The organism is Vreelandella venusta (assembly GCF_007989605.1).
In the GTDB taxonomy this organism is placed as follows: Bacteria; Pseudomonadota; Gammaproteobacteria; order Pseudomonadales; family Halomonadaceae; genus Vreelandella; species Vreelandella venusta.
Genome location: NZ_BJUL01000022.1, coordinates 1 through 51,139, shown reverse-complemented (window position 1 = coordinate 51,139; position 51,139 = coordinate 1). Strand labels below are relative to the sequence as shown.

Annotated in this window: 47 protein-coding genes and 1 tRNA gene; 26 read left to right on the top strand and 22 right to left on the bottom strand. The window is 51.2% G+C overall.

Annotated features, from left to right (window positions below; genetic code table 11):
• Positions 1-83: 83 nt before the first annotated feature.
• Positions 84-160 (top strand) — tRNA-Val (locus HVE01_RS17555).
• 72 nt (positions 161-232) lie between these two features.
• Here the strand turns inward: HVE01_RS17555 and HVE01_RS17550 are convergent.
• The 4 genes from HVE01_RS17550 to HVE01_RS17535 all read right to left on the bottom strand — a co-directional run bounded on the left by HVE01_RS17550 (position 233) and on the right by HVE01_RS17535 (position 3,369).
• Positions 233-706 (bottom strand): GAF domain-containing protein, encoded by a 474-nt coding sequence (locus HVE01_RS17550; protein WP_125747474.1) that lies wholly within the window; start codon positions 704-706, stop codon positions 233-235.
• Between the two features lie 79 nt (positions 707-785).
• Positions 786-1,577, bottom strand: coding sequence for a MetQ/NlpA family ABC transporter substrate-binding protein (locus HVE01_RS17545; RefSeq protein WP_125747476.1), 792 nt, complete (start codon positions 1,575-1,577; stop codon positions 786-788).
• A gap of 114 nt (positions 1,578-1,691) precedes the next feature.
• Entirely contained in the window at positions 1,692-2,345 is a 654-nt protein-coding gene (locus HVE01_RS17540; RefSeq protein ID WP_038483760.1) for a methionine ABC transporter permease, read from the bottom strand.
• Entirely contained in the window at positions 2,326-3,369 is a 1,044-nt protein-coding gene (locus tag HVE01_RS17535; protein ID WP_146945223.1) for a methionine ABC transporter ATP-binding protein, read from the bottom strand. Before HVE01_RS17535 ends, HVE01_RS17540 begins: the two co-directional genes overlap by 20 nt.
• Before the next feature lie 461 nt (positions 3,370-3,830).
• Between HVE01_RS17535 and HVE01_RS17530 the strand changes: the two genes are divergently transcribed.
• The 10 genes from HVE01_RS17530 (at position 3,831) to moaE (ending at position 11,683) form a co-directional block, all read left to right on the top strand.
• The gene (locus tag HVE01_RS17530) at positions 3,831-4,457 is read left to right on the top strand and encodes a riboflavin synthase subunit alpha (RefSeq protein WP_146945222.1); all 627 of its coding nucleotides are present in this window, start codon (positions 3,831-3,833) and stop codon (positions 4,455-4,457) included.
• 197 nt (positions 4,458-4,654) lie between these two features.
• Positions 4,655-5,953 carry an NCS2 family permease gene (locus HVE01_RS17525; protein ID WP_125747480.1) on the top strand — a complete coding sequence of 433 codons (1,299 nt, stop codon included), beginning with the start codon at positions 4,655-4,657 and terminating at the stop codon, positions 5,951-5,953.
• 34 nt (positions 5,954-5,987) lie between these two features.
• On the top strand, positions 5,988-6,533 hold the full coding sequence (locus HVE01_RS17520; protein ID WP_125747482.1) for an adenine phosphoribosyltransferase: 546 nt from the start codon (positions 5,988-5,990) through the stop codon (positions 6,531-6,533).
• 8 nt (positions 6,534-6,541) lie between these two features.
• Positions 6,542-7,021, top strand: coding sequence for a xanthine phosphoribosyltransferase (gene gpt / locus HVE01_RS17515; protein WP_146945221.1), 480 nt, complete (start codon positions 6,542-6,544; stop codon positions 7,019-7,021).
• Between the two features lies 1 nt (position 7,022).
• Complete coding sequence (ung, locus tag HVE01_RS17510) at positions 7,023-7,706, top strand: uracil-DNA glycosylase (protein WP_146945220.1); 684 nt, start codon at positions 7,023-7,025, stop codon at positions 7,704-7,706.
• A gap of 97 nt (positions 7,707-7,803) precedes the next feature.
• Positions 7,804-8,433 (top strand): uracil phosphoribosyltransferase, encoded by a 630-nt coding sequence (gene upp / locus HVE01_RS17505; RefSeq protein ID WP_038483772.1) that lies wholly within the window; start codon positions 7,804-7,806, stop codon positions 8,431-8,433.
• An 87-nt stretch (positions 8,434-8,520) separates the two neighbouring features.
• Positions 8,521-9,750, top strand: a complete 1,230-nt coding sequence (locus HVE01_RS17500) for a uracil-xanthine permease family protein (RefSeq protein WP_146945219.1) — start codon at positions 8,521-8,523, stop codon at positions 9,748-9,750.
• A gap of 41 nt (positions 9,751-9,791) precedes the next feature.
• Positions 9,792-10,343 (top strand): molybdopterin-guanine dinucleotide biosynthesis protein B, encoded by a 552-nt coding sequence (gene mobB, locus HVE01_RS17495; protein ID WP_146945218.1) that lies wholly within the window; start codon positions 9,792-9,794, stop codon positions 10,341-10,343.
• Between the two features lie 64 nt (positions 10,344-10,407).
• Positions 10,408-11,202 carry a cyclic pyranopterin monophosphate synthase MoaC gene (gene moaC, locus HVE01_RS17490; protein ID WP_146945217.1) on the top strand — a complete coding sequence of 265 codons (795 nt, stop codon included), beginning with the start codon at positions 10,408-10,410 and terminating at the stop codon, positions 11,200-11,202.
• Positions 11,203-11,206: 4 nt separating this feature from the next.
• Complete coding sequence (moaE, locus tag HVE01_RS17485) at positions 11,207-11,683, top strand: molybdopterin synthase catalytic subunit MoaE (protein WP_146945216.1); 477 nt, start codon at positions 11,207-11,209, stop codon at positions 11,681-11,683.
• 20 nt (positions 11,684-11,703) lie between these two features.
• On the opposite strand, the gene HVE01_RS17480 is transcribed toward moaE, so the two are convergent.
• The gene (locus HVE01_RS17480; protein ID WP_146945224.1) at positions 11,704-13,302 is read right to left on the bottom strand and encodes a ribonuclease J; all 1,599 of its coding nucleotides are present in this window, start codon (positions 13,300-13,302) and stop codon (positions 11,704-11,706) included.
• Positions 13,303-13,579: 277 nt separating this feature from the next.
• On the opposite strand from HVE01_RS17480, the gene purU reads away from it, so the two are divergent.
• Complete coding sequence (gene purU, locus HVE01_RS17475; protein ID WP_125747495.1) at positions 13,580-14,434, top strand: formyltetrahydrofolate deformylase; 855 nt, start codon at positions 13,580-13,582, stop codon at positions 14,432-14,434.
• 84 nt (positions 14,435-14,518) lie between these two features.
• On the top strand, positions 14,519-15,190 hold the full coding sequence (locus HVE01_RS17470; protein ID WP_146945215.1) for an energy-coupling factor ABC transporter permease: 672 nt from the start codon (positions 14,519-14,521) through the stop codon (positions 15,188-15,190).
• 58 nt (positions 15,191-15,248) lie between these two features.
• On the opposite strand, the gene lexA is transcribed toward HVE01_RS17470, so the two are convergent.
• Positions 15,249-15,926, bottom strand: a complete 678-nt coding sequence (gene lexA, locus HVE01_RS17465; RefSeq protein WP_125747499.1) for a transcriptional repressor LexA — start codon at positions 15,924-15,926, stop codon at positions 15,249-15,251.
• Positions 15,927-16,258: 332 nt separating this feature from the next.
• Between lexA and HVE01_RS17460 the strand changes: the two genes are divergently transcribed.
• The 4 genes from HVE01_RS17460 (at position 16,259) to HVE01_RS17445 (ending at position 19,176) form a co-directional block, all read left to right on the top strand.
• Positions 16,259-16,936 carry a TetR/AcrR family transcriptional regulator gene (locus HVE01_RS17460; protein WP_125747501.1) on the top strand — a complete coding sequence of 226 codons (678 nt, stop codon included), beginning with the start codon at positions 16,259-16,261 and terminating at the stop codon, positions 16,934-16,936.
• The gene (locus tag HVE01_RS17455; RefSeq protein ID WP_146945214.1) at positions 16,914-17,435 is read left to right on the top strand and encodes a L,D-transpeptidase; all 522 of its coding nucleotides are present in this window, start codon (positions 16,914-16,916) and stop codon (positions 17,433-17,435) included. Before HVE01_RS17460 ends, HVE01_RS17455 begins: the two co-directional genes overlap by 23 nt.
• Before the next feature lie 81 nt (positions 17,436-17,516).
• The gene (gene nagZ / locus HVE01_RS17450) at positions 17,517-18,527 is read left to right on the top strand and encodes a beta-N-acetylhexosaminidase (protein WP_125747504.1); all 1,011 of its coding nucleotides are present in this window, start codon (positions 17,517-17,519) and stop codon (positions 18,525-18,527) included.
• Positions 18,528-18,597: 70 nt separating this feature from the next.
• Positions 18,598-19,176, top strand: coding sequence for a hypoxanthine-guanine phosphoribosyltransferase (locus HVE01_RS17445; protein WP_125747506.1), 579 nt, complete (start codon positions 18,598-18,600; stop codon positions 19,174-19,176).
• Positions 19,177-19,185: 9 nt separating this feature from the next.
• On the opposite strand, the gene ppsR is transcribed toward HVE01_RS17445, so the two are convergent.
• Positions 19,186-20,019: a posphoenolpyruvate synthetase regulatory kinase/phosphorylase PpsR gene (ppsR, locus tag HVE01_RS17440; protein ID WP_125747508.1), complete on the bottom strand. Its 834-nt coding sequence runs from the start codon at positions 20,017-20,019 to the stop codon at positions 19,186-19,188.
• A 283-nt stretch (positions 20,020-20,302) separates the two neighbouring features.
• Here ppsR and ppsA point away from each other — a divergent pair, with 283 nt between their 5' ends.
• Positions 20,303-22,687 (top strand): phosphoenolpyruvate synthase, encoded by a 2,385-nt coding sequence (ppsA, locus tag HVE01_RS17435; protein WP_146945213.1) that lies wholly within the window; start codon positions 20,303-20,305, stop codon positions 22,685-22,687.
• Positions 22,688-22,766: 79 nt separating this feature from the next.
• On the opposite strand, the gene HVE01_RS17430 is transcribed toward ppsA, so the two are convergent.
• The 3 genes from HVE01_RS17430 to acnB all read right to left on the bottom strand — a co-directional run bounded on the left by HVE01_RS17430 (position 22,767) and on the right by acnB (position 28,012).
• Complete coding sequence (locus HVE01_RS17430; protein WP_146945212.1) at positions 22,767-24,653, bottom strand: glycerophosphodiester phosphodiesterase family protein; 1,887 nt, start codon at positions 24,651-24,653, stop codon at positions 22,767-22,769.
• A 67-nt stretch (positions 24,654-24,720) separates the two neighbouring features.
• Positions 24,721-25,215, bottom strand: coding sequence for a ribonuclease E activity regulator RraA (gene rraA, locus HVE01_RS17425; protein WP_125747512.1), 495 nt, complete (start codon positions 25,213-25,215; stop codon positions 24,721-24,723).
• Positions 25,216-25,408: 193 nt separating this feature from the next.
• A complete protein-coding gene (acnB, locus tag HVE01_RS17420; protein ID WP_146945211.1) occupies positions 25,409-28,012 on the bottom strand; it encodes a bifunctional aconitate hydratase 2/2-methylisocitrate dehydratase in 2,604 nt (867 codons plus the stop codon).
• 521 nt (positions 28,013-28,533) lie between these two features.
• On the opposite strand from acnB, the gene HVE01_RS17415 reads away from it, so the two are divergent.
• Both HVE01_RS17415 and HVE01_RS17410 read left to right on the top strand, forming a co-directional pair.
• On the top strand, positions 28,534-29,190 hold the full coding sequence (locus HVE01_RS17415) for a MiaE family protein (RefSeq protein ID WP_146945210.1): 657 nt from the start codon (positions 28,534-28,536) through the stop codon (positions 29,188-29,190).
• A 30-nt stretch (positions 29,191-29,220) separates the two neighbouring features.
• Positions 29,221-33,126, top strand: a complete 3,906-nt coding sequence (locus HVE01_RS17410; RefSeq protein WP_146945209.1) for an ATP-binding protein — start codon at positions 29,221-29,223, stop codon at positions 33,124-33,126.
• 8 nt (positions 33,127-33,134) lie between these two features.
• Here HVE01_RS17410 and HVE01_RS17405 read toward each other — a convergent pair whose 3' ends face one another.
• The 4 genes from HVE01_RS17405 to queC are packed head-to-tail and all read right to left on the bottom strand — an operon-like array spanning position 33,135 to position 35,609.
• Positions 33,135-33,419, bottom strand: a complete 285-nt coding sequence (locus tag HVE01_RS17405) for a YkgJ family cysteine cluster protein (RefSeq protein WP_125747521.1) — start codon at positions 33,417-33,419, stop codon at positions 33,135-33,137.
• On the bottom strand, positions 33,416-34,255 hold the full coding sequence (locus HVE01_RS17400; protein ID WP_125747523.1) for a 6-pyruvoyl trahydropterin synthase family protein: 840 nt from the start codon (positions 34,253-34,255) through the stop codon (positions 33,416-33,418). The genes HVE01_RS17405 and HVE01_RS17400 overlap by 4 nt, the downstream gene beginning before the upstream one ends.
• Positions 34,255-34,899, bottom strand: a complete 645-nt coding sequence (gene queE, locus HVE01_RS17395) for a 7-carboxy-7-deazaguanine synthase (RefSeq protein ID WP_146945208.1) — start codon at positions 34,897-34,899, stop codon at positions 34,255-34,257. Before queE ends, HVE01_RS17400 begins: the two co-directional genes overlap by 1 nt.
• Positions 34,899-35,609, bottom strand: a complete 711-nt coding sequence (gene queC / locus HVE01_RS17390; protein WP_146945207.1) for a 7-cyano-7-deazaguanine synthase QueC — start codon at positions 35,607-35,609, stop codon at positions 34,899-34,901. The genes queE and queC overlap by 1 nt, the downstream gene beginning before the upstream one ends.
• Positions 35,610-35,812: 203 nt before the next feature.
• Here queC and HVE01_RS17385 point away from each other — a divergent pair, with 203 nt between their 5' ends.
• Complete coding sequence (locus HVE01_RS17385; protein ID WP_125747528.1) at positions 35,813-36,229, top strand: SRPBCC family protein; 417 nt, start codon at positions 35,813-35,815, stop codon at positions 36,227-36,229.
• A 52-nt stretch (positions 36,230-36,281) separates the two neighbouring features.
• Here HVE01_RS17385 and HVE01_RS17380 read toward each other — a convergent pair whose 3' ends face one another.
• The 8 genes from HVE01_RS17380 to HVE01_RS17345 all read right to left on the bottom strand — a co-directional run bounded on the left by HVE01_RS17380 (position 36,282) and on the right by HVE01_RS17345 (position 44,839).
• On the bottom strand, positions 36,282-36,521 hold the full coding sequence (locus HVE01_RS17380) for a DUF2789 domain-containing protein (RefSeq protein ID WP_146945206.1): 240 nt from the start codon (positions 36,519-36,521) through the stop codon (positions 36,282-36,284).
• Positions 36,522-36,610: 89 nt separating this feature from the next.
• Complete coding sequence (locus HVE01_RS17375) at positions 36,611-37,681, bottom strand: asparaginase (RefSeq protein ID WP_125747532.1); 1,071 nt, start codon at positions 37,679-37,681, stop codon at positions 36,611-36,613.
• A gap of 209 nt (positions 37,682-37,890) precedes the next feature.
• Positions 37,891-39,096 carry an MFS transporter gene (locus HVE01_RS17370; protein WP_146945205.1) on the bottom strand — a complete coding sequence of 402 codons (1,206 nt, stop codon included), beginning with the start codon at positions 39,094-39,096 and terminating at the stop codon, positions 37,891-37,893.
• Positions 39,097-39,103: 7 nt separating this feature from the next.
• Complete coding sequence (locus HVE01_RS17365; protein ID WP_125747536.1) at positions 39,104-39,607, bottom strand: hypothetical protein; 504 nt, start codon at positions 39,605-39,607, stop codon at positions 39,104-39,106.
• Positions 39,608-39,684: 77 nt separating this feature from the next.
• Entirely contained in the window at positions 39,685-40,938 is a 1,254-nt protein-coding gene (locus HVE01_RS17360; RefSeq protein ID WP_125747538.1) for a DEAD/DEAH box helicase, read from the bottom strand.
• A 278-nt stretch (positions 40,939-41,216) separates the two neighbouring features.
• Positions 41,217-41,804, bottom strand: coding sequence for a PqiC family protein (locus HVE01_RS17355; protein ID WP_125747540.1), 588 nt, complete (start codon positions 41,802-41,804; stop codon positions 41,217-41,219).
• Between the two features lie 10 nt (positions 41,805-41,814).
• Positions 41,815-43,500: an intermembrane transport protein PqiB gene (gene pqiB / locus HVE01_RS17350; protein ID WP_146945204.1), complete on the bottom strand. Its 1,686-nt coding sequence runs from the start codon at positions 43,498-43,500 to the stop codon at positions 41,815-41,817.
• Positions 43,493-44,839: a PqiA/YebS family transporter subunit gene (locus HVE01_RS17345; protein ID WP_422822494.1), complete on the bottom strand. Its 1,347-nt coding sequence runs from the start codon at positions 44,837-44,839 to the stop codon at positions 43,493-43,495. The genes pqiB and HVE01_RS17345 overlap by 8 nt, the downstream gene beginning before the upstream one ends.
• Before the next feature lie 201 nt (positions 44,840-45,040).
• Between HVE01_RS17345 and HVE01_RS17340 the strand changes: the two genes are divergently transcribed.
• The 5 genes from HVE01_RS17340 to HVE01_RS17320 all read left to right on the top strand — a co-directional run bounded on the left by HVE01_RS17340 (position 45,041) and on the right by HVE01_RS17320 (position 50,895).
• Positions 45,041-46,015: a calcium/sodium antiporter gene (locus tag HVE01_RS17340; protein WP_125747546.1), complete on the top strand. Its 975-nt coding sequence runs from the start codon at positions 45,041-45,043 to the stop codon at positions 46,013-46,015.
• Between the two features lie 215 nt (positions 46,016-46,230).
• Positions 46,231-46,479 carry a cytochrome ubiquinol oxidase subunit I gene (locus HVE01_RS17335; protein ID WP_125747548.1) on the top strand — a complete coding sequence of 83 codons (249 nt, stop codon included), beginning with the start codon at positions 46,231-46,233 and terminating at the stop codon, positions 46,477-46,479.
• Positions 46,480-46,483: 4 nt separating this feature from the next.
• The gene (cydD, locus tag HVE01_RS17330; RefSeq protein WP_146945202.1) at positions 46,484-48,163 is read left to right on the top strand and encodes a thiol reductant ABC exporter subunit CydD; all 1,680 of its coding nucleotides are present in this window, start codon (positions 46,484-46,486) and stop codon (positions 48,161-48,163) included.
• Positions 48,160-49,887, top strand: coding sequence for a thiol reductant ABC exporter subunit CydC (gene cydC, locus HVE01_RS17325; RefSeq protein ID WP_146945201.1), 1,728 nt, complete (start codon positions 48,160-48,162; stop codon positions 49,885-49,887). Before cydD ends, cydC begins: the two co-directional genes overlap by 4 nt.
• Positions 49,888-49,902: 15 nt before the next feature.
• Positions 49,903-50,895, top strand: coding sequence for an adenosine deaminase (locus HVE01_RS17320; protein ID WP_146945200.1), 993 nt, complete (start codon positions 49,903-49,905; stop codon positions 50,893-50,895).
• The last annotated feature ends 244 nt before the right edge of the window (positions 50,896-51,139 follow it).

Sequence of the window (51,139 nt, the reverse complement as noted above, 5' to 3'; positions counted from 1 at the left end):
CGCCACGTTGACATCGTGGAGGTCGGCGGTTCAAATCCGCCTGGTCCTACCATATTTCGTGTTATGTGCAGCTAGTTACTTATAGGACCATAGCTCAGTTGGTTAGAGCGCCACGTTGACATCGTGGAGGTCGGCGGTTCAAATCCGCCTGGTCCTACCAAATACTTAAAAGCCCTATGCTTCAGCATGGGGCTTTTTTTATGGCTAATCGATAAGTTAGTCGATAGAAAAGCTAGTCGAGAAAGAGAGGGAGGTCAGTCTGGCGAATAAACGTCGCCACCAGTGCCTCAATGCCCGCCTGATCTTCTTGACTAAAGCGTGCGTGCTGGGGGCTGTCTAGGTCGAGCACTCCCCAGAGATAGCCGTCGATTACAATGGGAGCAACGAGCTCTGAGCGAGAGTCAGCATCGCAGGCGATGTGATCAGCAATAGCGTGAACGTCATCAACCCGTTGGGTAGTTTGTTGGCGGGCAGCAGCCCCGCAAACGCCTTTGCTGAAGGGGATTGGGTGGCAGGCAGGTTTACCCTGAAATGGTCCAAGGCTGAGCTGGTTGGGCTGGCGCTGTAAATAGAACCCCGCCCAGTTGATGTCGCTCAGGGCATGTTGAATAAAGGCGCAAGTTTGTGCGCTGTTGGTTAGCCAATCACGTGTGTCTAGCAGAGCTTCAAGCTGCCGATTAAGCAACGCATAATCAACACTATGCATACGAATTCCTTATAGGGTTAAACACATCAGGCCAGCCCTAAGGCTGGCCTGATGACATCGATAGAGAATACCGTACTGTTTATTCGATCCAGCCGGGTACAGCTGCGCCCTTAAACAGTTCTTCTGCTTTTTCGATGACCTCATCGCGCTGATAAGCGTCAACAAGTTGACGGATTTCTTCACGATCTTCGTCTCCGCCCCGTACCGCAATCAAGTTGACGTAGGGAGACTCAGGACCTTCCTTGATGATCGCGTCACTCAAGCTCAAGCCAGCCGGTTGGGCGAACGTATTGTTAATGAACGCCATGTCGACGTCTGGGAGTACACGGGGTAGTTGTGCCGCTTCAATTTCGCGGAAGCGAAAGTTGCGTGGGTTTTCAGCGATGTCGATGGGGGTGGCTTCCAGGTTGCTCGGATCATTCAGGGTGATCAGGCCCTGGTTGTGCATCAGAATAAGTGCACGCCCTTCATTAGATGGGTCGTTGGGCAGCGCGATTTGAGCACCATCGGGCAGCGCTTCGATGCTGTCGTACTTTTCAGAATAAGCGCCGATCGGGTAAACGAAGGTGTAGCCCGCAATAGCAAGATCGTATCCACGGTCATTGACCATCGCCTGTAGGTACGGTTCGTGCTGATAGGCGTTCGCGTCTAAGCTGCCATCGGCGAGGGCAGCATTCGGCGTGACATAGTCGGTGAACTCAATAATCTCAACGTCTAGGTCATACTCTTCTTTGGCAATACGAGCCGCCACTTGCATAACTTCGGTTTCCGGACCTGCCACAGTGCCCATTTTGATGGTGCGTGTCTCTGCGTTGGCAACGTTAACCGCAAGTGCTAAGGCAGTCAGGCTGCCGATAAGTAGTTTTTGCATGGTGTCACTCCTGTGGCTCGGTAAAGGTTGGATGTGATTATGCGGCAATAAGAAATAAAATTCTAATGCGTTTTGGTTATATTCGACTATGCCGATAAAAGGTGCAGACTATCGTCACTTGCGATCACTTTTGCGTACCAAATAGTCGCCTAGGCTTTGGAAGCCTTGAACCATCACCACCAGTATAACGACGGTAATTAACATAATGGTGGGGTTGAAGCGGTTATAGCCATAGCGAATGCCTAAGTCGCCCAAGCCACCGCCACCTACGGCGCCCGCCATGGCAGAGTAACTGACCAGTGTCACTAACGTGATCGTCAGCCCCGTAATAATCCCGCCCCTTGCCTCAGGGATCAGTACCTTAGTTATGATCTGCCAAGGTGTTGCGCCCATTGATTGGGCAGATTCAATAAGCCCTGGCGATATCTCGTTAAGCGCACCTTCGATTAGCCGAGCCACAAATGGAATAGCGGCAATAGTTAACGGCACTGAGGCGGCATTAATACCAATAGAGGTGCCGACCAGCATGCGAGTGAACGGGATGATCGCCACCATCAAAATGATGAACGGAATTGAGCGGCCAATATTGGTAACAATACCTAGCACTTGATTGAGTGCAGGCATGGCTAATATCTGACGAGGACGAGTGACGTAGAGCATGACGCCAAGCGGCAAGCCGAGCAGGGTGGCAATCACGCCTGAAATAGCCACCATGTAGAGCGTATCCAGCGTGGCTTGTAAAATAAGATCAAACATTGCGCTGGACATGACCAAGTACCTCTACCTGTAGTTGATGTGCTTCTAAATAAGCCATTGCTTCCTGAGTTTGCGCGGGGCTGCCAAGCAGTTCTGCAATCATCAGCCCTAAGGTGCGGTCTTGAATGGACTCGACCTTTGCCTGGAGTATGCTGACATCAACGCTGCACTCCCGGGCTAGGCGTGAGATAAGCGGCGTCGAAACAGCATCACCGGAAAACGTTAGCCGAACAACGGGGTGGGTGTGTTCGCTAGGTGTATCGCTTAAACGTTCGATCAGTTCTTTAGGCGGGCTTAGCTGCAAAAAGTCGTTCAGGAACTCCCTGCCCAACTGTGTGATAGGCGCAGTGAAGAAATTACCAACTTCAGCATCTTCCACTAGCTCACCATTAGAGATCAGGCTTACTCGATGACAAATAGACTTCACAACTTCCATTTCGTGAGTAATCAACAAAATGGTGATACCGAGCTGCTGATTAATTTCTCTCAACAGCTCAAGAATAGAACTGGTGGTCTGGGGGTCTAGCGCTGAAGTGGCTTCATCGCACAGTAAGACGTTGGGTTTGCTGGCCAGTGCGCGGGCGATGGCGACACGCTGTTTCTGGCCGCCAGAAAGCTGGGCTGGATACTGCTTGGCTTTATCGGCCAGGCCCACCAGCTCCAGTAGTGGCAATACGCGCTCTTTTATAGCACTGCGGCTTTCACCCATTAACTCAAGGGGAAGTGCCACATTATCAAATACCGTACGTGTTGTTAGCAGATTGAAATGCTGGAAAATCATTCCAATACGGTGTCGGGCGCGGTTTAATTCGCCGCGGCTCAGGCGGGTCATTTCCTGGCCATCAACTGATACGCTGCCAGTGCTTGGGCGTTCAAGCAGGTTGACACAGCGAATAAGAGTCGACTTGCCAGCGCCTGAAAGGCCAATAACGCCGTGAATGGTGCCTTTGGGGATTGTTAAATTGACATCTTTTAGGGCATGAACGGCACTATTGCCAGTGCCATAGGTTTTACTAACGTTGCTAATTTCAATCATAGCGTCTGCCTTAACGGTAGGCCGAAGACGGAGTGCGAGGGAGCAAGCGTAGGGCGGGAAATAAAAAAAGGCCACCCTTGCGGGTGGCCATCAACGCTGGACACACCCTTTTAGCTGCACTTCACCAAGCCATTGGCTTAGTGGACGCCCGCAATCTGGGTACAAATCGGCGTCATTACATTTGCGGCGAAAGTCTAAAGAGAAGCGGGTGTCTTGTCAATGAGTGCCATTCTATTTCATGTTTTAATGCAATAATTTAGGTTTATTTTCTGAGTCAATGGCTTTTTTTAGTGATTGGTTCTGACGATTGCTTGAGCAGCTCTTGTTGCCAGAAAAAAAGTCGTTGCAACGTTTGCAGCAAGGCAGCTGGCTGCACACGGGAAGAGTATTTAGTAGTAAGCTTGCACAGAATTTTAGTACCTATTTTGACTTTAATGTGTTGAGAAAGAGGGCGTAGCAATATGTTTACTGGCATCGTGCAAGGCGTGGCTGAGGTTATCGCTGTTAAAGAGCTGGAAGAGTTTCGCACCCACGTAGTCGCATTGCCGGAAGCGTTGCGCCAGGGGCTCACTATTGGTGCATCGGTAGCTCATAATGGTGTTTGCCTGACGGTAACTGCGATAGAGGATGGGAATGTCAGTTTTGACCTGATGCGTGAAACGTTACGTTTGACAAATCTTGGTGCAATTGTACCTGGTCAGTGCGTCAATATAGAGCGTGCGGCGCGTTTTGGTGATGAAATTGGTGGGCACTCCATGTCTGGCCACATTATTTGTATGGCCAATGTGGTGGCAATAGAAGAGGCACCCAACAATCGTCGATTGTGGTTTTCATTACCTGAGAGAGTCGCTAAGTTTGTATTTGAGAAGGGATACATTGGCGTTGATGGTATCAGCTTGACGGTAGGTGACGTACGACCCGCGGTTGATGGTGCTGGGGTTGAGTTTAGTGTCAACCTGATACCGGAGACGCTGGCGCGTACAGTTTTAAAAGATCGCTTGCTAGGCGACCAGGTCAATATCGAGATTGATCCGCAAACCCAGGTGATTGTTGAAACAGTCGAAAGGGTGTTAGCGAGTCGTCTCTAGTTGTGTTTTTTGTCTTACCGTTGACCAATCGGTTAGCTCATGGCCTGAAGTTTGCTATTCATATTAGTGGGGGAGAACTTCCCACCAACACTAGCGGCACACGAGGCGCTCGCAACGCGTAGAGCCTTTAGGTAGTATGTGCGGCTTTTCTCGCATCAAGGGACGCATTTAGCGTAAGCGCGAAGGATAAAAACGACATGAAACTTCTGGACAATTACTTCAAGCTCACCGAGCAGAAGACCAATGTAAAGACCGAGTTGATCGCGGGGTTCACCACGTTCCTTACGATGGCTTATATCATTTTCGTCAACCCGAGTATTCTCTCGGAAGCGGGGATGGATTATGGCGCGGTGTTTGTTGCTACCTGTGTCGCTGCCGCCATCGGCTGTTTTGTTATGGGGCTTTGGGCAAACTACCCGATCGCTCAAGCACCAGGAATGGGGCTGAATGCCTTTTTTACCTACGGTGTGGTACTGGGGATGGGTTATACCTGGGAGGCGGCATTGGGGGCTGTCTTCTTCTCCGGTCTAACGTTTTTCATGCTCAGTATTTTTAAAATCCGTGAGTGGATCATTAACTCTATTCCACTCTCATTGCGTTTGGGGATTGCCGCGGGTATCGGCTTGTTCCTGGCGATGATTGCACTTAAAAATGCCGGTATTGTGGTCGCTAATCCAGCCACCTATGTGGCGCTGGGTGACTTGTCCCAGCCACCCGCACTTTATGCCTTGTTGGGCTTTTTCGTTATTACGGCGCTTTCCTATTTGCGTGTAACCGGTGCGGTAATGATCGGTATTTTGGGCATCACTATCCTGGCGACGCTGTTCGGCCATAATCAGTATGGCGGTATTATGTCGATGCCGCCTTCGATTGCGCCTACCTTTATGGCAATGGATCTAATGGGCGCACTGGATGTGGCGATGCTAAGCGTCATTTTTGCCTTCTTGTTTGTGGATCTGTTCGATACGTCAGGCACGCTGGTAGGGGTGGCCCACCGCGGCAAACTGCTGGATGAAAATGGCAAGCTGCCACGCATTGGTCGCGCTATGATGGCTGACAGTACCGCGTCTATGGCGGGGGCTGCATTGGGTACTTCGACAACGACTAGCTATATTGAATCAACTGCGGGTATCGCTTCCGGTGGTCGTACGGGGTTAACGGCGGTTGTGGTTGGTGTGCTGTTTTTAATTAGCCTTTTCTTTGCGCCGTTAGCCGGTTCCATTCCGGCCTATGCGACAGCAGGGGCGCTGCTTTATGTGGCCGTTCTGATGGCGGGAAGCTTAGCCCACGCAAATTGGGAAGACCCAACCGACGCGGCACCTGTCCTGATCGCCGCCCTGGCTATGCCACTGACATTCTCAATTGCTGAGGGAATTGCGCTTGGTTTTATTAGCTATGCAGCGATCAAAGCGCTTTCAGGGCGGTTCAGTGATTTGAACCCCGCCGTCATAGCGTTAGCGCTACTGTTTGCGGCAAAATTTCTTTTCCTGGGTTAATTACCCGCTTTATCTTTAATCAATGAGAGACGCGATGAGCATCTACGGCGACTACATTAAGTCCGTTATTCGCACGGTTCCTGACTGGCCAGAGCAGGGCGTAAATTTTCGTGATATCACTCCGCTCCTGCAAAATAGTGCTGCCTTTCGTAAGCTGATTGATAGCTTTGTGCATCGCTACCAGGAAATGAACTTAGATGCCATCGCGGCGATTGATGCCCGTGGCTTCATTATCGGTGCGCCTTTGGCCTACGAATTAGGCTGCAGCTTTGTACCCGTTCGTAAGAAGGGCAAACTGCCGTTTAAGACGGTTAGTGAAACTTACACGCTGGAGTATGGCCACTCTGAGGTTGAGCTTCATTCTGATGCTTTTCAGAAAGATGACCGTATCCTGTTGATGGATGATTTGATTGCCACTGGCGGTACTATGCTGGCAGCAGCGAATCTAATTCAGCGCTCTGGTGGGCACGTGGTGGAAACCGCAGCTATTATTGAGCTGCCTGAACTGGGCGGTTCTCAGAAAATTCGCGATGCTGGCTATAGCGTATTCGCGGTATGTTCATTCACCGAAGACGAGTAACGCCTCTTATGAGTAGCGAACGCTATCATCAGCACTTCACCATTTCCTGGGATCAATTACATCGCGATGTGCGTCAACTTTGCCATCAGCTAGTTGAACGAGATTTCAAAGGTATCGTCGCGATTACCCGTGGCGGATTAATACCTGCGGCGCTTATCGCCCGTGAACTCAATATTCGCTTGATCGATACTGTGTGTATCAAAAGCTATGATCATATGGACCAAGGCGGTTTAGACATCATGAAGGGCGTTGACCATGATGGTGATGGTTGGCTGTTGGTTGATGATCTGGTAGATACCGGTAAAACCGCCCGTGCCGTTCGTGAAATGCTGCCTAAAGCGCATTTCGTGACAATGTATGCTAAACCAGAAGGACGCCCTCTGGTTGATCAATACCTTACCGAAGTGGCTCAGCAGTGTTGGATCCAGTTTCCTTGGGATATGGGCATTGCTTATGTTGAGCCGCTGGCGGATCAACTGAAGAGGTAATATGGCTAACCCGCTACCCGACGATTGGAATCAATGGCTTGGACAAGAATTTCAGGCTGACTATATGTCAGCCCTGAAAACATTTTTGGCTCAAGAAAAGGCCGCCAAGAAAGTTATCTACCCGCACTCGTCGCACTGGTTTCGTGCTTTTGAGTTGACACCTCTAGTCGCTGTGAAAGTGGTTATTCTAGGGCAAGACCCTTATCACGGCCCCAATCAAGCGCATGGATTATGCTTTTCGGTGCAGCCGGGTATTCAAGTGCCGCCCTCTTTGGTCAATATTTACAAAGAATTAGCTGCTGATGTGGGGTTTGCGCCCGTGCGCCATGGCTTTTTGGAGTCTTGGGCAACCCAAGGGGTGTTGCTGCTCAACACGGCATTAACGGTTGAACAAGGTAATGCTGCTTCTCATCGTGGCAAGGGGTGGGAGCACTTCACCGACTGCGCGATTGAAACCGTCAGTCGGCATGCTGAACCGTGTGTTTTCTTGTTGTGGGGAAGCCATGCGCGTCAGAAGAAAGCCCTGATTGATCAATCGCGCCATTTGGTCTTGGAATCCCCGCATCCTTCGCCACTTTCAGCGCATCGAGGCTTTTTTGGCAATCACCACTTTTCCCGTGCCAATCAGTTTCTAATAGAGCAGGGCCGTTCGCCGATTGAGTGGCAATTGCCGGAAACCCCTTAACCTGCTGGTCAGTTGCGGGTAGAATGGCGCGCAATTTTGTAAGCTTGTCGATGCGACTTAGGTCGCCATCCTGAATCCCATGCAGCGAGGAAGTCCCATGAGTGTCTACGCCATTAATCATCCGCTTGTTCAACATAAGCTGGGACTGCTGCGCGAAGCTGATTTAAGCACCAAGAGCTTCCGAGAGCTAGCTGGTGAAGTGGCTAAGCTGCTGACCTATGAGGCAACAAAGGGGCTAGAGCTCGAGGATCATGAGATTCAAGGCTGGAACAATGAGCCTATCGCGACACGTCGTTTAAAGGGTAAAAAAGTAACGGTTGTGCCAATTCTGCGCGCCGGCTTAGGTATGCTGGAGGGCGTGACTGACCTGATTCCTAGTGCACGCGTTAGTGTAGTGGGTCTTTATCGGGACGAAGAGACTCTTCAACCGGTGCCTTATTTCGCCAAGTTTGCCAATGATATTGAAGAGCGCATGGCGCTTGTCATCGACCCAATGCTGGCAACTGGTGGCTCAATGGTGGCGACGTTAGATATGTTGCGTGAGCGTGGTTGTGAGCATATGAAAGTTATCGTGCTGGTAGCTGCTCCTGAGGGCATTAAGCGTGTTCAGGATGCCTACCCAGATGTTGAGATTTACACAGCCTCCGTTGATGACCGGCTAGATGAGCACGGTTACATCGTGCCTGGTTTGGGAGATGCAGGCGATAAGATCTTCGGGACGCGCTAATCGCTCCGACTAACAATGCCCCTTACGCTTCGCGTTGGGGGCATTTTTTTGGCTAACCACCGACAACGAAAATATTGGAAACGTTAGATGAGATATTCAGCAAGTCATAAATCTTGGCCCAAGATGCTGCTGACAGGTGCGCAAATGCTATTCGTAGCCTTTGGCGCGTTGGTATTGGTTCCGCTGTTAACCGGTTTAGATCCCAGTGTTGCACTATTTACTGCGGGTGTAGGCACACTGGTGTTCCACGGAATTACCAAGCAGACGGTGCCGGTTTTCCTGGCGTCATCATTTGCGTTCATTGCTCCAATTCAAGGCTCGATCGCAAGCTTTGGCGTATCAGCCACGCTAGGCGGCTTAATGGCAGCGGGAGTGGTGTACGTTGCTATTTCTCAAGTAGTGCGTGTTAAAGGCACGGCTTGGCTGCACAGGCTGTTACCGCCAGTCGTGGTCGGGCCAGTTATTATGGTGATTGGCTTAGCTTTGGCGCCAGTCGCTGTCAGTATGGCAACAGGAGAGACAAGCGATAACATTGGTTATGGTCAAGCAATTTTCCTGTCCATGGCCAGTTTGCTGGTAACGCTTATATTGGCTGTCTTCGGGCGTGGAATTCTTCGCCTAGTGCCGATAATGGGGGGAATAGCAGTGGGGTATGGTTTGGCGCTTGTTATGGGCGTTGTTGACTTCACTGCGGTAAGTGATGCTGCTTGGTTATCATTGCCCAACTTTACTGCGCCGAGTTTCCATTGGGCGGCTATTTTGTTCATGATTCCGGTGGCAATTGCGCCTGCGGTGGAGCATATCGGTGACATGGTGGCGATAGGCTCAGTGACACGCAAAAACTATTTAGAGAAGCCTGGCCTGCACCGCACCTTGTTAGGCGATGGGCTGGCGACAATGGCGGCTGCGCTGTTTGGTGGTCCTCCTAATACAACCTACTCAGAAGTAACGGGGGCCGTGACGCTGACAAGGGCATTCAACCCCGTGTACATGATCATCGCCGCAGTGATTGCGATTGTACTGGCCTTTGTGGGCAAGTTGGGTGCGCTACTGCAAACTATTCCGGGCCCTGTGATGGGCGGTATTATGACCTTGCTGTTTGGTTCGATCGCGGTGGTTGGTATGAATACCTTGGTGCGTGCAGGCCAGTCATTAACCGCGGCGCGTAATCTGGTGGTGGTTTCATTAATTTTAGTATTTGGGATAGGTGGTATGCAGTTTGGCGGTGGTCAGTTCACTCTTCAGGGAGTGAGCTTAGCAGCATTAGTTGGCATTGCGCTAAACTGGCTGTTACCTGCTGAAAAAGAGGGTGAATAGCCACTCAATCATACCCACCGGTTGGTTATTGGGAGTTGTTAATGGTAGAGGCAATTGATAGTCCATTTCCTGTGCTAGGCATTGCCGCTTGGAGTGGTACTGGTAAGACGACGTTGTTAGCGCAACTTTTGCCTCGCCTGCGTGAAAAGGGGCTTAGGGTGGGGGTGATAAAGCATGCTCACCACAGCTTTGATGTCGATCAGCCAGGAAAAGATAGCTACAAACTGCGTCAGGCTGGCGCAGCGCCTATGTTGATTGCATCCCGAGAGCGTTTTGCCATGATGCAAGAGACACCTGGCCAAGCAGAGCCGGATCTTAGCTGCCTCTTGTCAATGATGGCTACCCAAGCGCCAGATTTAGTTATCGTGGAAGGCTTCAAAGCGTGGCCAATTCCTAAGCTAGTGCTATACCGTGCAGGAATTGGCGATGTTTCCATTGTCAGTGGTGACTGGGTGCAGGCGGTCGCGTCACTTGACCCGCTACCCCCGTCAATTCGCCCAACAGCTAAGCGGCTGGACCTTAATAATATTGAAGCGATCACTGAGTGGGTGGTTGAGTGGATGCATGCTCAGCCCAATGCTGTGGCTAACTAAATAAATTAGTAGCTTCCAGAGCAGTATTTTTATAACACTGTGGCTTGATTAAAAAGGTAACGATATGCAGCTAACTCACCTCAATACACACGGCGAAGCCAATATGGTCGATGTCGGAGATAAGCGAGAGACCCGCCGCGAGGCGGTAGCGTCTGGGCGTATCGTTATGCAGCCTAAAACGTTGCAACTGTTGAGCGATGGCGAATTGCCCAAAGGCGATGTGCTGGCGACCGCGCGCATTGCGGGTATTCAGGCAGCAAAGCGCACCCATGAGCTGATCCCGTTGTGCCATTCATTAGCGCTTTCAAAAGTCGCTGTAGATTTCGATGTTGATCACGCTAATGGTTGTGTTCATGTCTCCGCGCTTTGTCGCTTGAATGGGCAGACCGGGGTGGAAATGGAAGCTTTGACAGCCGTGTCGGTAGCTTGTCTGACGCTTTACGATATGTGTAAAGCGGTGGATAAAGAGATGCGCATTGACGCCATTCAATTGGAAAGTAAGCGGGGTGGTGTGCGTGGTGATTATCAACGGGGGGTGCCAGAACCGATTGTGACTGGCGGTGGCGTTGCGGGCGAGGTTCGCTTAGGCGAGCGATGTGCATCCCCTTGCGTGCGGGTTAAGTTTCTTGCTGAGCTGCGTGAGCGGGTGGAAGAGAGTGATCTCGCCATTGGGCTTGATCAACTGCCTAGCCGAGATGTCGCGGGGTTGAAAGCGGCGTTAAGCGAGATGGATACACGCTTTAATGTGTTGTCAGAGCAGCGCACGCTGTGTGCTATCAACCAAGTGATGGCCAACGACAGTGCGCGCCTTACCGATGAGGATGAAGTAGCCTTCTTTCCTCCAGTGACGGGTGGGTAATCAGATGACGGATATTACAGAGACTGAGTTAGATATTGTCGTCAGGGTTCAAGAAGCAGCGTTTAAAATGGATGATGGCTATGAAAGTGCGCTGCGCGAGCGTACCGATATCGGCGCCATTGTTACCTTCACGGGATTTGTGCGTGACTTTAATGAATCCCCTGATGTTATTGGGCTGACTCTTGAGCACTACCCAGGGATGACCGAGCGCACACTAACGCAGATTGGCGAGCAGGCATATCAACGCTGGGCGTTGCAGGCCGTACGGATTATTCACCGCATTGGTGATTTGACGCCGGGAGACCCTATCGTGCGTGTGCTGGTGGCCAGTGCTCATCGTCGTGATGCTTTCCAGGCCTGTGATTTTATTATGGATTTTTTAAAAACTCAGGCGCCATTTTGGAAAAAAGAGCACTCCCGTCAGGGGGCTTACTGGGTGAAAGAGCGGTCTACTGATCAGCAAGCTGCAGAGCGCTGGTAGACGCTATTGCCAATCGCTTGTCAATCGCTGTTCATGGTTTCTGAATAGGGCATTTCGGTTGCCATTATTTGCAAATGTACATCTGGCATGTGCTGAAGGTGATCGGCGAGCCAATGAATTAGCCTCGGTTGCAGTGCTTGGCGCAAATCGGCCAATGTCTCCGCTGCTATTTCTTGCAACTGATCATCTAGCCATTCGCTGAAACTATCCTCATCGAGAGGGCTAGTAGCGCTGGCATCCAGCATCAAACGACCAATACGGCACCAGCCAGTGTCAGTAGCTGTCACTGGCAGCACTAAGAACAGACTGCCGCGCCGCGATGAGTGGATGCCGGTATCAAGCCCTGGGTGGGGAACGACGCTATTCTGATTAACGATGCAGGGCGGTTGGGGATAGCGTGCTTCACAGCGCAACCCTAGATTGTCGAACATCAACATGTCGCCATTTATCGGTGCGAGCGGGGCGAGAATGCCCAGGCTGGTGGCGATTTCCTGATGGGCTGCCTGATGGCGCGCTTCTCCATGCACCGGCAGCAGTGTTTTCGGTCGCACCCATTGATACAACTTTCGCAGCTCATCTTCGGCAGGATGCCCGGTAGCGTGTAATTCTGGGTGGTTCATTTCATCGAAAATTGACACCCCAAGCTGCGCTAGGCGTTTTTTCAGTTGTTCAATCGGGCGCTCGTTGCCTGGTATGGCTTTAGCAGAAAAAATGATGCTATCGCCTGGCTCAAGATCCACAAACGGGTGCCTCCGCTGTGCTAAGCGTTGCAGTGCTGCACGTGGTTCACCTTGGCTGCCCGTCGCAATAATCACCACCTCTTCTGGTGGCAGGTAGCCTAAATCATGGGGCGGTACTAGCGGCGGAAAGTCGTCTAGATACCCTAGGCCCTTGGCGACACTCACCATGCGCTCCATTGAGCGGCCCATCAGGCTGACGCGCCGGCCACACTGTTGGGCAGCAACCCCAATCGCTAATACGCGGGCAAGATTACTGGCAAAGCAAGAGACCACCACGCGTCCTGTGCACTGTTTTAAGGTGTGAGCGAGTGCTTTAGCAACATCTCCTTCACTGCCCGAATGACCAGGCATCGGGGCGTTAGTGGAGTCGCCTACGACGAGATCGATAGGCGCGAGCGCACGAAATTGAGCAGCGTTAATGGGCGAACCAATTAACGGGTTGGGATCTAGTTTCCAGTCTCCGGTGTGCAGCACGCGGTAATCGCCAGCCTGCATTAGGATTGAGCAACTTTCAGGAATTGAATGGGTAACTTGAAGGTAGCGCAGCGTGAAGGGACCGAGCTCCATTGCATCACCTGGCTCTACGACATGTATAGCGGCACTACTCAGTTGATGTTCAGCAAACTTATGGCGCAGCAACCCCGCCGCTAACGGCGTTGCAAAAATAGGGCAATTCCACCTGGGCCAGAGCCACGCCACGGCACCAATATGATCTTCATGGCCATGGGTAATGTAGAGTGCCTTTGGGGTAATATTGAGTGCTGCTAAGGTGTCCGTGTTAGGCACTTGCAGTGGGGAATTAGGTAGATCTTGGCGAATCATCATGCCGCAGTCGACGGCGATCCACTCATCATCGTATCCATACAGCGTAAGGTTCATGCCAATTTCACCACACCCACCTAGCGGCAGTAGGCGCAGGGGAGGGCGACGGCGGGGGCGAAGTTGAACGCGTGGTGGGTGCATCAGTAATGAAAAGCCTAAAAAGTAAGACCTTAACTATACGGGAAGGCGGGGGCGGGTAACAATCATCGTGGCATTTGGCTGCGGTGCTTCCTTGATAAGCATAAGGTACACTGTTGCGCCTATTATACCGCTTCCCTACCGCTGGTAGGTGCTTGTCGAACGTGCCATTAAAATATGTCAAGAGTGTTTTTTTATGTCTCATTATTACCGTTTGGTGGTGTCTTGCCCTGATCAAGTGGGCATTGTGGCGCGTGTCTCAAGCTTTATTGCGCAACAAGGTGGTTCTATCACCGAAGCAAGTCAGCATTCTGATCTTGAGACCGGTCGATTTTTCATGCGTTACGAAATTTTGGCAGATTCGTTGGGTATGTCTGCAGAAGCGTTACGTAGTGCGTTTGAACCGGTGGCTCAAGCCTTCAATATGCAGTGGTCGCTGGTTGATACTCAAAAGCGTAGGCGCGTGGTGTTGATGGTGTCACGAGAGTCTCACTGTTTGGTTGATCTGCTCTATCGTTGGCAGGCTGGGGAGCTTGATTGCGATATTGTCGGGGTTATTTCAAACCATCAGGATATGCGATCACTCACTGAGTGGTATGGCATTCCTTACCATCATGTGCCCGTAGATCCTGATAACAAGCAGGTTGCTTTCGAGCAGGTGCAGGCTCAGATTGATAGCGCGCGGGCTGACTGCGTTGTGCTAGCACGTTACATGCAGATTTTGCCACCCTCGCTCTGCTCGCGGTATGCGGGACGAGTCATTAATATCCACCATAGTTTTTTACCCTCTTTTGCCGGTGCAAAGCCTTATCATCAGGCTTACCAGCGTGGCGTTAAGCTAATCGGTGCTACCTGTCACTATGTCACCGAAGAGCTGGATGCTGGGCCGATTATTGAACAAGATATTCATCGGGTAAGTCATTGTCACACGCCAACGGATCTGGTGCGTTTTGGGCGTGATGTCGAAAAAGCAGTCTTGGCGCGTGGATTACGTTGGCATCTAGAAGACCGCGTATTGATCCATGGCAATAAGACCGTGGTGTTCAGCTAAGCGTGTTGTTTAGATAGGTAGAGTTTTCGTCAATTCAAGCTTATAGCTGGCCTCTCGCTAGCTGACAGGTAGATAGGGGCATCCATGTCTTTCGCGCAAAGTGTTTTAGCTCCCTGGGCATTGTTGCTGACGTGGTTGGTATCGTTGAGCGTGCTTGCGTGGATGGTATGGCTGCGCCCTTGGCGAGTACTGATAGGCGATGTGTCCCTTCAGCATCGGTGGTTAGCAGCGACGCTCGCTGTGGTGTTGATGTGGCAACTGCGTGCCCAGGCAGTTGATTGGTTAACCCTGCACTTAGTCTTCACCGTTTTAATGACGCTGGTATTCAAAATGCCTCTCGCATTAATCAGCAATGTGCTGATTAATGTTGCAATGTCGGCCAGTGGCCGCAACGAATGGGTATTACTCGGCGCCAATGTATTGGTAACCGGCATTGTGCCTGCGGTCATTACCGGTCTGGTATGGCGATGGGTAGACCGGCGCCTGCCGGATAACTTGATGATCTTCTTATTCGTATGCGGCTTTTTTGGCGCGGCGCTGGCAACGCTGGCCGGAGGGTTGTCAGCGGTCTTGCTAATCATAGTGGCGGGTACCGACTCTGAAGCTGTGTACTTAGCCCAAGAGTATGCGCGCTTCTTACCCCTGTTAATGCCCTCCGAGGCTTTTATCACCGGGATGTTGCTCAGCATTTTGCTGGTGTATCACCCGAGTTGGGTAGCTACGTTTAATGATCGTCGCTATATAGATTCTCAGTAAGTGTGTAAGGCCGGTAAGACATCTAACGATTGCCTCACCGGCATTTGCACTGGCTCGCTTATCCCAGTGCTTGGCCGTTCCCGCCACGTATGACGCCAACTCCTACCCCTTCGATATCAAGCTGCTGAGTGCGTAGGTCAATTTCTATGGGCGCAAAGTCGTTGTTTTCGGCAATCAGTGTCACCGTATGGCCCTGCCGTTTGAAGCGCTTTACGGTTACTTCGTCTTCTAACCTTGCTACTACAATTTGCCCATCACGAACCCGGTCAGTGCGATGTACGGCAAGAAGGTCACCTTCCAATATGCCTACATCCTTCATTGACAAGCCTCGCACCCGAAGTAGGTAATCTGCTTTGGGGGTAAAGTATTCAGCGGGGAGGGGGCAATAACGATCAATGTGTTCCGCTGCAAGAATCGGGCTTCCTGCAGCCACTTCTCCAATGACTGGTAGGCCATTGGGTAGTGGTTCTACGTTGGCGGCAGATGCGGTTGTCGAGACATCACTGACATCCAGCGGTTCCTGATTCGGCAGCCGAATTCCCCGTGAGGTATTACGAATAATGCGAATAGCACCTTTGCGCTCAAGTGCTCGTAAATGCTCCTCGGCAGCGTTCGGGGAGCGAAAACCTAGCGCTTTGGCAATTTCTGCGCGGGTCGGTGGATAGCCAAATTCACCCATCGTTTTAACTATAAAATCAAAAACATGCTGTTGACGGGCAGTAAGTGGACGCGACATAAAAAACTCCAAAAAAATGAACAAGACAGTGGCAACATGTCGGCTTAAACAGTATGTGGTTAAGTATACAGTATGTTGCTCTGTCCAGTACATGTTAGAGCGTTTTACAATGACGTCCGTTATGCAATTGGTGCCTAGAATAAGGATAGGAGCGGCAAGTCTGAGAGGCTATGGCAGTGGCAAACCCGATAGCGTCTGATAGCTGGTGTTTGAATGGCTGCCTAGACTGCGTTTTAGCATCGCGGAAAAAGCTAAAGATAAGTGATTGAGCCAAATAGCGTTATGGCATAGTATTTAACGATGTTTTAAACACTCGTTTTCTGGAGGGCGCTATGGCGCAATCTGATACGGTAACACGTATCCTCGATACCGCTGAGGTGCTGTTTGCCGAGCGTGGTTTTGCCGAAACATCGCTACGCAATATCACCAGTAAAGCGCGGGTTAATTTGGCTGCTGTCAATTACCACTTTGGCTCTAAAAAGGCGCTTATCCAGGCTGTGTTTGCACGCTATTTAGATCCCTTCTCGCAACGCTTTCACACGGCGCTTGATGAGCTGGAAGCGCAGTACAACGGTGATGTGATCCCGCTTGAAGTGCTGTTGGAAACAATGGCAAGCACAGTGCTGGCAGTGCCTGCTGAGCGCAATAGTTTGAAGGTGTTTATGCGTCTGCTAGGCTTGGCGTATAGTCAGGCGCAAGGGCATTTGCGCCGCTATATCCAACAGCAGTACGGCGATGTGTTTACCCGCTTTACTGAGTTGGTGCGTCAAGCCACACCCGATTTACCTGATGCTGAGCGTTTTTGGCGACTGCATTTCATGCTGGGCACCGTGATTTTTACGCTGTCGGGTTTAGATGCGCTGCGAGACATTGCCGCGAAAGACTATAATGAGCAAGTCACCGTCAGGGATTTGGTAAGACGTTTACGCCCTGTGGTGGTTGCCGCTATGAATGCTCCGCTACCGCCTGCTGCTGATGAAGGACATTATGCGAACGCCCACGTTAGTTGAACTACCCCCGCAGAATGGCGGATGGATAGAAATCAATATCCAACGGCAGCAGCTATGCTGGTGGCAGGGGCGCACACTGGAGTACCAATGTGCCGTGTCCACCGGCGAGAAGGGCGTAGGGCAACAGGAAGGCAGCGGTCAAACCCCCCTTGGATGGCATTATATCCGTGCATCGATAGGAGGTGGTTTAGCTGAGAATGCTGTTTTTCGGGGGCGGCGGTGGACTGGAGAGGTGTTTACATCGGCGCTGGCGGCTGAATTCCCGGGTCGTGATTGGATATTAACGCGCATTCTGTGGCTCTGTGGTTTAGAGAGAGGGCTGAATCGAGGTGGGGATGTCGACACTCAGCGCCGCTTTATCTATCTTCATGGTACTCCTCCTGATCAACCGATGGGCGTAGCTGCTTCACATGGGTGTATTCGGTTGCGCAATGATGATCTGATGTATCTATTTGAGCATGCGCCGCCGGGCACACCCGTTTGGCTTCATAATGGCTAAGCTGAATCAACTTATTATTGATTTTTTGACACGAGAGATTGATCAACTAAAATTGACGGCCCTTTTGTTGGATCCATCACAATGACTCAATCTTTAGGCCCGGTCATGCTTGACCTAGAAGGGCCGCGATTAACCAAAGCTGAAAAACATCTTTTGATGGACCCTGCTGTGGGCGGTGTCATTTTATTCGCTAGAAATGTCGAGAATGCTTACCAGGTTAGAAAGCTTTGCAGTGATATTCGTCGTGTTCGCGGCGAGCTGTTACTTGGTATTGATCAAGAAGGCGGTCGCGTTCAGCGCATTAAAGAAGGCGTTACTCGCATGCCAGCCATGGCGCGCATCGGTGATCAATTTGCTAAGGATTCGGCATCCGGTCTTGCATTAGCAAAAGATGCGGGTTGGTTGCTGGGGATGGAAATGGCTGCTTGCGGCCTGGATATCAGCTTTGCGCCTGTTTTAGATGTCGAAAGTGGTATCTCTAGCGTGATCGGTGATCGTAGCTTCAGCACCGACCCTGCACACGTCGCTGCGCTGGGTCAGTGTTTTATCAACGGTTTGCATGAAGCGGGTATGGCGGCGGTCGGTAAGCATTTTCCTGGCCATGGTGGCGTTGCCGCTGACTCCCATGTGGCGTTACCTGTAGATGACCGTCCGCTGGCGCTTATTAAACAACGTGATCTTGTTCCGTTTAGCCAGCTTGCTACTCAGCTTGATGGTGTTATGCCTGCCCATGTTATTTATAGTGCGTTTGACTCACGTCCTGCTGGCTTCTCGCCAAGTTGGTTGGGAATGTTAAGAGAGTCACTGGGGTTTAAAGGTTGTATCTTTTCAGATGATTTAAGCATGGCGGGCGCTCACGAGGCGGGTGATCCGAAGGCGCGCGCCAGCGCTGCCCTTGCCGCAGGGTGCGACATGCTATTGGTCTGTAATGACCGCTCTGCAGCGTTAGATGTTGTTGAAGCATGCCAGGGATTACACAGTAAACGACCAATCAAGCTACGCTATGGGCGAGCCCGTCCCGATGTGGATGCACTAACGGCGCTTGGCCGCTGGCGTCGTACCCATGCCAAATTAGAAGCGTTGGCGAATTAACCCCCTCTTTTCTTAAGTTATTTTCAATTTTAAATCACTGACCAGTTAACCCCTTTCCTGGAGTAACCCGATGTCCAAACTGGATAAAGAAGCGCTTGAGTCGCTCGACTCAATGCGTGAGCTGATGGATAACGCTGACTGCTTAATTTCTCAACAACAAGTTGAGCGTGCACTGGACCGAATGGCCGAGGCGATTAGTAAAGATCTAGGGGATAAGTTACCGGTTTTTTACTGTGTTATGAATGGCGGCTTGATTACTACAGGGCACCTGCTAACTCGATTAGGTTTCCCTCTTGAAGTTGATTATTTGCACGCTACCCGCTATCGCAATGAGCTGCGTGGTGGCGAGCTTTTTTGGCGTGTTTCTCCAGAAATTCCCATGGCAGGTCGCCACGTCGTCATCGTCGATGACATTCTTGATGAGGGCTCTACGCTAGCCGCTATCCTTGCCTACTGCGAGGAAGCCCAGGCGGCGAGCGTTACAACGGCAGTGCTAGTGGATAAACAGCATGACCGCAAAGCTGTTCCTGGCCTAAAAGCCGATTACTGTAGCCTAGAGGTTGCAGATCGCTACGTGTTCGGCTTTGGTATGGATTACAAAGGCTACTGGCGTAATGCCCCTGGAATATTTGCTCCCAAGGGCATGTGATGTTCTGGCCTAGCGGGGCGAAAAGCGCCTAGCTAGGCCTGTCTCCGCAATCATGCGGGTTGAAATCTCTTCAACTGAAAAGCGTGTCGTATCGATAAACGGGATGTGCATCGAGCGATATAGCGACTCAGCCTGTCCAACTTCTTGCAAGCACTGATCCATTGAACTGTAGCGGCTGTTTGGGCGGCGCTCGTTGCGTATTGCTGCTAATCGGCGGGCATCAATTGTTAGGCCAAATAGCTTGTGTCTGTGAGGGGCTAGTGCCTTGGGCAGTTTTAAACTGCCATCTTCATCCAAATCATCTTCAGTCAATGGGTAGTTAGCTGCTCGAATACCAAATTGCAGCGCTAGATAAAGCGAGGTGGGTGTTTTTCCGCAGCGTGAAACGCCGACCAGAATAATGTCGGCTTTATCGTATTGATGCGTTCGTGCGCCATCATCATTGTCTAGCGCAAAATGAACGGAGTGGATGCGATCCATGTAAACATCATCGCTACCAATCGAGTGTGTTCTGCCGACGCTGTAAGAGGAGTGAGTTTCTAACTCTTGCTCTAAGGGTTCTAAAAAGGTAGAGAAAATATCCACCTTGAAGCCTGAAGCCTGTCGAATGACGTTACGGATATCCTGGTCGACAATGGTATCAATGATAATCGGTCTATGGCCGTCTCGTACTGCGGTAGAGTCGATTATTTCCGCTAAAGCTTGAGCCTTGTCCAGAGTATCAATATAGGGCTTTGTCAGCATATCAATTTCCACATCACTAAATTGAGCTAACAGGCTGCGCCCAAGGCTTTCTGCTGTAATGCCGGTACCATCAGAAATAAAAAAGGCTGTTCGCTTCATCGCTAAATCCATCAATAAATAAAGTTGCTATTGTGGGGCGAGGTGTGGGTTAGCACAATCGTCGCCAAGCCATTCACTTTTGCAGTTCGTTTTAAAGCTTAATTTAATTAAAACTATCTCGTTAAGACTACAGAAAAAGCCCTTTATTGCGCTTTGTTGTAAAAATCCTCCACTCCGTTCGCTATTAGACCAATGGCGAATGCGACGGGGCGATGCTAGTGTGACATGGTCAATTAGAGTCGGCCTTTCAGGTCGCAAAGCAGTCTAAAAGCGAGGGGGTTGCGTGGAAGAGTACATTCTATGGTTCGATCAGCTAGGTATGGCAGACGTCGAACGCGTGGGTGGTAAAAACGCTTCGCTTGGCGAAATGATCTCGAATTTGTCAGGTGTCGGTGTGACAGTGCCCGGTGGATTTGCCACGACGGCTCATGCCTATCGTGAGTTTCTCTCTCACGAAGGCTTGAACGATCGCATCAACGCCACTCTTTCTCGCCTTGATGTCGATGACGTGAAGGCGCTGGCAGAGGCAGGCAAGGCTATCCGCCAGTGGATTATTGATACGCCGCTTCCCCCCGCATTTGAGCATGCTTTACGTGCTGCCTATGAGCATCTTCAGGCTAAGCATCCCAGCTTGAAAGTTGCCGTACGTAGCTCGGCAACGGCAGAGGACCTGCCTGATGCATCTTTTGCCGGCCAGCAGGAAACGTTCCTTAATATTGAAGGCTTTGACAATATTAAGCAGGCGGTACACGAAGTGTTTGCATCGCTGTTTAATGATCGGGCGATCTCTTACCGCGTACACCGTGGCTACGCCCATGAAAATGTGGCGCTGTCTGCCGGTGTGCAGAAAATGGTTCGTTCTGAGACCGGCGCTTCCGGAGTTATGTTTACACTGGATACTGAGTCTGGTTACCGCGACGCTGTGTTCGTCACTGCTTCTTGGGGGCTTGGCGAAACCGTCGTCCAGGGAGCGGTCAATCCCGATGAGTTTTATGTCCACAAGCCCACGCTTGAAGCTGGCCGTCCCGCGGTGCTACGCCGGACACTTGGCTCTAAACTGATCAAAATGATTTATGGGCAAGATGCCAGCGCGGGTAAATCAGTTGAAACGGTTGATGTGCCTCTCAAAGATCGTGGTCGCTTCTGTATTAACGATGAACAGATCATGGATCTTGCGCGGCAAGCCATGACCATTGAAAACCATTACCAGCGTCCGATGGATATTGAGTGGGCACTGGATGGTGATGATGGTCAGCTCTACATCGTTCAAGCACGTCCCGAAACCGTTGTTTCACAACAGGAAGGAGGTAAGTTAGAACGCTTCCATCTGCGTGAAAAGGGACGCACGCTGATTACCGGGCGAGCAATTGGTCAGCGGATCGGGCGTGGCACGGTAAAAACAGTGCTTAGCCCAGAAGAAATGGACAAAGTACAAGAGGGTGACATCCTGGTCACCGACATGACCGACCCGGACTGGGAGCCGATCATGAAGCGTGCATCAGCGATTGTGACTAATCGTGGTGGACGTACCTGTCACGCGGCTATTATTGCCCGGGAGCTGGGTATACCGGCAGTGGTTGGTTGCGGGGATGCAACCACTCAGCTTAAAGAAGGCATTGATGTCACGGTGTCCTGTGCCGAGGGTGACACTGGCCACGTATATGAAGGATTGCTGGCATTTGACTGTAAGGTTTCCAGTGTCGACGCGATGCCTGCGATCCCCTTCAAGATCATGATGAATGTGGGTAACCCGGACCGTGCATTTGGCTTTGCTGGCTTACCCCACGCTGGGGTTGGTCTTGCTAGGCTGGAGTTCATCATTAACCGTATGATCGGTGTTCACCCTAAAGCGCTGTTGGATTACGACACGCTGCCTGCTGATCTTCAGCAGGTCATCGATTTGCGTACTGCCGGTTACGATGACCCTGTTAGCTTCTATGTTGATAAGCTGGTCGAAGGCATCTCGACTCTGGCCGCTGCTTTCCATCCTCAGCGAGTGATCGTAAGGCTCTCTGATTTTAAATCAAATGAGTACGAAAACCTGATTGGTGGCAAGCTTTATGAGCCTGGTGAAGAGAATCCAATGCTTGGCTTCAGAGGGGCCTCGCGCTATATCTCGGATGCCTTTAGACCCTGTTTCGAGCTTGAGTGCCGAGCGCTGAAGCGGGTTCGTGACGAAATGGGCTTTGATAACGTTGAAATCATGGTGCCCTTTGTTCGTACAACCGATGAGGCGCGTGAGGTCGTAGAGTTGCTAGCGGCTAATGGCTTGCCACGGGGCGGCGAGTCTAATCCTGATGGCTTAAAAGTTATCATGATGTGTGAGTTGCCTGCTAACGCACTGCTGGCTGATGAATTCCTCGAGTACTTTGATGGTTTCTCGATTGGTTCTAACGATTTGACTCAGCTGACGCTGGGCCTGGATCGTGACTCAGGCATCGTTGCACACCTGTTTGACGAACGAAATCCTGCAGTGAAAAAGCTACTAGCAATGGCCATCAAAGCCTGCAAAGCGCAAGGTAAGTATGTCGGCATTTGTGGCCAAGGCCCTTCTGATCATCCAGATTTGGCTAAGTGGTTGATGGAACAGGGGATAGATTCTGTCTCATTAAACCCAGATGCGGTGCTTGAAACTTGGTTTATGCTGGCGGGTGAAACCATCGAATAATACCGTCAGCGCGCAGCACTGATTTGCAGCTTCGCCCGGCCATTGCGCCGGGCGATTGAGGTTTATAAAGAGGCCTCAGCTATTGGCGTAGCCAGTTGCGCAGCTTTACAAGCATTAGACCGCCGTCGCTCAGCGCACGGCGGTTTTCTATTAATTCGCTCAAGCGGTCTGGATAGTCAGTGATGATCGCGTCAACCCCCAGGTCAATCAGTGTCGACATGCGTGTTTGGTCATTGACTGTCCAGGCATGTATTTCATAGCTATAAAGCGTCGCTAATCGAATCTCTTGTGGCGTGATGCGGTTATGGCGCAGGCCTAAAGCATCAAATTGGCGCCGATCCAGTGTGCCAGCCAAGATCAGTTGGGCGAGTAAGGTAATGCGCAATTCGGGGGCTTGCTGTTTTAAAAAAGTAACCATGCTGGGCGCCATGGTCGCCATGCGCATTTCCAAGAATACATTTGGAAAGCCGCAGTTCGCGTTCGCATTGAGCGCGTTATGCTGAGTTGCCCAGCAGCGATAACGAATGTCGCTTTCTGCTTCAAGGGTTGCTAAAACGGCGCGAGCAAGCCTCTCTTCATCGCCAGGTGAAGGTTTCATGTCAATCATTAGGCTGGCGCGCCCTCGGACTAGCGCCATGGCATCGTCCAAGCCGGCAATTCGCTCGTTTTGGAAGGCATCACCAAACCAACTGCCGACATCAACTTTGCTCAGCTCTGCTCTAGTGAGTGAGTCAAACTCACGCCGATCGCCTGTTAGCCGAGCCAAGCTGCGGTCATGATAAAGAAGCACCTGGTTGTCAGCGCTAAGGCGAACATCTAGCTCTACGGCATCAGCACCGTCTTCAAGCGCTTGTCTTATCGCAGATAGGGTGTTCTCCGGTGCGACCATCGAGCTTCCACGGTGGGCGATAACCGCTACGTTGTCGCGTATTTCAAAGCTATTGAGTATCCACCATGCTTGTAGCCCCGCTAGTAGCAGTACGCTTAGTTCAATCGCCCACGCAAGGCGACCAGGATGGGCATTTTCTGATCGTGGAGCAGGGCGAGCCTCTTTAAAAGCCAGCTGCAAGTATAAGCACGCTGACAAAAGGGCATTGGTGGCAATACCTAAAAAGGTAATGGCTAATGTAACCAGTACGTAGCTGGTTAAATATGCCAACATTGCTGGAATCAGCACGGCATTATGTTCGGGTAGCCCCCATAACAGAGGCGTCACGACGCTATCAAATAGCCATGTAGAGATAACTGGTAGACTGATAATAACGATCAGCAGTGTCAAAACCGCCACACCAATCGAGCGATGCCAGCCACGAGTTAAGCGCACGCTACGTTTCAGTGCCTGGAAAGGGGAGCAGTTGTCCAGCGCTACTAACGGTAGCGCTAGTAACCAGCGTAGGTAGAGCCGTGCGGCTAGCCCAAGCCAGATAAACAGTAACGGCAGTGCGCAAGCGATAAAATACCACAGCGAGGCGGGGCGAGTTTGTTGTAAATAGTAGGGATCTATACCGCTTAGCCATACATCGTAAAGCCACGTTAAGCCCATCATAAAAGGGGCTAGGAGGAGCAAGTGGGATCCTACCTGAAGAATGACTAGGCCCGCGAGTGCTGGCAAGCGGCGCGTGCTTAACCAGAGTGCTTCAAAGGCGAGTCGGTAGTGGTTGTCTTTCGGTCTGACGGCAACTAGCAGCATGCCTGCTTGTTGCCAATAAATCAGTAAGAATGCAAAGCCAAGACCCACGAGTAACGCAGCTAAGCCTAGTGGGCTAAAAAGTAGTGTAATAAGCGCATCATTGGTGACTACTGTTCGGTTGAGCTGCGCTAGTAAGGCCCGAGAGATCCACGCAATTAATGGCACAATAAGAGCAGAAGCTAACAGCGTGAAGAGCAGGTGATAGGCAATCAGAGGACGAAGATGGTCGCGTAGAGTGTGGAGTAGGGTGTAGCCCAGTTGGTTAAGCGGCTGCATGGTCACAATTTTGTCAGAGTTGAATTACCAGGGTGGCACTAAGTACCACACCTGGCAAGCCCTTGTCTTAGGAGAGCTCAAGCGGTTTTTCGGCGATAATAATGCCGTTGTTATCTGCGTAAAGCCATTGTCCCGTGTGTAGCGTGGCGCCTGCAAAGGTAATGGGAATATCACGCAGTCCTTCGCCGCGCTTTTCGCTTTTACGCGGGTGGCTACCTAATGCTTGGACGCCGAGAGGCAGTGTGGCGAGAATATCGACGTCTCGCACGCAGCCATACATCACCACGCCAGCCCAGCCATTTTTAGCCGCTTGTTCGGCGAGCATATCGCCAAGCATGGCACAGCGGTATGACCCGCCAGCATCCACAACCAGTACGGCACCATCACCTGGCTCGGCAACGGCTTGTTTAACCAATGAGTTGTCTTCAAAACACTTAACGGTACGAATAGGGCCGTAAAAGCTATCGATGCCGCCATAATTAGCAAACATCGGTTCTAGTACGGTCACGTCAGGGTACGCATCACATAAATCTGGAGTGACAATAGGACTCATATTTGTCATTACACGCTCCTATGAAGCATCGGTTTCGAAAGTTAGTCTAGGAAGCCAATTAATCAACATCAGGCGGCAAAAAAAAACGCCCCAACCTGACAAACAGGCTGAGGCGTTCGGTCATCGGCTCAAGAAGGAGGCATTGTCATCCTTCTTGCGATGTTGCGAGCATCGGCGATAAGTTCTCGGTACTGCAAGAGCGTTAAGCTTCTTGAGCAACCGGAATCACGTTCGAGGCGATTTTTTGATACTCCTCGATTTCGTGGAAGTTCATGTAACGATATATTTCTCCAGCGAGTGCGTCAAATTCACCCATGTAGCGCTGGTACTCTTCTACAGTCGGAAGGCGACCTTCCACGGCAGCAACGGCTGCGAGTTCCGCTGAAGCGAGGTATACATTTGCACCATCACCTAAGCGGTTCGGGAAGTTACGTGTAGACGTAGACACAACGGTACTTTTCGCTGCAACGCGTGCCTGGTTACCCATACACAGTGAACATCCCGGCATTTCCATGCGGGCGCCAGCACGGCCATAAATGCCGTAATAGCCTTCTTCGGTAAGCTGGTGCTGATCCATTTTGGTCGGCGGTGCCAGCCAAAGGCGTGTTTTCAGGCTGCCCGCAGGCTGTTTTTCAAGCAGTTTACCAGCTGCACGGAAATGACCAATGTTGGTCATGCATGAGCCGATAAATACTTCATCAATCTTTTCGCCGGCAACATCTGACAGCAGGCGAGCATCATCAGGATCATTAGGCGCGCAAAGAACGGGCTCTTTAATTTCGCTCAAATCAATTTCGATGATTTCGGCGTAGTCAGCATCTTTGTCAGCACGCATCAAGCTTGGGTTTTCAAGCCATGCTTCCATGCCTTCGATACGACGACTGATCGTGCGTTCATCACCATAACCATTCGCAATCATCCACTTCAGCAGTGTGATGTTGGATTTGAGGTACTCGGTGACGCTTTCTTCAGACAGGGTAATTGTACAGCCTGCTGCGCTACGCTCTGCTGAAGCGTCGGAAAGCTCGAAAGCTTGTTCGACGGTTAGGTCTTCAAGACCTTCAATTTCCAAGACACGACCAGAGAAGGCGTTTTTCTTACCGGATTTCTCAACGGTCAGCAAGCCCTGCTTAATGGCGTAGAGAGGAATAGCATGAACCAGGTCGCGCAGTGTCACGCCTGGTTGGCGTTCACCTTTAAAGCGCACCAGCACGGATTCCGGCATGTCTAGCGGCATGACACCAGTCGCAGCAGCAAATGCTACCAGACCAGAACCTGCCGGGAATGAGATGCCCAGCGGGAAACGGGTATGGGAGTCACCGCCAGTACCCACCGTGTCGGGCAGCAGCATGCGGTTCAGCCAGCTATGGATGATACCGTCGCCGGGGCGAAGGGAAACACCGCCACGGTTCATGATGAAGTCCGGCAGTGTGTGGTGTGTATCCACATCGACAGGCTTTGGATAGGCTGCAGTGTGACAGAATGACTGCATGACCAAGTCAGCTTGGAAGCCAAGACACGCGAGGTCTTTCAGCTCGTCACGGGTCATCGGGCCGGTTGTGTCCTGAGAGCCAACGGTGGTCATCTTGGGTTCGCAGTACATACCTGGGCGTACGCCGTCCATGCCACACGCTTTACCGACCATTTTTTGAGCCAGGGTGAAGCCCTTGCCAGTATCAACCGGCTGGTCAGGCAGGCGGAACACATCAGAAGGTTCAAGACCTAGCGATTCACGCGCTTTACCTGTTAAACCACGACCGATAATCAGCGGAATGCGTCCACCTGCGCGCACTTCGTCAAGGATCAGCTGGGTTTTGAGTTCGAAGGTTGTCAGTACTTCGTCGGTACCGTGCTTACACACTTTACCTTCGTACGGATAGACATCAATGATGTCGCCCATTGCCAGTTTGGTAACATCCATTTCAACCGGCAGTGCGCCAGAATCTTCCATTGTATTGAAGAAGATCGGTGCGATCTTGGCACCAAAACAGAAGCCGCCAGCGCGCTTGTTGGGCACGTAAGGAATGTCGTCGCCGAAGAACCAGAGTACTGAGTTGGTGGCGGACTTACGTGAAGAGCCAGTACCAACGACGTCGCCCACATAGGCAACGGGGAAACCTTTCGCTTTGACTTCTTCAATCTGCTTCAGCGGGCCAGTCGTGCCTTGCACTTCGGGTTCAATACCTTCACGCTCGTTTTTGAGCATGGCATTGGCATGCAGCGGAATGTCCGGGCGCGACCATGCGTCAGGTGCAGGCGAGAGGTCGTCAGTATTGGTTTCACCCGGCACCTTAAAGACGGTTAAGGAGATTTTCTCTTCCAGTGCAGGCTTGGAGAGGAACCACTCTGCATCAGCCCAGGACTGAATAACGTCTTTAGCAACCGCGTTGCCTTTTTTGGCGCGCTCTTCAACATCATGGAACGCATCAAACATGAGAAGGGTATGCTTGAGCTGTTCGCCAGCCTCACGAGCAAGTTCTTCGTTGTCTAATAGTTCAACCATGGAGACGATGTTATAACCGCCTTGCATGGTGCCAAGAAGCTTGACGGCATGGATCTTATCGATCAGCGGAGAGGTGGCTTCACCTTTAGCAATCGCGGTTAAGAAACCTGCTTTGACATAAGCAGCTTCATCAACGCCTGGGGGGACTCGGTTGGTGATTAGGTCAAGAATGAACTCTTCTTCACCGGCCGGCGGATTTTTAAGTAGCTCAATTAAGGCAGCGACTTGTTCGGCGTTCAGAGGCTTGGGCGGTACGCCCTCTGCAGCGCGTTCCTCGACATGTTGGCGGTAAGCTTCAAGCACGTTGGGGCCCTCTCATCTTCTTAATGGTGACGAGCGCATACCCACACGGTATTGAGTATGTGCCCGGACACGTGACATACGCTTGACAAACAGCGTCTGGTGGATGAGGTGGATTCTACGGGAAACTGTCGACAATGTTAAGGCGGCAAGCTCCTGAGTGCCTTGTACTTTATGTTGAGGAGATGGTGTAGGGTTTCTTAATAGCGTGTTTTTTTCTTAATTAATCCAGCGGATGGAAGTTTTTTACCGAACAGGCGTAATTGAGGGTGAGGGCGCGTGTGATTATTGTGAGGCCGCGTTACCATACTGTTTGATTATTTCGTCGTATTATTATCACTACGACAGTTAGATCGCGGGTATTGTGGTGTGGAGCTTCAATATAAGCGTAATTTTATATTAGATATGTGCTATATAAAAAGTACTGTTACGGCTCTCTCAACGGCGAGCGTAATGGCAGGGAACAAACGCTCAGGGCGTTTATATGTTGTACAATAGTGAGATAAGCGCTTGGTAATGGTGTTATGTCGATACAATTAAATAGATTGCAACCTGTAGGTCATGCGCTGCAAGCGGATGATCTGCTGCCAGAATGTCTCCATCAGTTTCTTGCTTGCTCAACGCCTGATGCATGGCTGCAATGGGCATTGGATAATCCAGAGATACTGCTTATAGACCATGCTCAGTGTGAGAAGAAAGCCGCTTCAACGGCCATGAGCTTGCTCTATCGTTACGTTGATCAGCCGTTACTACTAAGCAAGATGTCGCAACTGGCTCGAGAAGAACTGCTGCATTTCGAGCAGGTGGTTGGCTTAATGGAGAAGCGAGGCGTGGCGTATCGTCACCTTACTGCGTCACGCTATGCCGAAGGCTTGCGCAAGCATGTGCGTAGCAATGATCCTGAGCGTTTAATTGATGTGTTAATTATTGGTGCGCTCATTGAGGCACGTAGCTGCGAGCGCTTTGCGCGCTTAATTCCTTATTTAGATGAAGAGCTTGCCAAGTTCTATCGCACGTTGGTGAAGTCAGAAGGCCGTCACTTTGAAGACTATTTGCTGCTTGCAAGACAGCAAACATCGGCATCAATAGATGACAGAATCGCCTTTTTTGTGGCGCGTGAAGCGGAGTTGATTACTTCGCCAGATACGGCTTTTCGTTTTCATAGCGGTGTGCCTGCTTAAGCCACCGCTAGTCTAGGTAGGATATGTATCATGCGCGATGCTCGTGAGACAGACCAACTGACCCTGTTTGGCCATTTCTCTTTGTCACAAGGAGAAGATGTGCTGACGCACTTCAGTTATGACAAAGTAAAAGCGCTGCTCGTTTATTTGTTGCTGCATCGGCAGCCGGTTAATCGAGCCTCCCTCGCCGAATTACTTTGGCCAGACCAGGGGCTGTCATCGGGCAGAACCAACCTACGTCATGCGCTTCACTGTCTGCGCCAGTCGATGGGGGACAACGCCGAGCAAGTGCTGAACGTATCCCGCCAGACTATCGCTTTTCAGTTGCCCGCCCACTGGCGGGTTGACTTGCACGAATTACAGCAATTGTTGGAAGGTCCTCGAGATTTGGCAAACCTCGAAGAGGTGATGTCGTGCTATCAGGGGGATTTGATAGAAGAACTCCAGCTTGCCAACTGCAGCGAATTTCAGCGTTGGTTAGTTCAGGTGCGAAACGAGTGGCGTCAGCGAGTTATTCGTTTCGCGGAACAGGTGCTGGATGCCCACGCAGATGTCCCTGACGATCTATTGGAAGGTTTAGTCAGCCGCTTCTCTGGCTACGGCCCATTTCATGAGCGTCTGGTGCGCCAGTTGGCCGAGAAACACCAGATGGCGGCTGCCCATGAGCAGTACAACAGCTATTTACAGTTGTTAGCGCTTTCCGGTCAGCAGCCCGAACCAAGCTTTTTACAGTTAGCTAATTATTGGTCTGATGGTCCTCACGATCCGCGCGTCATGAGCCCCCAAGGTGCTTTTTCACGTGTATTGGCAGCGGATAGTAAGCCACTTCGTGAAGATGAAATTGAGCTACGCCAGCTATCTGTAATGGCTATCCGGCTTAAGCTACAAGGTGATTGGCAAGATCGCGCAGCTACCCGGAACTGTTTGGCGCTTCAATTAGAGCTACTGCGTTGGCTAGAGCAGCAGTGTCATCACTTAGGTGGCTTCTGGTTGCCGGGCGCAACAGGTGGACTTGGCTTGGCCTGTTTTGGTACCCATGGCCCGGCTCATCAGTTGGCAGAGCTGGTGGCACTTTATGAACACTGCCGTCTGGCGTTGCCATTAGAGTGCCAGCGTCACTGGGTGGGTGACGGTGAGCCTCCCAAATTTGAGCTTGCCGCAGGTCTGAATAGCGGAAGAGTGGTTTATCTGCCTGAACGTCAGCTAGCTGACCCGCTTGGCCAAGTGACTCAAGTATCACTAGAGCTAATGAGCGCTGCTGAAGGCAGTGAGCTGGTGATCTCTCAAGAAGCCAGTCAGCACATGCCGCCTGCACTGGATTTGCAACCGCGGTTGGCCTCTCGTTTAGTGGCTAGCGATGGTCGCGTCCGCTTGAGGGCGTTAGTGCTGGGAGTAAATGAGGGCGGTAGGGATGCGCTACCTCCTAGTTTAGTTGGTCGAGAAACATCTCTGCGCACGCTAAGAGATGCGTTGGCGAGAGCTGGTATTGGTTTGCGCCAGAGCGTGCTAGTACGTGGCGCGTCTGGGATGGGTAAATCGGCGCTAATGGTTGGTTTTCGCCAGTTAGAGCTGAGTCTTGATGCTGCCATTTGTTGGCAGCCAACGACGCGGCTATCGGTGCTAGAGCCTTACGGTGTCGCACGCACTCTGCTCGCTTGGTATGTGGAAGCAACGCCAACCTGCCAAGCTGTTCGCCAGTTGCAAGAAACGCTCGCCTTGGAGCCCCTGGGGGATGAGCGTCAGCAATTGCTTGAAGAAGCGCTCGGTGTGCGTGATGTTCAAGAAGTTGCTCAGTTAACTCAGAATGGTGAGGCTATTGAGCTAGTTGTAAAGCTGTTACACCGCTTAATCGATCATTTGGCCAGTTCACGGACATTGGTACTGATGATTGATGACCTGCAATGGCTTGATGAACCTTCATTCAAGGTGTTAGCAGGGCTGCAAGCTCGGTTGCCGATCAATACAGCCTTCATGCTGGTTGCTAGTCACCATGGCCGAGAGCCGCTGCCGGTCAAACTTCACTGGGATCAGCAAATTACGCTTGGAAGGCTGGATGCGCAACAATCGTCTCGTTTGCTTTCTCAGCTATCCCGCCGGTATCGCATTCATTTAAGCCCCCGGCTACGCAATCAAATCATTGAGCGTTGCGATGGGGTGCCGCTGTATATGCAAGAGATTTGTCGGCGTGTGGATATGGATCGCCGTGAAGGTCGTAGTGTGCAGTTTGATGAGCTGCCCAAAGGGCTGCTAGGGCTGCTAGCGAGTCGAATTGACCAGTTGGAAGGTGATCGAGAAATTGCCCATGTAGCGGCGGTACTCGGCAAACGTTTCCGGCTTGATTTTCTGCAAGAGTGCAGTGGTTGGGAAAAGCCGCGGCTGTGCCAAGCGATCGAACACATGCGCCAGCTGGAAATTGTCGAGCCAGTGGATAAAGATGGGGGAGAGCCTGAGCATCAGTTTAGCCACCAGCTGCTGCAAGAAGCCGCTTACCTTTCGTGCCCTAGGGATGTACGGGTTAAGCTTCATCAACAGGTTGTCACGCTAATTGAAGAGCGTTTTCCTGTATGGATTAGCCGCCACCCTGGCGATTTTGCCACTCATTTACGCCGCAGTGGCCACTATGCCAGGGGCGCTCGTTACTTTGAGCTGGCCGCGCGGGAAGCCCTCAAGGTAAGCGCTAACCGTACGGCGCTGCGCATGGCAGACTTCGGACTTGCTAGCCTGCGCCATGTGGACCATGAAGTTGAGCGTGAAGTAAGCCTGCTGACCGTACGTGGTCAAGCGGCCTTCGCCTTAGAGGGGCATGGTTCACCCACTGCGCATGAGAGTTTCGTGCGTGCGAGGGAGTTACTTCGCCAGTCGGGTGGCGCCGCTACGGAAGATCCTGAAGATCTTGAACAAATATTTTTGGTTAAGTGGGGCTTATGGGTTGGCCGAAGTCAGCGCTATGCCCATGCTGATGCATTTGCACTTGCCTCCACGCTTGCAGATATTGCTGGACGTTTAGAAGATCCGCGCTACCAAAGGCTGGCCGATTATGCGCGGGCGCATTGCGAATACTGGGCTGGTCGCATTCAGCAAGCGCATGATCACCTGGACGAAATTGACCCGCTCAATGCGCAAATGATGATTGAATGGCTGCCATTCTCTGATCACCCTCAAGTGACGGCTGCTTCTTTTCAAGGCTGGACGCTCTGCTTACGTGGTGACTACCAACGTGCAGAGCGGCATATCTCTTCAGCCATCCGGTTAGCTGAAAAAATTGGCCATCCAGGCACGCTTGCCATGGCGCTGATGTTTTCCGCCGCTCTTTATCGGCAGCTTGGCCATGTGCACCTAGCGGCACGACACGCTGAGCGCGCTGCTGCAATGACGGGTACGCCTGATTTGCAACTGTGGCAAATTTCTGCTCAAGGGGTTCTTGGCTGGCAGCGAGCGCTTGCGGGCGACCAAGGGGGCTTGGTGCAGGTGCGGGACAGTCTAGACCAGATGGCAGAGCTGAATGGACGTGATCGCTATCAACGCCCGGTTCTATGGTACTCAGATGCGTGTATTGAGCTTGGAGAGCTAAAAGCGGCTGAAGATTATCTGGATCAGTGTCTGGTCATTGCCAAGGAGCGCACAACGCTCTTTTTACCCGAGCTGGCAACGCAGCTAGCTAAAGTGCGCGATTTGCTAGGCCACCCTGCTAATGAAGTGAAAGCGCTAGCTGAAATGGCCATTAACCAGGCTCGCGAGCATGGAAATCGCCATCAGGAGCTTGCCGCACTCGAACTTTGGTTAACGCGTATTGCACCAAACGACCTGCAGGCCAAGGAGGCATTTAGGCGCTTATTGAGTGAAGTGAGCCATAGTGATGCGCCAGTGCTTGTTCGTTGGGTTAGCCTGCTTGATAGGCGGTTGCCCCACGCGGTAAGCGTTGAAAACGAAACCTGAGTTGACAGTTAACGCGTTGTTGATTCCAGCCAGTTAAGTGTGGCGAGCGCCTCTTCTCGGTGCTCGCCACATACATCAGCATCATAGTCGAACCGCTCACACACAGCGGGACGACTAGGATCGCCAAATAACCTGCATAGATTGTTATCACTTAGCTGTACGCACCGAACGCCCGCCGGTTTGCCATTTGGCATGCCGGGTATATAAGAGCTAATCGACGGTGCAATACAGCAAGCACCGCAGCCTGCTCGGCAGGCGGCGGTGTTTGTTGTTGCGAATACGTGATTACTCATGGCGACGCTTCTGCCGTCGCGCCTTTATCAATTCCCTCAAAGGCTTGAACCAGTGTTTTATGGCCGCTGTGCTCTGCAATACGCTTGGCAAGCCATAAAGCAATATTCTCGACGGTTGTCGGCTTGGGCAGTACACAGCAGCGCTGTTGAGGCAGCGTGATTGAAAATGTGCCTTGTGCAGACTGGTAACGGCAAGTCAGCTTTTCATCAATCTGGCTCTCAATATCGGCCTGTTCAAGCAGATATCGATTATCTAGCCATGCGGCCCAGTGCTGCTCAAGCGCTGGCTGACGAGCCTGATGTTGCCAGATTAACAGGCGCGAGCGGTGGCCATGGGCAATCCGTTGGCAGTTGCCAAGATGCCGTTTCAGTCCGTGAGTGTAGCCATAGCCAGCGCCGTCTATAGGCTCGTCACTCAGCGTTAGCGTGACACTGTGAACATTGGCTGGCCGTTGCTCTTGCTTCGTTAGCTGCGAGCTTAAATAGTGGCTGACACGTTCAACAGTGATGGTATCCCAGGGGAGCAAGGTAAACGCTTGGACTGGCCCGCGAACTTCCATTTCGAAAGGAGTCGCTGTTCTAATGCAGATACCTTCAGCGCAGTCAGTAACCTTAATGCCGGGCGCGTTGATAGGTACGAGTAGGGTATGGTCTAGGCCACTGTCGAGGGTGCGTTTGATCCAAGGCTTCACTTCCCCGAAGTCAAAAAGCATACCATCTTCGCCTAGTTCCCCATCCAACTGAGCATCGACTTGCCAGCTACAGCCTACCAACCCTTTTGTAGGGCACCACAGTGAAACATCAATATGGCTGAGACGATTTACAAATAACGCCATTACTCAAATCCTGCAATTTTGTGCGTTTGAAGCGATAGACGCCACTGGGGGTTAGCCATGCAATAGGCGACGGTTGCCTGAACCGTTGCGTGATTCTTGTGCGCTATGCCCTGGTCCATCGGCTGCAAAAAAAAGTGGTTGAAGTCCAGGTTGGCGAATTGATCGGGTGGCGCCACAGATTGTGGAAAAACCAGCTTTAACTCATCACCACGGGTGACCACCAGTGGGTTGGTGCCCTTAGGGCTAACACATAGCCAATCAATTCCTGGTGGTGGTATGACCGTTCCATTCGTTTCAACGGCCACTTCAAATCCATCGCTGTGCAGTAGCTCGATCAGCGGGGTATCAAGTTGGAGTAATGGCTCGCCGCCAGTGAATACCACATAGGGCGTTGCTCTTCCCGCGTGAACTGGCCAAAGGGCTTTAAGGTGATCAGCGAGTTCATGTGGTGTGTTAAAGCGTCCACCGTTAATACCATCCGTACCGATAAAGTCGGTGTCGCAAAAAGAGCATTTTGCGCTGGCGCGATCGATTTCACGCCCAGACCACAAGTTGCAGCCGCTAAAGCGGCAAAATACGCTGGCACGGCCTGCCTGGGCACCTTCGCCCTGCAAAGTATAAAAAGCTTCTTTGACGTGATACATCAGTCGATAACCTGTGCAGGAGTCGATTCATACGCCAGCGGGTCTGAAACGTTGTTGGCTGCAAACGCCGCCAGACGTTCACGGCAGCTGCCGCACGTGCCGCAAGCTAGTGCGCGTCCTTCATAGCAGGTCCAGGTATCACGGTAGTTCAGACCCATTGCTAAGCCATCGCGCAAGATATCGGCTTTGCTCGATGCTAGATAAGGTGCATGTAGTGTTACCGGTTCAAAATTAGCGATGCCAGCGACCTGATTCATGGCATGAACAAATTCAGGCCGACAGTCAGGGTAGAGAATATGATCACCGCCGTGGGCGCCGTAATCGACACGCCCCGCACCAATATTAACTGCTTTAGCAATCGCTAACGAAAGCAGAATCATGTTGCGATTAGGGACAACGGTGGTAGAGAGGTTATCAGCAGCATAGTCGCCTTCGGGCATTGATATATCTGGGTTAGTCAGCGCTGAGTTATCAATTAAACCGTGGATAGCACGTATATCAACGACTTGATGGGGGATGTTGAGCTGCTTACAAACGGCTTTCGCGATGTCCAGTTCTTTGGAGTGACGTTGGCCATAATCAAAGGAGAGGGCATGAACGTCTAGCCCTTCTTTAATTGCGCGGTGAAGAACGGTGTAGGAGTCCATGCCGCCGGAATAAATCACAACGGTAGATGACGCGTCTGCGCCAGAGGTGGGGGGTAACGACATAATAATTACTCATTGGCCGGAGAATTTATTGAGTGCTTTAGCGTCGCGCTAAATGAGATTCCGGGGTCCGGTCCGGAAGGTCGGCAGTTTACGCAATGCGAGCTTGTCTGGCCAGTAGTAGCCGCAATTGGTAGCATTTTCTGTTCGCTATGTGCATGGCTCAACATGCTAAGCTAATCCTTCTAGTCGTAAGGGATGAATCCATGGCCACCATAGAACATAGCGAAATTATTAATGCTCAGCCTGAAAGAGTGTTCGAACTGCTGAGCCGAGTTGAAGATTTTGCTGACTATTCTGATCTCATTAGATCAATTGATACCTTAGGCGATAACCGTTATCGCTGGCATGTCCATGCGGTGGGTATGGATTGGTCATTTGATGTGGCGGTAACCGAGATCAAGCCACCTTATGTGCTGGCATGGGAATCCTTGGAAGGTGTTAAAAACCAAGGTCGTTATCAATTGCGTGAAGTGCCAGAGGGGACGGAAGTGTCGCTCACGCTGAGTTATGAAATCCGTAACCGATTGATGGAAAAAGCGGTGAACCGTGCTGCAAAGCCATTAGTGGGCAAAGTGAGTAGGCAAATTCTTGAGCGCGTTGAAGCTCGCCTTAACAGTTAATAGCTATATTGGCGCCGCTAATCAGCGGCGCTTAGCGGAAAGCAGCCAGCAATCAAGCCTGCTTGCGCATTGAGGCATCAAGGTGGTCGACAACTTCAGCCCAGTCGGCATCATCTTCCACGGCTTCCCGCAGAAAATCAGCTTGGCCTTCGTTCCAACAAGGCGCGTCTGCGAGCGGCATTTCTTTGGGGAGAGGGGAGTGGCGTTGAATAAAGTGTTCTATGGATTCTGCATCCGAGCGTAGCCCGAGTTGTTCAAATAGCTCGCTAAAATGGTGTACCGGCCATTCCATACGCTGCTTTCCTTTTTGGTTGTTATCATCTGTTTAAACATAGCGTGTATAAGTGACTACGCCAGTGCGAATTGATCGATGTGCGCTGTTTAGCGCTCGCCGACAAGTGACGTTAAAAATCGCTGACGTCGATCATCGGTTGGCAAGGGTTGAGCTAAAAGATGAACAAGCTTGGTGAAGGCTGCTTCAGGTGTCATGTTGTCTCCAGACAGTAGACCCGCCTCTGTTAGGCCATGGCCCGCTGCGTACTCGCCCATATGAATACTGCCCTGTGGGCATTGACTAATTGCGGCGAGCAGTTTTCCTTCGCCACTGGCGTTGGCAATGACATCAATGATTGCTGGGTCGTTGGGTATATTACCTGCTCCCCAAAGCTGTAGTAGTGCCCCTTTTACGCGGGAGTCACCGAGCAGAGCTTCCAATTGCCAAGGCGCTATTCCGGGCCACAATGCGAGTCTAATAACGGCGCCATCGGAGACGACTTGATAGTCTGAAAGCTCAAAACGGGGCGCGCCACGCTGTTGAAATCCTAAACCTCTACTGGGGTAATAAATGAAGTCTTCGCCTACGCGTTCACCGATACAGGGATAGCTTGGTGAGATAAATGCATCTAAGGATTCCGCGTGCTGTTTAATCGCTCGTGAACCTCTCAGAAGGCGATTTGAAAAATAGATTGCCACCTCTTGTAATTCAATATTTGCGGCAAACCTTAATGCTCCATAAAGGTTGCCGATGGCATCGCTATTAGCCGTCTCAAGAGGGTGCATAGAGCCTGTTAATACAACTGGGCGGTCAATCCCCTGTAGTTGATAAGCAAGACTTGATGCGGTCCAGCTTAGGGTGTCTGTGCCATGGATAACGACAAATCCACGGTAGTTGGCTAAGTTGGCAGCAATGTCGTTGGCAATCTGTTGCCAAGTTAGCGGTGTCGCTGCACTCGAGTCGATCAATGATGCATAACTAAGCACGTCATAAGCGGGAAGGGCATGTTGGTGCAGTATAGGAAGTTGGCCTAGTGCGTCTGCCATACGATCTTGAAAGCCCCCTCCTGGGGCGAGTCCCTTTACATTTGGCTGCATGCCAATAGTGCCGCCAGTATAGATGACCAGCACACGTTCTTGAGTGGGGGCGGCGCTTGCCAGGAGAGAAGTGGTGCTCATAGCCGTTTCCTGAATTGGGCGAATCTAAAGAGGTGTTTCTCAATCGTAGCGTCTAATTACTTGTGCCTAAGTGGTTATGTCTAAGTTCTTATGTCTAAGTTCTTATGTCTAAGTTTTTATGTCTGAGCTCTTATGTCTAAGTGTCAGTGGCTCAGTATGATATTGAAGCAGGTTCGGCAAACTGAGGCAGGTATTGCCAGGTATGACTGCTAGCCGCGATGTACTAACAGCTCACCGCTCTTATCGTCTAGTTGGCGGTTACGCCCAGCCAATAGCGCGAACCCGCAACAAATAATAATCAGCAGTATAAGCAACCATGCTATGTGGGCTAGCTCTGCTCCAGCTTGCAGCATCAGACCAACCCCAAAGGGGCCTAGTGCTGCCAGTGTGTAGCCGCCACCCTGTACTAAGCCAGAAAGCTGCCCCGCAAGACGCGAGTTAGCCGTTCGTAACACCAGCAGACTGAGCGCTAAGCTAAAGCTGCCGCCTTGTCCAATGCCCAGAAGTACCGCGCCGGGCCACTTCCAGGCTAATGGCGCAATAAGCAACATCCAAAGCCCTAGTGCGGTGCTAAAAAGGACTAGCAGTAAGGCAGGGCGTTGATCGTAGGTTAAGCGGGCTAGCCAAGGTGCGCCCAGCGCTGAAAACAGCTGACACATGATTGAGATGGCCATTGTCCAGCCGGCCGCAGCTTCATCATAACCTCTATAGACTAATAAGGTGGGCAGCCAACCAAACACAATGTAAGCCATGGAAGACTGGATGCCCATAAACAGCATGACATGCCACGTAAGTGGTTTACGCATTAGTTGGGCAAGCGAAGAAGAGGTTTTTAGACTGCGTGGGGTGTGCTTGTGCTGAGCCGCTGGCATGTTGGTCATCCATAGTGCCAGTGCTACTAATGCCAACAGCGACCAGCTCATAAGACTCAACTGCCAGCTGCCTAGCCATCGCATCAGAGGAACACTAAGACCTGCGCCTAAAGCACCGCCGAAACATAACGCCATGGTGTATAAGCCAGTCAGAAGATCGGCGCTGTGGGGCAGTTCGCGTTTAACAAGTGCTGGCAGAAGGGTGCCGCTAAGGCCAATCGCGCCGCCTGCCATTGCTGAGCCAATAAAAAGTGCCCCGGGGACTGGTAAGCCTCTTAAGATTAATCCGCAGGTTAGTAAAAGCAGTGCGCTGCTCAGGGCCCGTTCACTGCCTAACTGCTTAGCCAAGAGTGGGGCAAGTGGGGCTAACAAACCTAAAAAAAGCACCGGTAACGTGGTTAAAATGCCTGCTGAAGCAGGGCTTAAACCAGCAGTTTCTTGCAGCCGGGAAAGCAGGGGCGCAACCGATGACATAGCAGGGCGTAAATTAAGCCCTACTACGAACATCAGCACAATAAAAGTGTATGTGCGACGAGAAGCCATGTTAATTTTACTTTAGGTGGGGGCGTAAGTCGCCGCGTACCGCATCAAGCAGGGTGATGAAATGATAATCTTGTTGCGTATCTAAGCAGTCTACGCGCACCTCGGTACGCATCCCCTTATCAACATTCAGCTTGTCATAGATTTCGAGAGTTAATTTACGTGCAGGTTTTTCGCCCGGCGTAATGATGCCGTCTTCTAACGTAAAGGTTTCAAGTAACGTTACCCGTACTCGCGTGCTGCTCTCTTCGCTAAGTACCCGTCGTACAAATAACCATCCCTCGCAGGGAAGCGATTCGTTATTGTTGCGCTCGCGCAAGAAAAGCGTGCGATAACAGGCGCCCTCCGTGGAGGCTTTTTCAGCCATGCTGCGATAGGCCTGCAGCACTTGCCCAGCCGATGCTCGGGCATCTTCTAGCCGTTGTGAAATACCCTGGTGCTCGCGGCTTAGTTGCTCCTGACGTTGAAAGGTAAGCCACTGGCGGTAATCGTTAATAAGTTGAGACGACGCCATAATCACTCCATGAATAAGTTAAGCTGTGCCAGCGGAATACACGAAGCGATAACCTTCGCATATTCCTAAGCAAAGGGCTAGCGACGGGCGCGACGCCGACGTTCACCGCCTGTATTCGCTTGCCCTTCTGGCTTGCGCTTGGCGCGGGGCTGCTTCTGACCACGGCGGCCATTTTCAATCGGCTCGGGCTTGGCGTTGGGGTCAGGTTCAAAACCGGGTTCGATGCGTTTAGGCAGATTTTGCTTAATTAGGCGCTCAATTCCACTCAGCAAGCCGTGTTCGTCGACACATACGAGTGAAACAGCTTCTCCATTGCTGCCCGCTCGGCCGGTGCGCCCAATACGGTGAACATAATCCTCTGCCACATTGGGTAAGTCGAAATTAACGACATGAGGAAGTTCGTTAATATCTAACCCACGCGCGGCAATATCGGTGGCGACAAGGACCTGCAAGTCACCACTTTTAAAAGCGCCTAGTGCACGTGTTCTAGCCCCTTGGCTCTTATTGCCATGGATGGCCATAGCGGGAATGTCTTGCTTAGAAAGCTGCTCTGCTAAGCGGTTTGCACCATGTTTAGTGCGCGTGAAAACGAGTACCTGAAACCACCCATGCTGCTGGATTAGGTGGGCTAACAACTCGCGTTTTTTATCACGATCTACTCGGTAAATGGTTTGCTCAATCTTTTCAGCGGTCGTGTTGCGAGGTGCAACTTCTATTAACGCCGGGTTGTTGAGTAACTGTTGTGCCAGTAACTGTATTTCGTTGGAGAATGTTGCCGAGAATAGTAGGTTTTGACGCTGTTTCGGCACTAAACGCAACAGACGCTTAATGTCATGGATGAATCCCATGTCGAGCATACGATCAGCTTCATCGAGCACCAGGATTTCGACGGCTGATAGATCGACATGGCCTTGCTGATGTAAATCTAGCAGCCGGCCTGGCGTGGCAACTAGCACATCAAGCCCCGCTTTGAGTGCATCAACTTGTGGCTGTTGGCCAACGCCGCCGAAAATAATATGCGAGCGTAAAGAGAGGTGCTTGCCGTAAGCGGTTACGCTTTCGCCTACCTGGGCAGCAAGCTCGCGCGTAGGCGTGAGCACCAGCGCGCGTACTTGGCGTTTGCCGGGGCGCTTGCCATTCGCTAGCCGCTGTAACATGGGCAATGTAAAGCCAGCAGTTTTGCCTGTACCAGTTTGTGCACTGGCGAGCATGTCACGACCTTCAAGTACAACGGGGATAGCTTTTTGTTGAATAGGGGTAGGCTGCGTATAGCCCTGCGCGGTAACCGCGCGTAGTAAATCGTCGTGCAGACCAAGTTCAGAAAAGCTCATGCGTTCTCCGCAATCGCTTAGTAAGTGACGCCGTTTAGCGTCGCCGTTACTGAGCGTAATGTTCAAAAAGCGAGGATGGTACACCTTCGCGGCAGCGAAGTTTGCCAGATAAAGCACGCTGCCGCGATGGTCATTTTTTTGCCGATTAAGGCGGTGAATGAGACATTGCCTTGAATCGGGGGTGACGTGGTAATGCTGAAAGATGACGCTTAGAGTATATCATGGATACTTCATTTCAGCGTTTCACATACAGGTTGGATGCCTAACCGATATTACATCTAAAAGTATTTTCCTTTGCGGATCTCGTTGGCGATTTGCAGGGCCACCTTATCCCAGCTTTCGCCGAGTGAGCGAACGAGAGCGGGGTAGCCATCCTGTTGAAGCTCGGTCTCTGCAGAAAAACTTTTTAGCGCAAGTAGGTTGTTATCTGCATCGCGTAACTGCCATTGGCCGCTGGTGACCGCCAGCCCGTCGTGCCGCCCCTGAAATTGATCAACTTCCAGTAGCAATGTGAGCGCTTCAGGTGCATTGCCATCAGCATGCACGACCTGAATGGACGCTAGCTCTTTGGAGAGTTGGGCACGCAATGCTCGTTCTAGTTGGCGCCCAATACTTTCAGCCCATTGGTGTTCGCGGGCTTCTTTCAGGGTGATGTCATCAAGCTGCATGACGATACCATCCACATCTAAATAGTGTGCTAAACGTGGCGATCGCACCTGCAGTGTGCCAGTCGGTTGGTTTGGCGAGCTCACTGCATTTTCGCTTGGTAGCATGTAACGAGAGGGTGGCGTGACACTGCTGGCGCAAGCGCTAAGCAGTATGCAAAGGCTCAATAGTGATAAATAGTGGGCTGCCTTATAGCGCATAGTAAGCTCCTTATTGGCGTGGTGCGCGAGGCACGGGATCTTGAGTATCCAGGTTGTCGAATAAGAGCGCTCTTGGATTCTCATTTAATGTGCGAGTAAGTGGCTGTAAGTCGCGCATTAAGCGATCCAGTCGTTGAATAGCCGTGGTTAATTCCTGGTAGGCTGGAGATGACGGTGATACACCTTGCAAAGTGTCACGCAGCTCCTCAAGGGTCGCATTTATGTTTCCGCCGACTGCCTGGGTCTCGGGGTCATTCAGTAGCTGGTTGATGGAGGTGCTTACCTGACGTATTTCGTTGAGCATACTTTCAGATGCTTGTAAGTTGCGGTCTAAACCTGCAAGTAATGGTTCGACTTCAAGCGCGTTTAATTTCTCAAGCAGGCTGGTTAACTGCGCTTGGATCTGTGCAAAGCCGCCAGCGATGGTAGGGAATACCGTCCGCTCCGAGAACGTTTCAGCGACATATTCATCAGCTAAATCGCGTTGAAAATTAAGGTCAACGAAAAGTGCACCGGTTAATAGGCTGCCATTTTTGAGTGATGCACGTAGCCCTAGGCCGAAGAGGCGCTTAAAGCGCGAGTCCCACTCTTCTATATCGATGTCGGCATTCTCAATGCCCAACCGCTGAGGCTCGATTCTGATCAGCACCGGGATGGCAAACTGAGAACGTGAGTCTGGCTGTGGAGCAGTAAAATTCCAGGGTACTGATGCAACCGTACCGATTCTTACCCCGCGAAATTCGACGGGTGCGCCTTTCGATAACCCGCGAACGGTATCATCAACCAATAACACGTACTCTAAGTACTGATTGAAGGTGCCTTCCCGGGCAGTGTTTTCATCCGCATAGAGATTAAAGCGTGCATTGGGTTCTACGGGTTGCCCCATTGGTAAGTCTTCTGGCACGCCAAACGTAACGCCGCCTCCCAGTAATGCTTCAAGGGACTCCACGTTGACACGTACACCATCGGCATCTAGTTGGAAATCAACACCGCTCGATGTCCAAAATCGAGTGCTATCCGTTACCAACTGGCCGTAGGGTTCTTCAATAAATACTTGGTGGTGCATGGTGCGAGACTCTGCATCAAACCGAGTGTCTTCGACTCGTCCTACGGTATAGCCCTGGTAAGAAACAGGGTCGCCTATCCGCAGTGAGTTACCCAGTTGACTGACTAAGCTGATTTGCAAACCAGCCTGCCCAGCTGGCGCAACCGGTGGTGTATCACTTACCGTAAACTCGCGTTCAGGTTCATCGGACTGTCCGGCCTCTAGCTGAATATAGGCACCCGACAATACCGTACCCAGCCCGCTAATGCCCTCACGGCCGATGCGCGGCTTTACCACCCAGAATCGGCTATCTTCCCTAAGCATCGCTTCCGCTTCTGGTTGGATGCGGGCGGTCATGACGGCGTGGGAAAGGTCATCAGATAGGCGAACGTTTTGGACTCTGCCTATTTCAACATTGCGGCTGCGAATGAGCGTGCTGCCCGCTTCGATACCTTCCGCGCTGTCCATAGTGAGGGTAACGAGCGTGCCTCGGCTGGCGTAGTTGTCGTAGGCAAGCCACAGCCCAATCACCAAAGCAACGATTGGCACAATCCAAATCGGAGAGAGGCGTGTTTGCGGTGATGACTTCGCACGATGTAAGTCGTTGTTTTCGCTTGTTTCGGCGTTCTTTGGTGTTGAATCGTTAGCCATCAACAGTTTCCTTGGTGGCCGAGTTACGGCGTGTAGAGCGAGGGGGCGGAGTGTCCCAAATTAGGCGCGGATCAAACGTCATGGCTGCTAACATTGTGAGCACAACGACGGCAGCAAACGCGAGCGCAGCTGGCCCTGGTGTGATTGACATTAACGACCCAGCGCGAATCAGAGCTACTAATATTGACACCACAAATACGTCAACCATTGACCATCGGCCTATAAATTCAGTTAGCCGATAAAGTCGAGTTCGGCTTTGTGCGTTGAGTTCGTTGCTATGCTTTATGACCATACACAGCCAAATTAAGGCGACCAGTTTACCAACGGGCACAATAACACTTGCCACAAAGATAACCACGGCCACCGGCCAGGAGCCCATTTGGATTAGCTGGATAACTCCACCGATGATCGTTGAGGGTGATGAGTGCCCTAAGCTTGTAGTGGTCATAATGGGGTATACATTAGCGGGGATATACATTACCGCTGCAGCGAAAAGCAGTGCCCAGGTGCGTTGTAAACTGTGTGGTAGTCGTGGGTGAAGCTTTTCTTGGCAGCGTAGGCAGCGCCCTGTGCCGTGCTCGTCAAGGCGATTAATTAGGCCGCAAGTTGGGCAGCCAGTGACACCTTGGCTTGCCGCAGTCGTTCCTGTACGAGTGCCTTCTGGCGCGCGGGGTTCTTTCGCTAAAGAGAACCACATCCAATCTGAATCAATGGATTGTGTCGTTAACAGTAAGAGAATGGCAAACACACTGAACGCCCAAAAAGAGATGCCTAACTCTATGTGTGCCATGCCCGCTATTTTTATCAAACTCACCAGTGCCCCAACGATGAAAACATCCGCCATCATCCATGGGCTAAGCCTCGCTAGCGAACGAGCGATGTCCCGACTAAATGGCATGGGGTGGCCACGAAGTAAACCAAATTGAAGCCAGATCACGCCGATTAGATAAATCGCTGGCAGCACAACAATGGTCATAATAACAGCGATAGCGACAACAGGCTGATGAAACGCGATCAGCGTAGTGGCTGTCTGAGACAGTTCTATACGATTACCAATACCGCTGATGCTAAAGCTAACAAACGGAAATGACACTGCTGCAAGTAGCGCTATCAAGGATGAAAGCGCTAGCGCCATGCATCTCTGGGCAGGGTAGCGATGCCGCTTTACCAGCACATGAGAGCAGCGTGGACAGGATGCTTTCTCTCCAGAACCGAGCGGGGGAAGTGCAGACACCCAGTCACACTCATGACAAGCGCGTAAGCGCCTTCGCTGGGCACGTGTTTCAGGAGGGTGACGGTCGACCTGTGGTGATTTCACCTGCAACGAAGGTCGTTTGATAAACTGAAAATGAGGCAACAGCAAATTCTCAATACGTTGAGGGATTCAAATTAGTACGGTGGGCAGATGCTACTGTCAAATCGATATTTATTTTCGTTCTGCCAAAACAGCACTTGACCTCACTAACTAGTTAGACAAGGATGCCTCGGCAATGGTGCCTAATGATAGTGCCTAACATTACGTTATTAAGGAAATGAAATAATGTTGCTCGCTTTTTTGGCGGTAGTTTTTGGGTTGGTGCTTCTTGTGTGGAGCGCCGAGAAATTTATCGATGGTGCTGCAGCTACCTCTAGGTGGCTAGGATTGTCGCCTCTATTAATTGGCATGCTGGTTATTGGTTTTGGTACCTCTGCACCTGAAATGATGGTGTCAGTGTTGGCGGCCATGCAAGGAAATCCTGGTTTAGCGGTAGGTAACGCCTATGGTTCAAATATCGCTAATATTGGTCTTGTTTTAGGTTTTGTCGCGTTGCTAGCCCCTCTGGCGGTGCACTCCGGCGTGATCCGCAAGGAGATGCCATTGTTGGTAGGCGTCATGCTTCTGACGGGGTATATGCTTTATGATGGTTGGATTTCTCGCGGGGAAGCTGTCTTACTGCTAGGCGCATTGGCACTGTTTATTGGGGTTAGTATTGTTCGTTCACGAGGGCAGCAAGACGACCCGCTAGTGGGGGAAGTGTCAGAAGCGCTGGATAGCAAGCCCATGTCTCGTGGCAAGGCGCTTATGTGGACGTTAGTTGGGCTGGTGTTGTTGATTGCTAGCTCGCGCATCTTAGTGTGGGGGGCGGTCGAAATAGCGGTAGCTTTTGGAGTGAGCGACTTAATTATTGGCTTAACCGTCGTAGCAATAGGCACATCCTTACCAGAGCTTGCTTCCTCTATTAGCGCTTTGCGGCGCAAAGAGCATGATATGGTGCTGGGTAATGTTGTAGGTTCTAATCTGTTTAACAGCTTGGCCGTGGTAGGCCTTGCCGGTGTCATTACACCCATTGAAGTGGGGCGCGAGGTGCTAATCCGTGATTGGAGCGTGATGACTTTTATGACCCTAATGATGGTTTTCTTTGCGTTCTCCTGGCGGGGTCGCCCACGGCGTATAAATCGTATCGAGGGGGGGGTGTTGTTCTCTATGTTCATTGCTTACACCGGCTACATGGTTAGCCTTGTAGTGATGTCCTAGCTGCGTCAATGCGACACAGTTTTGCAGCAGGATTAGTAGTGTATAACGTTTGTTATAACGTCAAATTACAACACATTCGAATATCAGGCTTGGTTGCTGTGTCGCTGCATCGTGCCTAGAGCGCATGCCTATTGCTAAAGTGCAGCACCAGTAAGGCTTAACTAAGCTTGTGTGACCCAGCAATGGGATACTTATCCAAGTCTTAGGAGAGTGTGATGGAGCTTGACCCCCGAGTGTTATCACCAGTTAAGTTCGCCTTCGTAGTATCGTTTCGCGCGAGTTTCTCGGTTGTTACCATCGGACTGGCCTCTTATATAGCGCTACTCCATGGACTTTTCTTGAAAACTAAAAAAATAGCTAGTGGCCATCTTGCGCTATTGTGGGCAACGGTGTTTGCGGCTGTTTTTGGCTTGAGTGTCGCTACTATTGGTAAGGTGCGACCAGCAAGTGAGGAGTGCCACTAACTATATGGCTACTTCTAAAACTGATCAGCTAATACCCTTAACTTCACGCGCATGGTTGAAATCACTCGCTCGGCGTGAGCATAAAACACTCACGTTATCCGCAATATGCGGCGTGCTTGCAGGGGGATTGACGGCTTTACTCGTGATAGGGCTTGCGTGGTGCATTGATCAGCTTGTCATTCATGGCCGTTCACCGGTGTCACTGACCATTTTTTTTCTGGGATTGATGGCAGTGGTGCTACTTCGCTCACTCCTTCAAGCAATACAAGAAGCCAGTAGTGCACAGGCAAGTCTTCGTATTCGCCAGCATGCGCGAGAGGCGTTGCTAAATAAAGTGGCGACGCTTGGGCCAGTTTGGCTTACTCGCCAGCAGAGCGGTGCAATAGCGACTCAGGCGGTAGAGCATATTGACGCGTTGGACGGGTATTTCGCACGTTTTTATCCTCAGATGAGGATTGTCGTCGCATTACCGTTACTTATTTTTTGTGTTGTTGGATGGCTGGACTACCTTGTGGCCATCTTTTTATTGCTTTCAGCACCGCTTATCCCGCTTTTTATGGCATTGGTAGGTATGGGCGCCGAGCGTTTGAATCGCGATCAATTCATTGCTGTGTCGCGTTTATCGGCCCATTTTGTTGACCGAGTCAGAGGGATGACGACTCTCCAGCTGTTTGGTCGTACCCAGTCAGCGCAAAGGGACGTTTGGTATGCCACTGATGACTATCGACGATTGAGTATGCGCACGCTACGCCTCGCGTTTTTATCATCAGCAGTACTTGAGTTTTTTGCATCCGTGGCGATTGCGGTTGTAGCCATGTACGTCGGTTTTGGTCTACTTGGTTATATCGACTATGGGCCATCGTCTTCTCTAACTCTCTTCACCGGGCTAGCCGTTTTATTGCTGGCGCCCGAGTTTTTTCAGCCCCTGCGAACGTTATCCCAACACTATCATGATCGTGCAACAGCATTAGGGGCGGCTGAAAGTATCGTTACGATACTTAATGAACGGTCGCTAGTTCCTTCAGCCACATCAGTGCCTCGTTCGGAAAATACCGTTATTGAGCTGCGCGGGGCGGGTGTCGGATATGAGGGGCGTGCCACGGTCTTGTCCGACCTGAACGCCATCATCCGACGTGGTGACGTGGTTGTTATCACCGGTGAATCAGGTAGCGGTAAATCATCCATCCTAGCCTTAATGGCTGGTTTTATGATGCCTAGCAGTGGTGAGTGCCGCTATCGTCACAGTGGTCAGGTCGCGTGGCTGGATCAAACGCCTTGCATTATTCAGGGCAGCCTTGCCGATAACTTGCGCTTAGCCGCTCCTGAAGCCGATCCAGCGTCAATGATGCGAGCATTGCAACGGGCGGGGTTGGGGGAGTTGTTATCCCAGCTACCAAATGGTCTGGAAAGCCTGGTCGGCGAGCGTGGTGTCGGGCTCTCTGGAGGGCAAGCACAGCGTCTGACGCTGGCGCGTGTCTACCTTAGCGAGGCGCAACTGGTTTTGTTAGATGAGCCGACGGCAAGCCTAGACGCCACGACTGAGAAGGTTGTTATTCAAGCGTTGCTAAATTGGGCAGAGGAGGGACGTACGCTGGTAATCGCAACGCATCACCCTGCGGTGGTAGCTGTTGCTAATCGCCATTTTACTTGTGAGGCTGGTCGGCTTATTGAGGCGACGGTATGAAGCAGTTTTATCGTGAGATGAAACCTTGGCTACTCATCATGCTACGCCGTCGTCAGCGCTTTTTTATAGGCGCACTATTAGCGTTGGTGACGCTGCTGGCAGGTCTTGCACTGTTAGGGCTTTCTGGTTGGTTTATTACCGCCTGCGCGTTGGCTGGCATCGCGTTGGCAGCAGGGTTGCCCGTTGCTTTGGATATTTATGTTCCTGGTGGCGGTATTCGTTTTTTTGCACTGTTGCGAACGGTGGCGCGTTACGCGGAGCGTCTTTATAACCACAATACCGTACTGACATTGCTCGCTGATTTGCGCTACCGCGTATTTGGCGATTTAACAAGGTTGGATGAAGCAACCCTTAAGCGCCGCCGCGCGAGTGAATGGCTAAGTCGCTTAACGTCGGATATTGATACGCTTGACAACCTGTATCTGCGATTGCTTTTCCCTCCATTAGTTGGGCTGTTGAGCATCCTGATTGTCTCTGGCTTTATCGCTCTTTGGGTGCCAGTACTGGGTGGTTTGATAGCAGTCGTATTGAGTGGGCTATGGCTTGTGGTGACGCTTGGTTATGCGTGGTTGGGGTTTAGTAATAGTTTCCAGCAAGTTAACGACCAAGAAGAGTTACGCCGTTTAGTGCTTGATCAAGTACAAGCGTCGGCTGAGTTAATGAGTTACCAAACCAACCCTTGGTACCGTGCGCGGATCAAGCAGCACGAAGATCAAGCGCTAAGTAATCAGCGCCAACTTGCATATAAGTCGGCCATTGGCAACGCGTTCGTATTAGCGGTGACCGGCATGTTGTTGGTGGGCGTGTTATGGCTGGGTAGTTTCATTGTAGAGGCTGGCCAAGTGGCGGGGCCGATCATAGTTATGGCGGTTATCGCTGTGCTGGGTATAAATGAAGTATTCACTACGCTACCTAATGCCTTTCTAAAGGTCGGTGCTAGCTATGGTGCTGCTCGGCGACTAAATGCGCTAAGCAGCATAATGACTAAGGCGCCGTCGTTAGCTTTTTCTAATGCTTCTCGTGGGCATCCAGTGGCGTTTAATAATGTTTCCTTCCGTTACCCCGATACAGCCTATTCGGTGCTGTCTGACACTACATTTGCCTTGCCTGCCGGAGAGCGAGCAGTAGTGACAGGTGTCTCAGGAGCAGGCAAGTCAACGTTGGCTAACCTTATTATGGGTAGAGTATCGCCTTCAGAGGGACAGGTTTACGTTGCCAGCTATGCGCCTTCTAATGTGACGGCGGAGAGCCGTGCCGAGCATTTTGCTTTGCTCACGCAGCAGGTTGACCTGTTTGATGGGTCGTTAGCAGCGAATCTGCGTATTGCAAACCCTGAGGCAAGCGATGATCAATTGTGGGAAGCTCTCTCTCAAGTTGCCCTAAAGGATTGGGTAAAGCAGCAGCCAAATCAGCTTATGACCCAAGTCGGCGAAATGGGGCAGCAGCTCTCGGGAGGGCAGGCACGAAGGGTGGCATTGGCTCGTATTTTCTTGCGTGACCCTTCAGTTGTGCTTTTAGACGAACCCTTTGCCGGTGTCGATGCATTCACCGCTATGCATATTGCTAAATCTCTTGACCATTGGCTCATTGATCGCACAGCGATCTTTTTTATTCACCAAGTAGAATGCTCGTCGTTGCTTCCTGGCGTTAACTATCACTGGCGACTTGCTGGGGGGAAACTAAATGCGGATACTCTTGATAATACTGGAAATGATTTTTCCTAATGACAGGAGTTTCGTATGCATGAATTTCTTCTTCAGCTGCCTAAGGTAGAGCTTCATTTGCATATCGAAGGTTCACTAGAGCCTGAGTTAATGTTTGAGCTTGCCACGCGAAATGGTATTGAGCTTCCTTATGCGACGGTTAAAGAAGCAAAAGCAGCTTACGATTTTGATGATCTACAGGGGTTCTTAAATCTTTATTACCAAGGCATGAGCGTGCTGCGCACTGAACAGGACTTTTATGACTTGGCGATGGACTATTTCCAACGTGCTCGTGGTGAAGGGGTGGTGCACATTGATATGCATTTTGATCCCCAGGCCCATCTCCAACGTGGCATTCCCCTTGACGTTGTGATGGCGGGATTGCTTCGCGCCAAAGAAGAAGCAGAGGCAACACTTGATCTGTCTGTTGGCATGATTATGGCCTTTTTGCGCGATCGTCCGGTTGAAGAAGCGCTCAGCGTGCTTGAAAATGCTGCTCCGTACTGGAAGTTTCTGGATGCGATTGGTTTAGATAGTGCAGAGCGTGGTAACCCTCCGGCAAAATTCCAGGCGCTCTTTGCGCGAGCAAAACAGCTTGGTTTAGTGCGTGTTGCCCACGCAGGAGAAGAAGGACCCGCCGAATATATTGCTGAAGCGCTGGATCTCCTCGATGTTCAGCGAATTGACCATGGCGTTCGCTGCCTCGAAAGTGATGCAGTGGTTAAGCGGCTCAGGGAGCGTCAGATCGTTCTAACGGTTTGTCCGCTTTCTAATGTTAGTTTGAAAGTGGTTGATGATCTTCGAGAGCATCCTCTTCCCCAGTTGTTGAAAGAAAACCTTAAGGTAACAATTAGCTCAGACGACCCGGCTTATTTTGGAGGTGGGTTGCTGACAAATCATGTTGCCTGTGCAGAAGCATTTGGCTGGGATGCGGAGGTGTTTCGCATTCTAAATCGTAATGCAATCGAGGAAGCTTTCGTTGATGAATCGCGTCGCCGAGAACTTTTGCAACGCCTTGATCGAGTGTGAAGGGAGCGCGGATCTCGTGTCTGTGGTGATTTGTTTAAACCATTGCCCATTTCACCGTTGCCAACATAGGGATTGTCGCCATCTGTGATGAAGCTCTTACTAGCAGTTAAGCTGTGTTTTTAGGCGGTCGAACATCCTTTTGCTAGATGGCTATTAAACAAGATAAAAAAGTGTTGACGAACAAATAGAAATGGGTAGAATATGCCCCACATCGAACGGCAACGCCCTTCGGCAGCTCTTTAAA

Excerpts from the sequence above, each read along its gene's own strand:
- HVE01_RS17550 (WP_125747474.1), bottom strand. The coding sequence starts at position 706 with ATGCATAGTGTTGATTATGCGTTGCTTAATCGGCAGCTTGAAGCTCTG.
- HVE01_RS17545 (WP_125747476.1), bottom strand. The coding sequence starts at position 1,577 with ATGCAAAAACTACTTATCGGCAGCCTGACTGCCTTAGCACTTGCGGTT.
- HVE01_RS17540 (WP_038483760.1), bottom strand. The coding sequence starts at position 2,345 with ATGTCCAGCGCAATGTTTGATCTTATTTTACAAGCCACGCTGGATACG.
- HVE01_RS17535 (WP_146945223.1), bottom strand. The coding sequence starts at position 3,369 with ATGATTGAAATTAGCAACGTTAGTAAAACCTATGGCACTGGCAATAGT.
- HVE01_RS17530 (WP_146945222.1), top strand. The coding sequence starts at position 3,831 with ATGTTTACTGGCATCGTGCAAGGCGTGGCTGAGGTTATCGCTGTTAAA.
- HVE01_RS17525 (WP_125747480.1), top strand. The coding sequence starts at position 4,655 with ATGAAACTTCTGGACAATTACTTCAAGCTCACCGAGCAGAAGACCAAT.
- HVE01_RS17520 (WP_125747482.1), top strand. The coding sequence starts at position 5,988 with ATGAGCATCTACGGCGACTACATTAAGTCCGTTATTCGCACGGTTCCT.
- gpt (WP_146945221.1), top strand. The coding sequence starts at position 6,542 with ATGAGTAGCGAACGCTATCATCAGCACTTCACCATTTCCTGGGATCAA.
- ung (WP_146945220.1), top strand. The coding sequence starts at position 7,023 with ATGGCTAACCCGCTACCCGACGATTGGAATCAATGGCTTGGACAAGAA.
- upp (WP_038483772.1), top strand. The coding sequence starts at position 7,804 with ATGAGTGTCTACGCCATTAATCATCCGCTTGTTCAACATAAGCTGGGA.
- HVE01_RS17500 (WP_146945219.1), top strand. The coding sequence starts at position 8,521 with ATGAGATATTCAGCAAGTCATAAATCTTGGCCCAAGATGCTGCTGACA.
- mobB (WP_146945218.1), top strand. The coding sequence starts at position 9,792 with ATGGTAGAGGCAATTGATAGTCCATTTCCTGTGCTAGGCATTGCCGCT.
- moaC (WP_146945217.1), top strand. The coding sequence starts at position 10,408 with ATGCAGCTAACTCACCTCAATACACACGGCGAAGCCAATATGGTCGAT.
- moaE (WP_146945216.1), top strand. The coding sequence starts at position 11,207 with ATGACGGATATTACAGAGACTGAGTTAGATATTGTCGTCAGGGTTCAA.
- HVE01_RS17480 (WP_146945224.1), bottom strand. The coding sequence starts at position 13,302 with ATGAACCTTACGCTGTATGGATACGATGATGAGTGGATCGCCGTCGAC.
- purU (WP_125747495.1), top strand. The coding sequence starts at position 13,580 with ATGTCTCATTATTACCGTTTGGTGGTGTCTTGCCCTGATCAAGTGGGC.
- HVE01_RS17470 (WP_146945215.1), top strand. The coding sequence starts at position 14,519 with ATGTCTTTCGCGCAAAGTGTTTTAGCTCCCTGGGCATTGTTGCTGACG.
- lexA (WP_125747499.1), bottom strand. The coding sequence starts at position 15,926 with ATGTCGCGTCCACTTACTGCCCGTCAACAGCATGTTTTTGATTTTATA.
- HVE01_RS17460 (WP_125747501.1), top strand. The coding sequence starts at position 16,259 with ATGGCGCAATCTGATACGGTAACACGTATCCTCGATACCGCTGAGGTG.
- HVE01_RS17455 (WP_146945214.1), top strand. The coding sequence starts at position 16,914 with ATGCGAACGCCCACGTTAGTTGAACTACCCCCGCAGAATGGCGGATGG.
- nagZ (WP_125747504.1), top strand. The coding sequence starts at position 17,517 with ATGACTCAATCTTTAGGCCCGGTCATGCTTGACCTAGAAGGGCCGCGA.
- HVE01_RS17445 (WP_125747506.1), top strand. The coding sequence starts at position 18,598 with ATGTCCAAACTGGATAAAGAAGCGCTTGAGTCGCTCGACTCAATGCGT.
- ppsR (WP_125747508.1), bottom strand. The coding sequence starts at position 20,019 with ATGAAGCGAACAGCCTTTTTTATTTCTGATGGTACCGGCATTACAGCA.
- HVE01_RS17430 (WP_146945212.1), bottom strand. The coding sequence starts at position 24,653 with ATGCAGCCGCTTAACCAACTGGGCTACACCCTACTCCACACTCTACGC.
- rraA (WP_125747512.1), bottom strand. The coding sequence starts at position 25,215 with ATGACAAATATGAGTCCTATTGTCACTCCAGATTTATGTGATGCGTAC.
- HVE01_RS17415 (WP_146945210.1), top strand. The coding sequence starts at position 28,534 with ATGTCGATACAATTAAATAGATTGCAACCTGTAGGTCATGCGCTGCAA.
- HVE01_RS17410 (WP_146945209.1), top strand. The coding sequence starts at position 29,221 with ATGCGCGATGCTCGTGAGACAGACCAACTGACCCTGTTTGGCCATTTC.
- HVE01_RS17405 (WP_125747521.1), bottom strand. The coding sequence starts at position 33,419 with ATGAGTAATCACGTATTCGCAACAACAAACACCGCCGCCTGCCGAGCA.
- HVE01_RS17400 (WP_125747523.1), bottom strand. The coding sequence starts at position 34,255 with ATGGCGTTATTTGTAAATCGTCTCAGCCATATTGATGTTTCACTGTGG.
- queE (WP_146945208.1), bottom strand. The coding sequence starts at position 34,899 with ATGTATCACGTCAAAGAAGCTTTTTATACTTTGCAGGGCGAAGGTGCC.
- queC (WP_146945207.1), bottom strand. The coding sequence starts at position 35,609 with ATGTCGTTACCCCCCACCTCTGGCGCAGACGCGTCATCTACCGTTGTG.
- HVE01_RS17385 (WP_125747528.1), top strand. The coding sequence starts at position 35,813 with ATGGCCACCATAGAACATAGCGAAATTATTAATGCTCAGCCTGAAAGA.
- HVE01_RS17380 (WP_146945206.1), bottom strand. The coding sequence starts at position 36,521 with ATGGAATGGCCGGTACACCATTTTAGCGAGCTATTTGAACAACTCGGG.
- HVE01_RS17375 (WP_125747532.1), bottom strand. The coding sequence starts at position 37,681 with ATGAGCACCACTTCTCTCCTGGCAAGCGCCGCCCCCACTCAAGAACGT.
- HVE01_RS17370 (WP_146945205.1), bottom strand. The coding sequence starts at position 39,096 with ATGGCTTCTCGTCGCACATACACTTTTATTGTGCTGATGTTCGTAGTA.
- HVE01_RS17365 (WP_125747536.1), bottom strand. The coding sequence starts at position 39,607 with ATGGCGTCGTCTCAACTTATTAACGATTACCGCCAGTGGCTTACCTTT.
- HVE01_RS17360 (WP_125747538.1), bottom strand. The coding sequence starts at position 40,938 with ATGAGCTTTTCTGAACTTGGTCTGCACGACGATTTACTACGCGCGGTT.
- HVE01_RS17355 (WP_125747540.1), bottom strand. The coding sequence starts at position 41,804 with ATGCGCTATAAGGCAGCCCACTATTTATCACTATTGAGCCTTTGCATA.
- pqiB (WP_146945204.1), bottom strand. The coding sequence starts at position 43,500 with ATGGCTAACGATTCAACACCAAAGAACGCCGAAACAAGCGAAAACAAC.
- HVE01_RS17340 (WP_125747546.1), top strand. The coding sequence starts at position 45,041 with ATGTTGCTCGCTTTTTTGGCGGTAGTTTTTGGGTTGGTGCTTCTTGTG.
- HVE01_RS17335 (WP_125747548.1), top strand. The coding sequence starts at position 46,231 with ATGGAGCTTGACCCCCGAGTGTTATCACCAGTTAAGTTCGCCTTCGTA.
- cydD (WP_146945202.1), top strand. The coding sequence starts at position 46,484 with ATGGCTACTTCTAAAACTGATCAGCTAATACCCTTAACTTCACGCGCA.
- cydC (WP_146945201.1), top strand. The coding sequence starts at position 48,160 with ATGAAGCAGTTTTATCGTGAGATGAAACCTTGGCTACTCATCATGCTA.
- HVE01_RS17320 (WP_146945200.1), top strand. The coding sequence starts at position 49,903 with ATGCATGAATTTCTTCTTCAGCTGCCTAAGGTAGAGCTTCATTTGCAT.